At 73.6% G+C, this 56,418-nt stretch carries 56 protein-coding genes (2 of these 56 only partly in view); 21 read left to right on the top strand and 35 right to left on the bottom strand.

Going from position 1 to position 56,418, the window contains the following annotated elements:
- Positions 1-260, top strand: the final stretch of a protein-coding gene (locus tag GRQ65_RS20810) for a stealth family protein (RefSeq protein ID WP_160879925.1). It extends 2,401 nt beyond the left edge of the window; 260 of the gene's 2,661 nt are visible here — the last part of the coding sequence; its start codon lies off the left edge, out of view; the stop codon is at positions 258-260.
- A 371-nt stretch (positions 261-631) separates the two neighbouring features.
- Here GRQ65_RS20810 and GRQ65_RS20805 read toward each other — a convergent pair whose 3' ends face one another.
- Positions 632-1,051 (bottom strand): hypothetical protein, encoded by a 420-nt coding sequence (locus GRQ65_RS20805; RefSeq protein WP_160879924.1) that lies wholly within the window; start codon positions 1,049-1,051, stop codon positions 632-634.
- A 38-nt stretch (positions 1,052-1,089) separates the two neighbouring features.
- The gene (locus GRQ65_RS20800) at positions 1,090-1,233 is read right to left on the bottom strand and encodes a hypothetical protein (protein ID WP_160879923.1); all 144 of its coding nucleotides are present in this window, start codon (positions 1,231-1,233) and stop codon (positions 1,090-1,092) included.
- 406 nt (positions 1,234-1,639) lie between these two features.
- Here GRQ65_RS20800 and GRQ65_RS20795 point away from each other — a divergent pair, with 406 nt between their 5' ends.
- Positions 1,640-2,356 carry an ANTAR domain-containing protein gene (locus GRQ65_RS20795; protein ID WP_160879922.1) on the top strand — a complete coding sequence of 239 codons (717 nt, stop codon included), beginning with the start codon at positions 1,640-1,642 and terminating at the stop codon, positions 2,354-2,356.
- A 9-nt stretch (positions 2,357-2,365) separates the two neighbouring features.
- On the opposite strand, the gene GRQ65_RS20790 is transcribed toward GRQ65_RS20795, so the two are convergent.
- The 4 genes from GRQ65_RS20790 to GRQ65_RS20775 all read right to left on the bottom strand — a co-directional run bounded on the left by GRQ65_RS20790 (position 2,366) and on the right by GRQ65_RS20775 (position 6,195).
- Entirely contained in the window at positions 2,366-3,451 is a 1,086-nt protein-coding gene (locus GRQ65_RS20790; RefSeq protein ID WP_160879921.1) for a non-homologous end-joining DNA ligase LigD, read from the bottom strand.
- Between the two features lie 35 nt (positions 3,452-3,486).
- Positions 3,487-3,801: a hypothetical protein gene (locus tag GRQ65_RS20785; protein WP_160879920.1), complete on the bottom strand. Its 315-nt coding sequence runs from the start codon at positions 3,799-3,801 to the stop codon at positions 3,487-3,489.
- 24 nt (positions 3,802-3,825) lie between these two features.
- Entirely contained in the window at positions 3,826-5,049 is a 1,224-nt protein-coding gene (locus GRQ65_RS20780) for a fatty acid desaturase family protein (RefSeq protein WP_160879919.1), read from the bottom strand.
- 72 nt (positions 5,050-5,121) lie between these two features.
- Entirely contained in the window at positions 5,122-6,195 is a 1,074-nt protein-coding gene (locus GRQ65_RS20775; RefSeq protein WP_160879918.1) for a 2Fe-2S iron-sulfur cluster-binding protein, read from the bottom strand.
- Between the two features lie 66 nt (positions 6,196-6,261).
- Between GRQ65_RS20775 and msrB the strand changes: the two genes are divergently transcribed.
- Positions 6,262-6,675: a peptide-methionine (R)-S-oxide reductase MsrB gene (msrB, locus tag GRQ65_RS20770; protein WP_160879917.1), complete on the top strand. Its 414-nt coding sequence runs from the start codon at positions 6,262-6,264 to the stop codon at positions 6,673-6,675.
- Between the two features lie 95 nt (positions 6,676-6,770).
- On the opposite strand, the gene GRQ65_RS20765 is transcribed toward msrB, so the two are convergent.
- Genes GRQ65_RS20765 through GRQ65_RS20750 form a run of 4 tightly spaced genes read right to left on the bottom strand, consistent with a single transcriptional unit; the run spans position 6,771 to position 10,011 of the window.
- Positions 6,771-7,433 carry a hypothetical protein gene (locus tag GRQ65_RS20765; RefSeq protein WP_160879916.1) on the bottom strand — a complete coding sequence of 221 codons (663 nt, stop codon included), beginning with the start codon at positions 7,431-7,433 and terminating at the stop codon, positions 6,771-6,773.
- A 2-nt stretch (positions 7,434-7,435) separates the two neighbouring features.
- Complete coding sequence (locus GRQ65_RS20760; RefSeq protein ID WP_160879915.1) at positions 7,436-8,095, bottom strand: HAD family hydrolase; 660 nt, start codon at positions 8,093-8,095, stop codon at positions 7,436-7,438.
- A 10-nt stretch (positions 8,096-8,105) separates the two neighbouring features.
- Positions 8,106-8,816 carry a hydrogen peroxide-dependent heme synthase gene (hemQ, locus tag GRQ65_RS20755; protein WP_160879914.1) on the bottom strand — a complete coding sequence of 237 codons (711 nt, stop codon included), beginning with the start codon at positions 8,814-8,816 and terminating at the stop codon, positions 8,106-8,108.
- Between the two features lie 43 nt (positions 8,817-8,859).
- Positions 8,860-10,011 (bottom strand): helix-turn-helix transcriptional regulator, encoded by a 1,152-nt coding sequence (locus tag GRQ65_RS20750; RefSeq protein WP_160879913.1) that lies wholly within the window; start codon positions 10,009-10,011, stop codon positions 8,860-8,862.
- 139 nt (positions 10,012-10,150) lie between these two features.
- Here GRQ65_RS20750 and GRQ65_RS20745 point away from each other — a divergent pair, with 139 nt between their 5' ends.
- Positions 10,151-11,866, top strand: coding sequence for an FAD-binding oxidoreductase (locus tag GRQ65_RS20745; protein ID WP_337191922.1), 1,716 nt, complete (start codon positions 10,151-10,153; stop codon positions 11,864-11,866).
- Positions 11,867-11,988: 122 nt separating this feature from the next.
- Here GRQ65_RS20745 and GRQ65_RS20740 read toward each other — a convergent pair whose 3' ends face one another.
- The gene (locus tag GRQ65_RS20740; RefSeq protein ID WP_160879911.1) at positions 11,989-12,609 is read right to left on the bottom strand and encodes a Fe-Mn family superoxide dismutase; all 621 of its coding nucleotides are present in this window, start codon (positions 12,607-12,609) and stop codon (positions 11,989-11,991) included.
- Between the two features lie 90 nt (positions 12,610-12,699).
- Here GRQ65_RS20740 and GRQ65_RS20735 point away from each other — a divergent pair, with 90 nt between their 5' ends.
- On the top strand, positions 12,700-13,305 hold the full coding sequence (locus GRQ65_RS20735; protein ID WP_160879910.1) for a methyltransferase domain-containing protein: 606 nt from the start codon (positions 12,700-12,702) through the stop codon (positions 13,303-13,305).
- Here GRQ65_RS20735 and GRQ65_RS20730 read toward each other — a convergent pair.
- The 13 genes from GRQ65_RS20730 to sfnG form a co-directional block, all read right to left on the bottom strand.
- Positions 13,284-14,624 carry a hypothetical protein gene (locus tag GRQ65_RS20730; RefSeq protein WP_337191921.1) on the bottom strand — a complete coding sequence of 447 codons (1,341 nt, stop codon included), beginning with the start codon at positions 14,622-14,624 and terminating at the stop codon, positions 13,284-13,286. The two genes, GRQ65_RS20735 and GRQ65_RS20730, sit on opposite strands and share 22 nt — an antisense overlap.
- A complete protein-coding gene (locus GRQ65_RS20725) occupies positions 14,621-15,109 on the bottom strand; it encodes a hypothetical protein (protein WP_160879909.1) in 489 nt (162 codons plus the stop codon). Before GRQ65_RS20725 ends, GRQ65_RS20730 begins: the two co-directional genes overlap by 4 nt.
- Positions 15,110-15,147: 38 nt before the next feature.
- Positions 15,148-15,849 (bottom strand): hypothetical protein, encoded by a 702-nt coding sequence (locus tag GRQ65_RS20720; protein ID WP_160879908.1) that lies wholly within the window; start codon positions 15,847-15,849, stop codon positions 15,148-15,150.
- A 33-nt stretch (positions 15,850-15,882) separates the two neighbouring features.
- Positions 15,883-16,542 carry a response regulator gene (locus tag GRQ65_RS20715; protein ID WP_160879907.1) on the bottom strand — a complete coding sequence of 220 codons (660 nt, stop codon included), beginning with the start codon at positions 16,540-16,542 and terminating at the stop codon, positions 15,883-15,885.
- Positions 16,539-18,752, bottom strand: a complete 2,214-nt coding sequence (locus GRQ65_RS24230) for a histidine kinase (RefSeq protein WP_160879906.1) — start codon at positions 18,750-18,752, stop codon at positions 16,539-16,541. Before GRQ65_RS24230 ends, GRQ65_RS20715 begins: the two co-directional genes overlap by 4 nt.
- Positions 18,749-20,770: a histidine kinase gene (locus GRQ65_RS20705; RefSeq protein WP_160879905.1), complete on the bottom strand. Its 2,022-nt coding sequence runs from the start codon at positions 20,768-20,770 to the stop codon at positions 18,749-18,751. Before GRQ65_RS20705 ends, GRQ65_RS24230 begins: the two co-directional genes overlap by 4 nt.
- Positions 20,771-21,156: 386 nt before the next feature.
- Positions 21,157-22,365, bottom strand: a complete 1,209-nt coding sequence (locus GRQ65_RS20700) for an FAD-dependent oxidoreductase (protein ID WP_160879904.1) — start codon at positions 22,363-22,365, stop codon at positions 21,157-21,159.
- The gene (gene hemG / locus GRQ65_RS20695) at positions 22,362-23,768 is read right to left on the bottom strand and encodes a protoporphyrinogen oxidase (RefSeq protein WP_160879903.1); all 1,407 of its coding nucleotides are present in this window, start codon (positions 23,766-23,768) and stop codon (positions 22,362-22,364) included. Before hemG ends, GRQ65_RS20700 begins: the two co-directional genes overlap by 4 nt.
- A 159-nt stretch (positions 23,769-23,927) precedes the next feature.
- Positions 23,928-24,446: a flavin reductase family protein gene (locus GRQ65_RS20690; protein ID WP_160879902.1), complete on the bottom strand. Its 519-nt coding sequence runs from the start codon at positions 24,444-24,446 to the stop codon at positions 23,928-23,930.
- Complete coding sequence (locus GRQ65_RS20685) at positions 24,443-24,946, bottom strand: NAD(P)H-dependent oxidoreductase (RefSeq protein ID WP_160879901.1); 504 nt, start codon at positions 24,944-24,946, stop codon at positions 24,443-24,445. Before GRQ65_RS20685 ends, GRQ65_RS20690 begins: the two co-directional genes overlap by 4 nt.
- A complete protein-coding gene (locus GRQ65_RS20680; protein WP_160879900.1) occupies positions 24,943-26,106 on the bottom strand; it encodes an LLM class flavin-dependent oxidoreductase in 1,164 nt (387 codons plus the stop codon). Before GRQ65_RS20680 ends, GRQ65_RS20685 begins: the two co-directional genes overlap by 4 nt.
- A gap of 185 nt (positions 26,107-26,291) precedes the next feature.
- Positions 26,292-27,509: an SfnB family sulfur acquisition oxidoreductase gene (locus tag GRQ65_RS20675; RefSeq protein WP_160879899.1), complete on the bottom strand. Its 1,218-nt coding sequence runs from the start codon at positions 27,507-27,509 to the stop codon at positions 26,292-26,294.
- On the bottom strand, positions 27,506-28,618 hold the full coding sequence (gene sfnG, locus GRQ65_RS20670; RefSeq protein WP_337191918.1) for a dimethylsulfone monooxygenase SfnG: 1,113 nt from the start codon (positions 28,616-28,618) through the stop codon (positions 27,506-27,508). The genes GRQ65_RS20675 and sfnG overlap by 4 nt, the downstream gene beginning before the upstream one ends.
- Before the next feature lie 150 nt (positions 28,619-28,768).
- Between sfnG and GRQ65_RS20665 the strand changes: the two genes are divergently transcribed.
- Both GRQ65_RS20665 and GRQ65_RS20660 read left to right on the top strand, forming a co-directional pair.
- Positions 28,769-29,671: a LysR substrate-binding domain-containing protein gene (locus GRQ65_RS20665; RefSeq protein WP_160879898.1), complete on the top strand. Its 903-nt coding sequence runs from the start codon at positions 28,769-28,771 to the stop codon at positions 29,669-29,671.
- Between the two features lie 50 nt (positions 29,672-29,721).
- A complete protein-coding gene (locus GRQ65_RS20660; RefSeq protein ID WP_160879897.1) occupies positions 29,722-30,648 on the top strand; it encodes a DUF4349 domain-containing protein in 927 nt (308 codons plus the stop codon).
- Here GRQ65_RS20660 and hemE read toward each other — a convergent pair.
- Positions 30,633-31,691, bottom strand: a complete 1,059-nt coding sequence (gene hemE, locus GRQ65_RS20655; protein WP_160879940.1) for a uroporphyrinogen decarboxylase — start codon at positions 31,689-31,691, stop codon at positions 30,633-30,635. The genes GRQ65_RS20660 and hemE overlap by 16 nt on opposite strands.
- A 74-nt stretch (positions 31,692-31,765) precedes the next feature.
- On the opposite strand from hemE, the gene GRQ65_RS20650 reads away from it, so the two are divergent.
- Together GRQ65_RS20650 and GRQ65_RS20645 are read left to right on the top strand one after the other, a co-directional pair.
- Positions 31,766-32,398, top strand: a complete 633-nt coding sequence (locus GRQ65_RS20650; protein WP_160879896.1) for a DUF3000 domain-containing protein — start codon at positions 31,766-31,768, stop codon at positions 32,396-32,398.
- A complete protein-coding gene (locus GRQ65_RS20645; protein WP_160879895.1) occupies positions 32,398-33,735 on the top strand; it encodes a ribonuclease D in 1,338 nt (445 codons plus the stop codon). The genes GRQ65_RS20650 and GRQ65_RS20645 overlap by 1 nt, the downstream gene beginning before the upstream one ends.
- Positions 33,736-34,028: 293 nt before the next feature.
- Here GRQ65_RS20645 and GRQ65_RS20640 read toward each other — a convergent pair whose 3' ends face one another.
- The 6 genes from GRQ65_RS20640 to GRQ65_RS20615 form a co-directional block, all read right to left on the bottom strand.
- Entirely contained in the window at positions 34,029-35,414 is a 1,386-nt protein-coding gene (locus GRQ65_RS20640; protein WP_160879894.1) for an extracellular solute-binding protein, read from the bottom strand.
- A 61-nt stretch (positions 35,415-35,475) separates the two neighbouring features.
- Positions 35,476-35,868 (bottom strand): type II toxin-antitoxin system PemK/MazF family toxin, encoded by a 393-nt coding sequence (locus GRQ65_RS20635; RefSeq protein ID WP_160879893.1) that lies wholly within the window; start codon positions 35,866-35,868, stop codon positions 35,476-35,478.
- Between the two features lie 258 nt (positions 35,869-36,126).
- The gene (locus GRQ65_RS20630) at positions 36,127-36,732 is read right to left on the bottom strand and encodes a hypothetical protein (RefSeq protein ID WP_337191916.1); all 606 of its coding nucleotides are present in this window, start codon (positions 36,730-36,732) and stop codon (positions 36,127-36,129) included.
- Between the two features lie 33 nt (positions 36,733-36,765).
- Complete coding sequence (hrpA, locus tag GRQ65_RS20625; protein WP_160879892.1) at positions 36,766-40,590, bottom strand: ATP-dependent RNA helicase HrpA; 3,825 nt, start codon at positions 40,588-40,590, stop codon at positions 36,766-36,768.
- 40 nt (positions 40,591-40,630) lie between these two features.
- Positions 40,631-42,316: a hypothetical protein gene (locus GRQ65_RS22275; RefSeq protein ID WP_202388449.1), complete on the bottom strand. Its 1,686-nt coding sequence runs from the start codon at positions 42,314-42,316 to the stop codon at positions 40,631-40,633.
- On the bottom strand, positions 42,313-42,837 hold the full coding sequence (locus GRQ65_RS20615) for a SigE family RNA polymerase sigma factor (protein WP_337191915.1): 525 nt from the start codon (positions 42,835-42,837) through the stop codon (positions 42,313-42,315). Before GRQ65_RS20615 ends, GRQ65_RS22275 begins: the two co-directional genes overlap by 4 nt.
- Before the next feature lie 140 nt (positions 42,838-42,977).
- On the opposite strand from GRQ65_RS20615, the gene GRQ65_RS20610 reads away from it, so the two are divergent.
- The 8 genes from GRQ65_RS20610 (at position 42,978) to GRQ65_RS20575 (ending at position 49,205) form a co-directional block, all read left to right on the top strand.
- Positions 42,978-43,736 (top strand): response regulator transcription factor, encoded by a 759-nt coding sequence (locus GRQ65_RS20610; RefSeq protein WP_160879890.1) that lies wholly within the window; start codon positions 42,978-42,980, stop codon positions 43,734-43,736.
- Between the two features lie 61 nt (positions 43,737-43,797).
- A complete protein-coding gene (locus GRQ65_RS20605) occupies positions 43,798-45,198 on the top strand; it encodes a sensor histidine kinase (RefSeq protein ID WP_160879889.1) in 1,401 nt (466 codons plus the stop codon).
- A 72-nt stretch (positions 45,199-45,270) separates the two neighbouring features.
- A complete protein-coding gene (rocD, locus tag GRQ65_RS20600) occupies positions 45,271-46,491 on the top strand; it encodes an ornithine--oxo-acid transaminase (protein ID WP_160879888.1) in 1,221 nt (406 codons plus the stop codon).
- Positions 46,492-46,527: 36 nt separating this feature from the next.
- Positions 46,528-46,848 (top strand): WXG100 family type VII secretion target, encoded by a 321-nt coding sequence (locus GRQ65_RS20595; RefSeq protein ID WP_160879887.1) that lies wholly within the window; start codon positions 46,528-46,530, stop codon positions 46,846-46,848.
- Positions 46,848-47,159 carry a WXG100 family type VII secretion target gene (locus GRQ65_RS20590; protein WP_160879886.1) on the top strand — a complete coding sequence of 104 codons (312 nt, stop codon included), beginning with the start codon at positions 46,848-46,850 and terminating at the stop codon, positions 47,157-47,159. Before GRQ65_RS20595 ends, GRQ65_RS20590 begins: the two co-directional genes overlap by 1 nt.
- Positions 47,159-48,454, top strand: coding sequence for a WXG100-like domain-containing protein (locus GRQ65_RS20585; RefSeq protein WP_160879885.1), 1,296 nt, complete (start codon positions 47,159-47,161; stop codon positions 48,452-48,454). Before GRQ65_RS20590 ends, GRQ65_RS20585 begins: the two co-directional genes overlap by 1 nt.
- Before the next feature lie 5 nt (positions 48,455-48,459).
- On the top strand, positions 48,460-48,855 hold the full coding sequence (locus GRQ65_RS20580; RefSeq protein ID WP_160879884.1) for a DUF7674 family protein: 396 nt from the start codon (positions 48,460-48,462) through the stop codon (positions 48,853-48,855).
- The gene (locus tag GRQ65_RS20575; protein WP_160879883.1) at positions 48,852-49,205 is read left to right on the top strand and encodes a hypothetical protein; all 354 of its coding nucleotides are present in this window, start codon (positions 48,852-48,854) and stop codon (positions 49,203-49,205) included. Before GRQ65_RS20580 ends, GRQ65_RS20575 begins: the two co-directional genes overlap by 4 nt.
- Here the strand turns inward: GRQ65_RS20575 and GRQ65_RS20570 are convergent.
- Complete coding sequence (locus tag GRQ65_RS20570; protein WP_160879882.1) at positions 49,176-49,781, bottom strand: TetR family transcriptional regulator; 606 nt, start codon at positions 49,779-49,781, stop codon at positions 49,176-49,178. The genes GRQ65_RS20575 and GRQ65_RS20570 overlap by 30 nt on opposite strands.
- Positions 49,782-49,829: 48 nt before the next feature.
- Here GRQ65_RS20570 and GRQ65_RS20565 point away from each other — a divergent pair, with 48 nt between their 5' ends.
- Genes GRQ65_RS20565 through GRQ65_RS20550 form a run of 4 tightly spaced genes read left to right on the top strand, consistent with a single transcriptional unit; the run spans position 49,830 to position 53,909 of the window.
- Positions 49,830-51,368 (top strand): flavin-containing monooxygenase, encoded by a 1,539-nt coding sequence (locus tag GRQ65_RS20565; protein WP_160879881.1) that lies wholly within the window; start codon positions 49,830-49,832, stop codon positions 51,366-51,368.
- Positions 51,365-52,207: an SDR family NAD(P)-dependent oxidoreductase gene (locus GRQ65_RS20560; RefSeq protein ID WP_160879880.1), complete on the top strand. Its 843-nt coding sequence runs from the start codon at positions 51,365-51,367 to the stop codon at positions 52,205-52,207. The genes GRQ65_RS20565 and GRQ65_RS20560 overlap by 4 nt, the downstream gene beginning before the upstream one ends.
- A gap of 36 nt (positions 52,208-52,243) precedes the next feature.
- Positions 52,244-52,771, top strand: a complete 528-nt coding sequence (locus GRQ65_RS23120; protein ID WP_160879879.1) for a DUF402 domain-containing protein — start codon at positions 52,244-52,246, stop codon at positions 52,769-52,771.
- A gap of 4 nt (positions 52,772-52,775) precedes the next feature.
- On the top strand, positions 52,776-53,909 hold the full coding sequence (locus GRQ65_RS20550; protein WP_160879878.1) for a glutamate--cysteine ligase: 1,134 nt from the start codon (positions 52,776-52,778) through the stop codon (positions 53,907-53,909).
- 17 nt (positions 53,910-53,926) lie between these two features.
- Here GRQ65_RS20550 and GRQ65_RS20545 read toward each other — a convergent pair whose 3' ends face one another.
- The 3 genes in view from GRQ65_RS20545 to GRQ65_RS20535 are tightly spaced (at most 42 nt apart) and all read right to left on the bottom strand, a layout consistent with a single transcriptional unit that may run on beyond the window.
- Positions 53,927-55,219 carry a Y-family DNA polymerase gene (locus GRQ65_RS20545; protein WP_160879877.1) on the bottom strand — a complete coding sequence of 431 codons (1,293 nt, stop codon included), beginning with the start codon at positions 55,217-55,219 and terminating at the stop codon, positions 53,927-53,929.
- Positions 55,212-56,366 carry an FUSC family protein gene (locus GRQ65_RS20540; RefSeq protein WP_160879876.1) on the bottom strand — a complete coding sequence of 385 codons (1,155 nt, stop codon included), beginning with the start codon at positions 56,364-56,366 and terminating at the stop codon, positions 55,212-55,214. The genes GRQ65_RS20545 and GRQ65_RS20540 overlap by 8 nt, the downstream gene beginning before the upstream one ends.
- A gap of 42 nt (positions 56,367-56,408) precedes the next feature.
- Positions 56,409-56,418: the 3' end of a hypothetical protein gene (locus GRQ65_RS20535; protein ID WP_160879875.1), read on the bottom strand. The gene runs 137 nt beyond the window's last position; only the last 10 of its 147 coding nucleotides appear in the window; its start codon lies off the right edge, out of view; the stop codon is at positions 56,409-56,411.

The following is a 56,418-nucleotide window of genomic DNA, read 5'->3' as shown; positions in this document are numbered from 1 at the left end:
ACGTGTCGATGCTGAGCTCGCTGGCCCAGCACTACGGCCTGCTCACCGGCACGGCCTACGTCGCCGACGCCGAGCGCGCCTACGTCAACATCAGCAACAGCGACCTCGAGTGGCAGCTGCGCAAGGTGCTCCAGCGCGAGCAGGACTTCGTCTGCCTAGCCGACCACCACGACCACGCCCTCGGGGCGGAGCGGCTCGACCGCACGCTCACGGCGTTCATGGGCGAGTACGTCCCCGTCCCGGCGCCCTGGGAGCACTAGGGCCGTCAGGGCGCTAGACCGGACCGGACCAGGCGTCAGGGTGATGTGGACATTCTGTTACCCAACGCTGGAGTCGACGTGGACCGCTCCCGAGAGGCATCTGCCTATGGTTGACGTGTCAACGACAGCCGGTCACCAGATCGGGGTCGGAGACCCGGTGACAGTCAGCAGCGCACTCTGGGGGGAGCGCGGGAGGACCGATCCGGAGCGTGGACTGCACCGTGGCGACGTCGGGGGACGTCGTCGCTGTGGGACTCGTCGGGGGACGGGTCGGACTTCGCGCAGAAGGGCCCAGCCCAGGGGTGCACGTGGGGATGTCCCGGGGCGGGGCCCTTTCGCGCGTCCCGGGATCCCAGGCGCGCGCAGCGCGCTCAGCGCGCCAGCTCGCGACGCTGCCACCAGGCCATGACCGTGAGCACGCCCGCCGTCACGGCCGAGATGGTGGCCGCCGTCAGCGTCGCGGCGTACGTCGCGAAGACGAGGGCCAGCAGCAGGTAGACCACCGTCAGCCCGAGGAAGTACGACGCGGCCGACTGCCACTGCCGACGCGCGTGCTCGCGCGAGAGCAGCCGCACCTCGGCGGCCGTGCGCCCCGCGGCGATCGCGTGCAGGCCGGGGACCCCTCGCCACAGGCGCCACGCGAGCCGGGCCAGCACCATGCCGCCGCCGGCGCAGACGTAGCCGGCGAGCACCAGACCGGTCGCGGTCTCGGCACTCAGCAGACCGACCAGGCCGGCGAGCAGGAAGGCGATCGCGACGAAGGCGACCAGACCTGCGAGGGGCTTCTTCACGCCCCCATCATGACGTCAGCCAGACGTCAGCCGAGACATCAGCCGAGGGGCGGCTGATCGGTGCGGGCCGGCTGCTCGACCGCGATCTCGACCGGCTCGGGGCCGTGGATGCGACCCACGACGTAGACGACCACCGCCATCAGCACCAGTGCGATGAACACGAACCCGAACACCTCAGCCACTCCCCTCGCTCGCCCTCGCTCCCTGTGCCACTACCCCGCGCCGGAGGGGCTCAACCGCCGGGACGACCCGGGACGGAGAGGGACAGACAGAAGGGCCCTCGCGCGGGGGGTTGCGGGAGGGCCCTTCTGGAACTGCACGGCCCACCGTGTCGGGGGGAACACCTGGTGCGCCGGACGGCTCCCATCGTAAGAAGCCGACACCGCAGAGACTAGCCCGTGCCACCGTCAGGAAAACCTGGTCAAGACCAGTCGGAGCCGCGACTTGACGACTGTCCAGGCCCGCGTCCGGCCGCTGCCCTCTGGCGCGACGCGCGCCCGGGCTCACCTGAGGGGGTTGCCCCGAAGGGGTGAGACGTGCCTTGCTGGAGTCGTGGCCTCCCCTACGTCCTCACGTGACGCCCCCACAGTGACCGAGCTCGTCGCGGAAGCCGCTCGGCGCCTGCAGGCGGCGCCGGACGCCGAGTCGACGATGCGGACGGCCGTCGAGCTCGCCCAGCGCGACATCGAGGGCGTCGACGCCGCCGCGCTCTCGGTCATCCGGGCCCGTCGCCGGATCGAGACCCCCGCCGCGACCTCCCGGGCCGCGCGCTCCTGCGACGAGCTGCAGTACGACCTGGGCGAGGGTCCGTGCCTCGACGCGGTCTGGGAGGCCGAGGTCGTCGACGTCCCGGACCTCTCCGACGAGCCGCGGTGGCCGCGGTGGGCACCGCGCGTCGTCGACGAGGCGGGGTTCCGCAGCATGACCTGCTACCGGCTCTTCCTCGCCGACCAGACGGTCGGCGCGCTCAACCTCTACTCCCGCGCACCCGACGGCTTCAGCGCGGTCGAGCGCGACCACGGCATCGCGATCGCCGCTCACATCGCGGTCGCCGTCCGCGACGCCCAGCAGATCGACCAGCTGCAGGCCGCCCTCGACAGCCGCACCGTCATCGGGCAGGCCACCGGCATCATCATGGAGCGCTCCGACCTCGACGCCTTCCAGGCCTTCGTCGTGCTCACCAACGTCGCCTCCGACCTCGACCGCAAGGTGCGATCGGTCGCCGAGGAGTTCGTCGTCACCCGCCGCCTGCCCGGCACCCCCGAGGGCGTCGGCCGACCACCGCGGGCGCCGTACGACGGCTGACGGTCGAGCTCAGCCCTCGACGCGGTTGCCCTCGTCGTCCCAGTGCTCGTGCACCTTCTTGCTCGGCTGCACCCGCGGCGGCTCGCCCGGCATCTTGGGGTAGTCGGGCGGGAACGGCATCTCGCCGCCCGGCAGCTCGTCGTACAACGCCAGCAGCGGCTCGATCGAGTGCGCGACGTCGTCGATGCCGCTCCACGCGTCGGGACGGTCGGCGAGCAGCTCGGGCACGGTGAAGAGGTTGAGCGTGCGCGGGTCGGTGGTCTCGGCCAGCTCGTCCCAGGTCAGCGGGGTCGAGACGGGTGCGCCCGCGATCGGGCGCAGGGAGTACGCCGAGGCGATGGTGCGGTCGCGGCAGTTCTGGTTGAAGTCGACGAAGATCCGGGCGCCGCGCTCCTCCTTCCACCAGTCCACCGTCACGCCGCTGTCGCGCCGGGCGAGCTCGCGGCCGAAGCCGATCGCGGCGTGGCGCACGTCGAGGAACTCCCAGCGCGGCTCGATGCGGGCGAAGACGTGGACGCCGCGATTGCCCGAGGTCTTGCAGTACGCCGTGATGCCCCGCTCGGCGAACAGCTCGCGGGCGACGGCCGCGACACGCACCGCGTCGCGGAAGTCGGTGCCCGGCTGCGGGTCGAGGTCGATGCGGAGCTCGTCGGGCCGGTCGACGTCGGCGCGGCGCACGGGCCACGGGTGGAAGGTCAGCGTGCCCATGTGCGCGCACCACACCGGCACGGCGATCTCGGTCGGGCAGATCTCCTCGGCGGTGCGGCCCGAGGGGAAGGTGATCTCGACGGCCTCGAGGTAGTCGGGCGCACCCTTGGGCACGCGCTTCTGGTAGAACGCGTCGGCGTCCTTGTCGGCGCGGCCGGTGGCCAGCTTCATGCCCGGGCGGACCCCGGAGGTCCACCGCTCGAGTGCGGTGGGACGCTCCCGCAGCGCGCGCATCAGACCGTCCTCGACGGACGCGAAGTACTCCGCGACCATCGCCTTGGTCACCTCGGACGTCGTGTCCGTCGCCTCGTAGATCACCCGGTCGGGGCTCGAGACCCGGACCGCGCGCTCGCCCGCCTGGACCTCGACCGCCGTCGCCTTCGCCACGCGGCCACGGTATCCGCGGGCGCCGACGCGAGGCGTCAGTCGACGAGCGAGTTGGGCTCGAAGCGCGGCTCGGGGTCGGGGTCGTCGCGGTCGGGCCGCACGAACTCGAAGCCGGAGGTGGTGACCAGTCGCCACTCGGGGTCGGCGCCCGGCGTGCGCCGCAGCTCCTCGGCGCAGCCGACGTGCATCGGCGGCAGGTGGAAGGCGTTGCGGTCGACCTCGCGGCCCGTCCCCAGGAAGGCGACGGGCCGCTCGAGCGACATCGCACAGCACCCGCACACCCGGCTCAGCGCGCACTGGGTCACCCAGCGACGCTCGCGGATGCGGGATGCCTGCGACAGGTCGGCCACGATCACGAGGCTCTCACAGCCGGCTCACGAGGCCTTCCGCTCCTGCGACGTCCCCCGTGACCAGGCGCCGAGCTGGCGGATCCGGTCAGGTCGCTCGGAGTCGGAACGCCGGCGCCGCTTCTGCGGCGGGGTCGGCGGCTCGGGCTTGTCGCTGTTCGTCCACGAGTTCGGCACCGACAGCTTGATGATCGTGCGCAGCGCCTGGCCGTACTGCTTGTGGAGCGGACCGATGGTGTACGGGATGTCGTACTTCTCGCACAGCGCCTTCACCTTGACCGAGATCTCGCCGTAGCGGTTGCTCGGCAGGTCCGGGAACAGGTGGTGCTCGATCTGGTAGCCGAGGTTGCCGGACATGATGTGCATCAGCGGCCCGCCCTCGAAGTTGGCCGCGCCGAGGATCTGGCGCAGGTACCACTCCGCGCGGGTCTCGTCCTCGATCTCCTCCTCGGTGAAGTGCATAGCCCCGTCCGGGAAGTGCCCGCAGAAGATGATCACGTAGGACCACAGGTTGCGCGTGAGGTTGGCGCCGACGTTGGCCGCCATCACGGTGCGCCACTGCGGCCCGGCGAGCGCCGGGTAGACGACGTAGTCCTTGAGGATCTGGTTGCGGCCCTTGCGGAAGATCTGCTTGAGCTGGCGCTTCATCTCCTTCGGGTCCTTCTCGCCCTTGCGGATCCGCTCGATGTCGAGGTCGTGGAGGGCGACGCCCCACTGGAACAGCGTGGCGAGCATGGCGTTGTAGACCGGCTGGCCGAGGTTGACCGGGGACCACCGCTGCTCGCGGGCCATGCGGAGGATGCCGTAGCCGATGTCGTTGTCGTAGCCGAGGACGTTGGTGAACTGGTGGTGCACGTAGTTGTGGCTGTGCTTCCACTGCTCGGCCGGCTGCGCGGTGTCCCACTCCCAGTTCGAGGAGTGGATCTCGGGGTCGTTCATCCAGTCCCACTGACCGTGCATCACGTTGTGCCCGATCTCCATGTTCTCCAGGATCTTGTGGAGAGCGAGGAGCGTGGCGCCCGTGACCGCGGCGGGCACGCGGGTGCGCTTGTCGTGGACGCCGACCAGCAGCGTGAGCCGCCCGGCGATGGCGAGGTAGCGCTGGATGCGGATCAGGCGGTTGATGTACGCCGCGTCCTTCGGCCCGCGGGAGTCCTCCACCTCCTTGCGGATCGCGTCGAGCTCGCGCCCGAGCTGCTCGATCTCCTCGTCGGTGAGGTGCATGTACTCCTGGACGTCACTGATGGCCATGCCGTGCCCTTCCCCGTGCTCTCCCGTGGATGATGCCTGTGTGGTGGTGCTCGGTGTGGTGTGACCGGTACCTCAGATGTCGAGCGTGCAGTCGCCCACCGCGGTGGTGACGCAGGTCTGCACCTGCTCGTTGGCCTGGTCGAACTCGTCGCCGTTGCGCAGGTCTCGGACCCGGCCCTTGACCAGGGTCACGGTGCAGGTGTGGCAGATGCCCATCCGGCAGCCGTACGGCATGCCGACCCCGGCCTCCTCCCCCGCCTCGAGGATCGTGGTCGCGCCGTCGAGCTCGACCTTCTTGCCGGAGTTCTGGAAGGTGATCGTGCCGCCCTCGCCGCCGTCGCCGCCGAGCTCGAGCGAGAACCGCTCGAGGTGCAGCCGCTCCTCGAGCCCCGCCTGCTCGAAGTGCTCGGTGATCGCGTCGAGCATCGGCGCCGGACCGCAGGCGTAGGTCTCGCGCTCGCGCCAGTCGGGGCAGAGCCGGTCGAGGTCGCTCAGCTCGAGCATGCCGTCGGTGTCGGTGAACTGCTTGTGGACCTTCAGGGTCTCGTGCGCCTGCTCGAGCCGCTCGATCTCCTCGCGGAAGATCATCCGGTCCTCGGTGGGCGATGAGTAGTGCAGCACCACGTCGGGCACGGTGCCGCGCCGGTCGAGGGTGCGCAGCATCGCCATCACCGGCGTCACCCCGCTGCCGCCGACGAGGAACAGCATCTTCGCCGGGGGCGGCTCCGGCAGCACGAAGTCGCCCTCGGGCGAGGCGAGCCGCACGATGGTGCCGGGGGTCAGCCCGTTGACGAGGTGGTCGGAGACGAACCCCTCCGGCATCGCCCGCACGGTGATCGCGATGTGGCGACCCGAGCGCTTCGGGGGCGAGCTCACGGAGTAGGAGCGCCACACGAACTTGCCGTCGACCTGGATCCCGATGCCGACGTACTGCCCGGCCCTGTGGTCGTGGCGCCAGCCCCACCCCGGTCGGATCACCAGCGTCGCGGCGTCCTCGGTCTCGGGGACGACCTTCTCGATGCGCCCGCGCAGCTCGCGGGTGGTCCACAGCGGGTTGACGAGGCGCAGGTAGTCGTCCGGCAGCAGCGGCGTCGTGAGCTTGGAGCCTGCACGCCGGACCCGCTCCCACGGAATGGTGTTCGCCACATCGTCAGTGAACAGTCGTTGTCTGAGCAGCGTCAACACCCTTGGCGCCAGTTCTAGGCTGGGATCATGTCCTACCCCGTGGAGAAGACCGACGCCGAGTGGCGCGAGCAGCTCTCACCCGACGAGTACGCCGTGCTGCGCCAGGCCGGCACCGAGCGGGCGTTCACCGGCAAGTACACCGACACCGAGACCAAGGGCGTCTACTCCTGCAAGGCCTGCGGGACCGCGCTCTTCGAGTCCGACACGAAGTTCCACTCCGGTTGCGGCTGGCCGAGCTTCTACCAACCGATGACCGACACGATCGAGTACATCGAGGACAACACCCTCGGCATGAAGCGCGTCGAGGTGCGCTGCGCCCACTGCGGCTCGCACCTCGGCCACGTCTTCCCCGACGGCTACGGCACCCCCACCGGCGACCGCTACTGCATCAACTCGATCAGCCTCACCCTCCAGCCCGCCGACGCCGCCGACCCCTCCTGAGCCCGATCGCCCCAGCTGTAACGCGGAGTTGGCGGTGCCTCTGACCCGTAGCAACGGGTCGGGACCACCGCCAACTCCGCGTTACAAGGGGCGGGTCAGGCGGGGAGCAGGGCGCTGGTGACGACGACGACGCCGGGGCCGTACGTCGCGTCGGCCCAGTCCTGGACCGAGCCGTCGTCGTAGGCGACGTCGAGGTGCACCTGGCCGTCCAGGACGGTCACACCCATCGCGTCGGGTACGGCGGTCTGGAGGGCGGCCACGACCTCGTCGGCGCCCTGAATGACGCTGACCGTGGCCTCGGATCCCGGCTCGGACGGCACCGGTGCGGCGTCGTAGAGCGCGGCCGGCACGGCGTCGTCGACGGTGAGCGCGGAGCCGTCCCAGGTGCCGGTGAGCGCGTAGCTCCCCCACCGGATCGAGCCCTGGGTCTCGTGCATCCCCTGGCCGCTGGTGGACCAGTCCCAGCCCTCGACGGCCGGACCGGAGCACTGCGGCGGGAAGGACATCGCGATCGGGCCGAGGCAGACCTCCGGGCCCTCGCCCTCGTCGATCACGGTGACGAGTCCGGCGGTGCGCACGGTGCCGGTCGGGGACGGCGGAGCGGCCGGCGGAGCGGACGGCGAGGACGACAGGCTCGGCTCAGTGGCGAGACCGGTGTCGACCGCGTCGGTCTCGGACCCGCATCCCGAGACGGCGAGGACGAGCAGGGCGGCGGTGGCGGCGAGGAGCGGCTTCACGCCGCTGGGACGCACCGGCACGCTCAGCGGTTCCCGCGCTCCAGGAGGACGTCGAGCGCGGCGTCGACGTCGTCGACGACCACGTCGGGCTCGCCGGCGTAGTCGAAGCTCAGCCAGTCCTCGCGCGGGCGCACCCAGATGGCGCGGGCCCCGACGCCGTGGGCGCCCTGCACGTCGGCGTCGAGGTTGTCGCCGACCATCCAGGCGCCCTCGAGCGAGGCGTCGGCGCGCTCGGCGGCGGTGCGGAAGACCTGCGGGTCGGGCTTGTGGACACCGACCTCGCCGGAGATGACCACCGCGTCGACCAGGTCGGCGAGACCGGTGGCCTCGACCTTGACCGACTGGGTCTCGACGGGGCCGTTGGTCACGACCGCGACCCGCCACCCGGCGGCGCGCAGCGCCTCGAGCCGGGAGCGGACACCCGGGGTGAGGCGGTAGGCCCCGTCGGTCCCGTCGCGGAAGTCGTCGAGCGAGAACGCCGTGCCGACGTGCTCGCTCGCCCGCGCGACGAACTCCTCGCGCGGGCGGTGACCGCCGCCGTCGGCCTCGACCAGCGCCTCGACCAGCGCGGCGGCCCGTTGCTCGTCGTGGCCCTGCTCGGCGACGTACGACGTCAGCCAGGAGCGCACGAGCGGCGCCCGCTGGACGAGGGTGTCGTCCAGGTCGATCATCACGAGTGGCATCAGGCGCGCGTCACGGCAGCGTGTCCACCAGGGTCGCGACCGGCGTCAGCGCGCCGGTGTAGAACGGGATCTCCTCGCGCACGTGGCGACGGGCGCCCGAGGAGCGCAGGTGCCGCATCAGGTCGACGATGCGGTAGAGCTCGTCGGCCTCGAAGGCGAGCAGCCACTCGTAGTCGCCGAGGGCGAAGCTCGCGACCGTGTTGGCCCGCACGTCCTTGTAGTCGCGCGCCATCTGGCCGTGCTCGGAGAGCAGCGCGCGGCGCTCCTCGTCCTCGAGGAGGTACCACTCGTAGGAGCGGACGAAGGGGTAGACGCAGACGTGGGCCTTGGCGTCCTCGTCCGCGAGGAACGCCGGCACGTGGCTGCGGTTGAACTCCGCCGGGCGGTGCAGCGCCATCTGGCTCCAGACCGGCTCGAACCGGCGGCCGAACGCCGTGCGGCGGAAGCGGTGGTAGGCCGACTGCAGCGCCTCGGAGGTGGCGGCGTGCCACCACACCATGACGTCGGCGTCGGCGCGCAGGCCGGCGACGTCGTAGACCCCGCGGACGACGACGTCCTCCTCGGCCAGCGCGGCGAACAGCTTCTCGACCTCGGCGCCCTCGGCGGCCCGGTCGGCGTCCTCGCCGAGCACGTCGGCGAGCCGGAAGACCGACCACATCGTGTAGCGGATCGAGTCGTTGATCTCGCGGATCCGGGAGGCGTTCGTCTGGCCCTCGCTCATGGCTCCATCGTGCCACCCGGACCGAGGCGGGCGGGCCGCGCCCTCAGCTCGCCGCGAACCACCCCGACGGCCCGAGGTCGGAGCCCATCCGCGGGACGTACTGGTCGAAGAACACCCGGGCGATCAGCTCGCGGCGGCTGCGCACGTCGGCCTTGTCGAAGACCGACTTGAGGTGGTCCTGCACGGTGTAGGCCGACAGGTGCAGCGTCGCCGCGATCTCCTTGGTGTCGACGCCCTGCAGCACCAGCTGGGTGACGTCGCGCTCGCGCGGGGTGAGGTCGAACGCCGCCACGACGAGCGAGACGATCTCGGGCGGCCGCGCCTCCTCGATCGTCACGACCACCTCGCCCTGCCGGCCGGTGCCGCCTGCGAGCGCCGAGGCGTGCAGCACGAGCCAGACGCCGTCCACCGTCCGCACCCGGGCCTGCGGCACCGCGTCGGCGTCGCCGCGCGCGAGGCGGCGCGAGGCGCCCACGAGCGAGCTGATCGTGCCGAGCGGGTCGCCGTGGTGCACGGCTGCGCCGAGCGCGGCGAGCCGGGCCTGCGCCGCCGGGGTGCTCTGCACGAGCGCACCCGCGGCGTCGACGACCAGCACGGCGGGACCGCCGACACCGCAGACCCCGTCAGCCGCCGCCGGGTCGGGACGGTCGACGAGTCGGGTGAGCAGCCCGGCGCGCACGCCCCGGCCGAAGGACTCGCTGAGCGCCGCGAGGAACGCGACGTCGGCCTCGCCGAAGGCGCCGTCGTCGGTGCCGCGGAAGAGCGCGAGCGCGCCCCAGAGACGGTCCTGGTCGCGGAACAGCAGCCGCGCCTCGTCGCCGAACCCGAAGCCCGGCACCATCATCTGGCTCATCCGCGCCGAGCGCTCGACGTCGCCCCCGGTCTCGAGGCTCATGCCCACCGCGGAGACCCCGCGCCCGGCGAGCTCGGGGAACGCCGTCTGCTCGGCGGAGTCGTACTCCAGCGCGCCGAGCTGGCGGTCGCGGTCGTTGCGGCCGACCAGGGCGCCGTACTTGCGCGAGCTGGTGAGCATGTGGGTCGCCGGGTCGTGCGTGGCGACGCAGGCCGCGACCCACGGGACCGCACGGCGCAGCGAGTCGACGGCCTCGGACAGGAAGCACTCGAGGTCGAGCCCCGCCCGCGAGAGCACGTCGAGGTCTCCGCGCACCCGCTCGGCGGTCAGGGCTGTGGTCATGCTCGTCAGTCTGCGAGCGCGGGCGTCCCGGGCGCCATCCCACATCTGTGGGGGGTCGGCGCTCCCAGAAGGGCCAGGTCGCAGGGACCCGCGTCCACGGGATGGTGGGACACGGCCCGGCGGCCACAGGCTCCTCGACGTGACCACCACGACCCTCGAGACCGCCTCGCTCGACGAGCGAGGACGCCTCCTCCACGCCGGCGACGTGACCGCGCAGCTCGCGCTGGCCGTCACCCGGCTGGAGGCCGCCCTGGCCGCCCGGGGACACCTCCCGGCGGCCCTGACCGGGCTCACCGTGCACACCACCCGGCGCGCCGCGCTGCTCGACGTCCTCGACGTCCTCACCGAGCGCCTGTCCACCACCGGGGCCGCGCCCCACCTCGACGTCCGCGAGGTCGCCCGGCTGACCCACCCGGGTCAGCTGCTCGCCCTCACGGCCACCCTCACCCCAGGAGAAGACATGACCACGTTCCAGACCGTCCACAGCACGTCCGCCGAAGCCGCGACCCTCGCCCTGCGCACGGCGGCCCCCGGCTGCGTCGTGCTGCCCGGCGAGCCGGCGTACGACGCCGCGCGGCTGCCGTGGAACGTCGCGGTCGACCAGCGGCCCGCCGCGGTCGCCTCGCCGACGACCGTCAACGAGGTGCAGGCGGTCGTCCGCGCCGCCGCCGGCCTCGGGCTGCGGGTCGCCCCGCAGAGCACCGGACACGGCGCCGGCCCGCTCGCCGGGCGGCTCGCGTCGTCGGTGCTGCTGCGCCTGGATCGGCTCACCGGGGTCGAGGTCGACGCGGAGCGCCAGGTCGCGCGGGTCGTCGGCGGCACGCTGTGGAGTGACGTCGTCGAGGCCGCCGCGGCGCACGGTCTGACGGCCCTGCACGGCAGCGCGCCGGACGTCGCCGTGGCGGGCTACGCGCTGAGCGGGGGGCTGTCGTTCTACGCCCGCCAGCACGGCCTGGCCAGCAGCAGTGTCGTCGCCGTCGAGCTCGTCGACGCCCGTGGCGAGCTGGTGCGAGCCAGTGCCGACGAGCACGCGGAGCTGTTCTGGGCGGTGCGCGGTGGCGGCGGTGCCTTCGGTGTCGTCGTCGCGCTGGAGATCGCCCTCCTGCCGGTCGCCGACGTGGTGGCCGGGATGATGCTGTGGCCGCTCGAGCGGGCGCCCGAGGTCGTGCGCGGCTGGCTGGCCTGGACCCGCGAGGTGCCGGAGTCGGTCACGTCGTCCCTGCGGCTGATGAGCTTCCCCCCGCTGCCGCAGCTGCCGCCGTTCCTGAGCGGCCGCCGGCTGGTCGTCGTCGACGGTGCCGTCCTCGAGTCCGACGAGCGGGCCGCGGAGCTGCTCGCCCCACTGCGCGAGCTGGCGCCGGAGATGGACACCTTCGTGCGGATCCCGAGCGCCGGGCTGCTGGCCGTGCACATGGACCCGCCCGGGCCGACGCCCGCGGTCTCGGCCCACGCCGTGCTGGGCGAGCTCGACGACGCCGCGGTCGAGGCCCTGCTGGCCGAGGCCGGTCCGGGCACGACGACGTCACTGATGTTCGCCGAGCTGCGCCAGCTCGGCGGTGCCGTGGCGCGACCGGCCGCCGGAGGCGGAGCGACGAGCCACCTGCCGGGCGAGTACGCGATGTTCTGCGTCGCGGTCGCGCCCGTCCCCGAGGCGGCGGCCGCCGGGCTCGCCGACGCCCGCGCCACCGTCGCGGCGATGACGCCCTGGCACGCCGGACGCCGGGTGCTGACCTTCACCGAGGAGGCGGTGGACACCTCGACGGCGTTCGACGCGGCGACCTGGGACCGGCTGCGGGCCGTCAGGGCCGACGTCGACCCCGCCGGCGTCTTCCAGGCCAACCACGACCTGCTCTGAGCGGCGAGCCGGTCAGGCGATCATGCGTGGACGACCCCGGGCTGCTCATCTGCAGAGCGAATGCCACGACGCAACCCGGTCCGAGCACGGCAGCGGGGCCGTCCACGCACGTCTGGGGGGCCTCAGACGATGAGCCCCGGGGTCTGGGCCGTGGCGCGCTCGAAGCGCTGCTGCACGTCGGCCCAGTTGACGACGTTCCACCACTGGTCGACGAAGGTGGCCTTGTCGTTCCTGTAGTCCAAGTAGTAGGCGTGCTCCCACATGTCGAGCATGAGCAGGGGCGTCATGCAGACCGGGAAGTTGGCCTGCTGGTCGAAGAACTGCACCACGAACGGCCGCTGGGCGATCGAGTCCCACGCGAGCACCGACCAGCCGGAACCCTGGATGGCCAGCGCGTTGGCGCTGAAGTGGGCCCGGAACCTGTCGAAGCCGCCGAAGTGCTCGTCGATCGCCGCGGCGACCTCTCCGGTCGGCTTGTCGCCGCCGTCCGGCGACATGTTGGGCCAGAACACCGAGTGGTTGACGTGCCCGCCGAGGTGGAAGGCGAGGTTCTTCTCGAGGGCGTTGATCGAGCCGTAGGACTCCTGGTCACGCGCCTCGGCCAGCTGCTCGACAGCCGTGTTGACGCCCTTGACGTAGGTCGCGTGGTGCTTGTCGTGGTGCAGCTCCATGATCGTGCCGGAGATGTAGGGCTCGAGCGCGGCGTAGTCGTAGGGCAGGTCGGGCAGCACGTAGTCGGGCACGGGTTCCTCCACGGGGTCTTGTTGCAACTTACTTGCAACAACAGATGGTCCGCAACAGTGGTACCCAGGCCACTGGCCTACGCTCGCCCCGTGTCGACGCCGGCCTCGTGGGACGCTCTCGCGGCCCGCTACGACGAGGCCGACGACCACGGCCTCGGCGATCCCGCGGTGCGGGCGGCGTGGCGCGAGCTGCTGACCGGACTGCTCCCACCCGCACCGGCGCGGGTCGCGGACCTCGGCTGCGGCACCGGAACCCTGACGCTGCTGCTCGCCGAGGCCGGTCACCGCGTGGACGGGGTCGACTTCTCCCCCGCGATGGTGCGCCGGGCGCGAGCCAAGCTGGCCGGGCGCACGGGAGTCACCGTCGAGCGCGGCGACGCGGCCGACCCGCCGCTCGTGCCGTCGTACGACGTGGTGCTGTGCCGCCACGTGCTGTGGGCGCTCCCCGACCCGGCCGCCGCCCTGAGGCGCTGGGTGGGGCTGCTGGCGCCGACCGGTCGGCTCGTCCTCGTCGAGGGCGACTGGCACACCGGCGCCGGGCTGAGGGCGAGCGAGACCGTTGCGCTCGTCGAGCGGGCCGGCTGCACCGCCGAGCTCCACCCGCTCAGCGAGCGGGCGGAGCTGTGGGGTGGACCGGTGCCCGACGAGCGCTATGCCGTGGTGGGTCGGCCGGCTCAGCTGCCGAAGAGCAGGTAGAGCCCGCCGAAGGTGTAGAGCACCATCGCGCCGAGCAGCGGCAGCTGCCCGGTGACCTGGTGGGCCTTCGGCAGCAGCCGCAGCGACATGTCGTGCGCGGCGACCACGCCGAGCACGTGGCCGACGACGATGGCGAGCACCTTGACGGTGGCCAAGAAGCTCGGGTGCGTCGAGAGCCAGTAGTCGACCTGCCAGTCGGCCGTGCCGAACAGGTTCGACCCGTCGACGAGGGGGTCGCTGAGCTGGATGAGCGTCAGCTGGCCGACCTCGACGAAGTAGGTCAGGTAGTGCGCGACCATGTAGCCGACCACGATCGGCACCACCGAGTGCGCCAGCCGCGCGGGCAGCTCGTGGCTCGGCACCCGCCGCTCGTCGACCGACGTGCCACGGGTCGCGAGGGTGAAGGTCGCCCCGACGACCAGCACCGTGAGCAGCAGCGCCCCGGTGCCGAGCCACGACTGCGGCACCGACGCCTCCTGCACGAACCGCACCCACCAGGGCGCCTCGCGGAAGGAGTCGAACGCCGTGCTGCCGAGCAGCACCGCGACCGTCGCGACCAGACCGGGAGCCGGCTCGAGGCGGGCGAGGTTGCGCAGCGGGCTGCGCACCACCAGCCGGCCGTCGTCGTCGCGTCCCCACACCGACAGCCGTGCGGCGAGGTCGGACCACGCCTCGAACGGGTCGGCCCGCGAGAGCCAGCGGTCGCCGTAGACCGCGGCCCCGACGACCGTCACGAGGAAGTAGAGCGCGAACCACAGCTGCAGGGGGCCGAGGTAGGTCGCGTTGGGGTAGACGAGCTCGAGCCACACGAACGCGAACAGCGTGACCGCCGCCGGCCACCAGCCCAGCCACGCCGGCAGCTCACGGATGCCGGTCGCCGGGTCCCCACCCGAGAGCCGGGCGATGACGAGGTGGATCGTGCGGGCCGGGCTGACCGCGCGGTAGAAGCGGCCGAACAGCAGCGACGTCGGCACGATGCCGACCCAGAGCCAGACGTAGACCACCCCGAAGGTCGGGTTGGGCAGGATGTCGGGCCCGGCGATGGAGGCCCACGCGACGAACGCGAACAGGGCGAAGCCGAGCACGCGCAGCACGAGGGCGAACGCCGCCCCGTCGACCACGGCGGCGAGCCCCGCCGGCACGGTCCGGGCCCGCTCGGTGGCGAAGCGCGGGGTGCGCCACGCCAGCAGCAGGACGACGAACGACAGCGTCAGCGCGGCCGTGCCGCCCGCGATGGCGAGCGAGGCCGGGATCGGGAGGTCGGAGCCCCCGCCCAGGCCGTGGGCCTGGATCACCGCGCTGTCGACACGGCCGGTCACGGCTGGACTTCGAGCAGCGCGACGACCGCGCCGGTCTCGTGCTCCTCGATCTCGACCGAGCCCGGGACGTCGATCGTCAGCTCGGCGGTCGTCGTGCCCTCGCCGAACTCGACGTACTGCTCGGGCTTGGCGTGCACGTGCAGCTCACCCGCGCGGTCGGAGGTGAACTCGATGGTGAGCGGCTCGCCGGCCTGGACGGTGAGCTCCTGGGCGTTGGGGGTGACGTCGTCTCCCTGGACCGTCACCACGAGGTCGGCGGCGGGCTGGGCGGGCTCGGTCTCGGTGGGGGTCTCCGTCGGCGTCCCGGTGGGTGTCTCGGTGGGGGTCTCGCTGGGTGTCTCGGTCGGGGTCTCGCTCGCTGCGGTCGGCGTGGCGGAGGCGGTCGTCTGGTCGGCGGTCGCGGTGTCGTCGCTGCCGCAGCCGGCGAGGGCGAGCGTCGCGGCGAGGGCGAGGGTGGGCAGGCTCGTACGTCGGATGGTGCGCATGGTGGTGCTCCTGAGGTCTGTCGGGTGTGGTCGGCGGGTCAGGCGAGGACCCGCGGCGGACCACGCCGCGCCAGCGCACCGAGCAGGGGTGGCGGCAGGGGCCGGGCCAGGCGCGTGAGCGCGGAGGCCGGCAGCAGAGAGCGAGACGGTGCCGCGACCGGCACCGCGAGCCGGACGAGCGCGAGCACGCCGACGGCCAGCAGGCAGACGAGCACCCACAGCGCCGACTCCCCGACGGCGAGCCACGCGGCGACCGCGGAGGCGGCGACGAGGTGGGCCAGCGCCATGAGGGCGTGCGGACCGCTGATGTCGTCGACCACGTGCTGAACCCAGTGCGGGGGGCCGGCCGCGAGCCGTTCGGTGCCCGCGCCGGTGGTGAGGTCGTAGAGCGAGCCCCGCCGCGGTCCGTCGTACGACGGCACGAGGGTCGCCGGCGACACGGGGCGCGCGACGGGGTGGGGGCCGTGCCCGGCGAGCGCGGTCAGCACGAGGTGCACAGCGAACTGCCCGCCCGCGACGAGCGCGACGAGCCCGGGCAGCCGGGCGGGGGCGCCGAGGGCGGCAGCCCCGACCCCGCAGGCGGCCAGGAGCGTGGCGACGAGCCAGCCGGGGCCGGGCAGCAGCCCGCCCGCGGCGACGTGGGCGAGGAGCCCGAGCGTCCAGGCCACCGAGCCCGTCACCGCACCGCGCAGGGCGCGGACGACCGCGTCTGCGCGCAGGGCGGGCAGCGGCTCGGTCACCCCTCCACTGTCCCAGAGGGGGTGCGAGTGACGTCAGTTCGTGCGGCCGTAACCCGCCTCACGCGCCTTGACGATCGCCTCGGCGCGACCGGCGGCGTGGAGCTTGGCGTAGATCGCCGAGACGGCGTTGCGCACGGTCTTGTTGGAGACGAACAGCTCGCCCGCGATCGAGTCGTTGGAGCGACCGGCGGCGAGCATGTGCAGCACGGTGCGCTCGCGCTCGGACAGGTCGGGGAAGGGCTCGGCCGGCGCCTGGCTGGGGGCGGTGAGCGAGGCGAAGTAGGTCGCGACCTTGGAGGCCAGCGACGCGCCGAAGACCATCCCGCCGCCCGCGGCCGCGCGGATGGCGTTGTGCACCTCGTCGGCCCCCGAGCCCTTGAGGAGGTAGCCAGAGGCGCCGGCGCGCATCGCGGAGAGGACGGTGTCGTCGTCCTCGTTCATCGTGAGCATCACGACCCGGATGTCGTCGTGCTTGTCGGTGACGAACCGGGTCGCCTCGATGCCGTCGAGCTCGGGCATCTGGATGTCCATCACGACGACGTCGGGGTGCGCCTCCTCGACGACGTGCAGGGCGTCGCGGCCGTCGGCGGCGGTGCCGACGACCTCCACGCCGTCCAGCGCGGCGAGCAGGGCGACGAGTCCGTCGCGGACGATCTGGTGGTCGTCGACCACGACGACGCGGATGGGGGTCACGAGACCAGCTCCTCGAGGGGTGGGGCAGCGGTAGCGGTGGTGGGTGCGGCCGTCAGGGCCGGGATCGGCAGCCAGGCGCGGACGACGGTGCCGCCCTCGGCGGGACAGGTGATCTCGGTGCGTCCGCCGAGCTCGTCGGCGCGCTCGCGCAGCGACAGCAGGCCGACGCCGGCCTGGCGCTCGAGGGGGATGCCGAGGCCGTCGTCGGCGACCTCGACGAGCAGGGCGGCGACCCCCGCGGCGTCGGTCGCGACCTCGAGCCGGATCGCGCAGCGGGTCGCGGCCGCGTGGCGGGCGACGTTGGTCAGGGCCTCGCCGACGATGCGGTAGGCCGCGACCTCCACGGCCGCCGGCAGCGCGGCGAGCGGTGCGGGGTCGGCGGCCTCCAGGTGCACCTCGACGCCGGGCACGAGCTCGCCCTGCTGGCGCAGCGCGCCGACGAGCCCGAGGGCGTCCAGCGCCGGGGGTCGCAGGTCGCTGACGAGGCGGCGTACGTCGTCCATCACGCCGCGCAGGTGGGACTCGGTCGCGTCGAGCTGGGCCTCGGCGGCGTCCGGATCCCGGTCGACGAGCAGCCGCGCGGAGTCGAGCAAGAACACCGCCCCGCCCAGCGACGGGCCGAGGCCGTCGTGGAGGTCGCGACGGATCCGCCGGCGCTCCTCCTCGCGGGCCAGGACGAGCTCCTCGCGGTTGCTCTGCAGCTCGTCCGCGAGCTGGCTGGTGCGCGCGGCCGCGGCGGCCTGGCGCACCAGGTCACCGAGCAGCCGCTCGTCGCGCCGGTCGAGCTGGGTGCGCAGGCCGCGCGCGGGCAGGACGAGACGCCCCACCGTCGTGCCGCGGTAGCTGATGGGCAGGGCCCGGGTCTCGCGCGGACGGGTGCCGAGCGTGGCCGCGAGGCGCGCGCCCGCGGCGCGGTCGACCTCGACGGCCACGAACGACACCCCGAAGGCCTGGGCGACCGCGCGCGCGACGGCGCTGAGCTGCTCGGGGCCCTCCTCGGCCCGCTCGAGCCCGGCGGCGAGCCCGGCGACCACGTCGTAGGGGTCGTCGCGCTGGCCCAGCAGCCAGCGGCGGGCGACCCGCCAGAGCCCCGCCCGCAGCGGCCCGTAGAACACCGCGGAGCAGACGAGGACGACCAGCACGACGTCGCGCTGCGCGAGCGAGTCACCCAGGACGCTGCTCAGCGCCGACAGGAAGGCCAGGTCGAGCCCGAGCACCAGCACCCCGAGGCCGCCGTAGACGACCGTGTGCGCCAGCACCGCCTCCCCGGAGACGGTGTGCTGGTCGACCAGGGCGACGGCCATCGCCGCCGCCATGACGGCGCACCCCAGGCCGACCAGCCAGCCGTCGAGCGTGCCCTCGCGCACGATGATGTCGACGGTCGAGGTGAGCGCGATCGCGACCGCGGCCCACAGCAGCCAGTAGAGCCGTTCGCGCTCGACCCCGGCGCTCTCGCGGATCCGCAGCAGCGGCACGCTCAGCTGACCCACTACGAGCGCGGCGAAGGACAACGGCACGATCAGCGCCGCCACCGTGTCGATCCAGGGACCGAGGAAGGGCGCGCTCAGCACGTGGGGGGCGACGAGCACGGAGGGGTCGGCGGCGCTGCCCGGCTCGGGGCTGAGACCCAGCGTGGTGGGCCCGAGCGCCGTGACGACGATGCCCGGCAGCGTGACGGCGTACGACGCGAGCGTGACCCGGCGCCAGCGGCCCTCGGGCAGCCGGCCGGTCGGGAACAGCACGACCGCGACGCAGACGAAGGTCAGGGGCAGCAGGTTGCTGATCTTGAGGACCCACAGCAGCGCCTCGAGGCCTCCGTTCGCGCTCGACGGCTCCACGGGAGCGGTCAGGCTCAGGTGGACCCAGCCGCGCAGCAGGCCGGCGGTGAGCGCCGACACCGCGAACCCCCCGGCCACGGCGGCCCAGCCCCACCGCCGACCGGCCAGGAGCACCGAGCAGAGGAGGGCGAAGCACACGGCCATGACGCCGTGGACCCACACCGAGCCGGGGGCGAGCTCGCGGCCCCACGACGCGGCGGGCGCCGCGACGTCGAGCCCGACCGCCACGCCGGAGGTCACCAGGGCGAGCAGCACGGGCAGCGCCGCCGGCAGGCGACGCACGAGCACGACGGGCTCGACGAGGGGCTCGAGGGCGGGCTCGACGGCGGGCCCGACGGCGGGCTCGGTGCCGGTGTGGACGTCGGTGCTCACGACGCCTCCCGGACGGGCAGCCGCACCCGCACCCCGCTGCCGGCCGGCACCGTCGCCTCCGCCCGGCCCCCGAGCTCGAGGGCCCGGGCGTGCATCGGCCCGACCTCGGGTGCCACGTCGGCGTCGAGCTCGACGACGAGCTCGCGCTCCGCGCGGTGGAGGCGTACGACGCAGCGCCGGGCTCCGGCTCCGAGCACGCCGACGAGGGCCTCGCTCACGATGCGGAAGGCCGCGACCTCGACCGCGGCGGGCAGGTCGTCGATGCGCTCGCCCTCGACCGAGACCTCGACGGTGTCACCGCTCGCCAGCTCGGCCTGCTGACGCAGGGCGCCGACCAGGCCGCGGTCGTCGAGCGCGGGCGGGCGCAGGTCGTGCACCACGCGGCGCACGTCGGCGACGACGTCGCGCAGGTGTCGGCTGGTGCGCGCGATGGTCTCCTTGGCCTCCTCCGGGTGCTCGCGCACGAGCAGCCGGGCGGCCTCGACCTGGTGCACGAGTCCGCCGAGAGTGGGGCCGAGGTCCTCGTGGAGGTCGTGGCGGATCCGGCGCCGCTCCTCCTCGCGTGCGACGACGAGGCGCTGGCGGTTGACCTGCAGCTCCTCGGCGAGGCGTCCGGTGCGGGCGGCGACGGCCGCCTGGCGCACGAGGTCGCCGAGCAGGCGCTGGTCGCGGGGGCTCAGCCGGGCGCGGACCCCGCGCAGCGGCAGCACGAGGTGGCCGACCTGCTCGTCGCGGTAGGTGATGGGCAGGCGGCGGACCTCGACCGGTCGGTGGCCCCAGCTGCCGGTGCCGGTCTCACCCTCCCCGCGGTCGACCTGGACCGCGACGTAGCCGATGCCGAAGGCCTGCGCGACCACCCGGGCCACCGCGTCGAGCTGCTGGGCGCCTTCGGCACCCTCGAGCGAGGCGGCGAGGCCGGCGACCACGTCGTAGGGGTCGTCGCGCTCGCCCAGGACGAGTCGGTGCACGCGGTCGGAGATGGCGCTGCGCAGGGGGTTGTAGAGCAGGGCCGAGAGCAGGAGGACGACCAGCACGACGTCACGCTCCCCCAGGCCGCCGAGCCGGTCCTGGAGCACCTCGGTGAGCACGCTGAGCACGGCCAGGTCGAGCACCAGGACGACCACGCCGACCCCGCCGTACACCAGGGTCCGGCTCAGCAGCGTCGAGCCGGAGACGCGTGACTGCGGCGTCAGGGCCGTGGCCATGGCCAGGAGGATCAGCACGGACCACACGAGGGTCAGGGAGGGGCTCACGACACCCCCGTGCAGCACCGCGTCGGCGATCGCGACCAGCGCGGTCACCGCCACGGCCCAGAGCACCCAGGCGTGCGCCTCGCGTTCGGCGAGCCCGGCGCGGGCGTAGCGGACCACGGCCTGCGGCAGCAGGAGCAGCACGAACGACGCCACGGTGACGACGGCGACCGGTGGGGCGATCGGCCCGACGAGCGCGTCGAGGGCCGGCGTCGTCAGGACGTGGTCGCCGCGCAGCACCCCACCCGCCGGGTCACCGGCCACCGGCTGCACCGCCACGGTCGTCGGGCCCAGCACCTGGCACAGGAACGACACCGACGAGGCCACGAGCGCCGCCACGCCGAGCCTTCCCCACCGGCCGGTGACGGGCCGACCGTCGGGGAAGAGCACCAGCAGGTAGGCCACGGCCAGGAACGGCACCAGCGTGGTGGCCTTGGCCGCCCACAGCAGGGCGCTCAGCCCGGGGGTGAGCGACGACGGCAGGTCGACCACCCAGGCGTGGACCCCCGCGCGGGTCGTGGCCGCCACGACGCCGGTGGCGGCGACGAGGGCGAGCAGCCGCGCCCCCCGGCGGCGGTCGGTGCGACGCAGAGCGTCGGCCAGCACGGCCGTGGCAACGGTGAGCAGCACGTGCGCCCAGACCGGTCCCGGCGCGAGGTCGCGTCCCGCCGCGGCGGCCGGGGCCGCGAGCTCCAGGACCACCGCCGGGACCAGGGCCAGCGCGGCGAGCACCGGCAGCCAGGGCACGCGGGACGGCACGGGCAGCACCGGCACATTGTGAGCCCAGCGGTGTCCCCACCGACAGGGACTCGGAGGCAGCCGAGCCAGGACAGGGCCGTGGGGGTGGCTTCGGGACAGTCGTCAGCGCGACTTCCTCAACCACCGGCAGTTGGCACAGTCGCTAGCGCGACTTCCTCGACCACCGGTGGTTGAGGAAGGACGAAGTCCTGTCTCGAAACCACTCGGCCTTCGACCCGGGCCCCGGTGCCGGCGACGCCTGCGCGTCGGAGCGCACGGGGTTGCTCGTGACGATGCTGGGTGCGTCTGCGGGGTCGGGCTGAGGGGCGGCCATGGGACTCATCTCGGGACGGGGGTCGGACGAGCCCAGCGTGGTGGGCCGGTCGTCCCTGGAGCCAGGGACGACCGGCCCGACGTCAGCGACCCACCTGCTCGTACGCCGTGTCGGGGTCGGCCAGCTTGACCGGGTCGACGACGGTGCGTTCGAGGATGAGGGGGCGGATGGCGTCCTGGACGTCCCAGACGTTGACGTTCATCGCCGCGAGCACGTGGTCCTCGGCGTCCAGCCAGAACGCCACGAACTCCCGGCCGTCACGGTCGCCGCGCACGACGACGCGAGCGGTGTCGTCGGGGCTCGCGTGCCCGACGTACTCCATCCCGAGGTCGAACTGGTCGCTGTAGAAGTACGGCAGGCGGTCGTAGGCCTCGCCCCTGCCGAGGATCGAGGCCGCGGCGGCGGCGGGCTGGTTGAGCGCGGTGGCCCAGTGCTCGACGCGGATGCGGCCGTCGAGCCGGGGGTGGTCGTGGCTGGCGATGTCGCCGACCGCCCAGATCGCCGGGTCGCTGGAGCGCAGCTCGGCGTCGACGGCCACGCCGCCGTCGTCGGCGAGGTCGAGTCCGGCCGCTTCGGCGAGCTCGACGCGCGGCTGCACGCCGACACCCACGACGACCGCGTCGGGGCCGACCTCGGTGAGCACCGCGTCGACGTCGTCGACGCCGAGGCGCAGGTCGACGCCGTGCTCGCGGTGCAGGTCGGCGAAGACCTCGGCCATCTCGCGACCCAGGACGCCGAGCAGCGGCAGCTCGCTGCGCTCGACGAGCACGACCTCGGTGTCGGCGCCCCGGGCGGCCGCGGCGACCTCGAGTCCGATCCAGCCACCGCCGACGACGGCGAGCTTCTTCCCCTCACCGAAGGTCGACCTGATCCGGTCGGCGTCCTCGCGGGTGCGCAGCGTCAGGGGCTCGGCTCCGGCGACGTCGAGGTGGCGGGCCTGCGAGCCCGTCGCGAGCACGAGCGCGTCGTAGTCGAGGGTGCTGCCGTCGGCGAGCGTGACCTGCCGCGCCTCGCGGTCGAGGCCGGTGACCTCGGTGCCGAGGCGCAGGTCGACGTCGTGCTCGGCGTACCACTCCTGCGGGTGCACCAGGGCGTCGTCGAACTCCGCCTCGCCGGAGAGGTAGTCCTTCGACAGCGGGGGCCGCTCGTAGGGCGGCTCGGACTCGGCACCGACGAGGGTGAGGGAGCCGTCGAAGCCCTGCTCGCGCAGCGCCTCCACGGTCTTGGCGCCGGCGAGTCCGGCACCGACGACGACGATCTTCTGGACCTCTGGCTGGGGGTTGTCACTCACCCCTGGGTGGTACCCAGCGGCGCCTGCGCCGGCGTCTGGTCCGGCGTCTGGTCCGGCGTCTCGTCCCCCGCGAGAAGCGCCTCGACCGCCGCGTGCGCGGAGGCGATGACGGCCGGGATGCCGACCCCGTCGTACGCCGCGCCCGCGAGGGCCAGCCGCGGCACCTCGGCCACGGCCGCGCGGATGCGGGCGACCCGGTCACGGTGGCCGACGGCGTACTGCGGCAGCCCGCCACCCCAGCGCTGCACGTGGGTGGCGACGGGCGGGGTGTCGAGCCCGACGGCGTCGCGCAGGTCGCGTCGCGACAGCGTCACCAGCTCGGAGTCGTCGCGCTGGAGCGTGGCCTCCTCGCCGTGGCGACCGAGCGAGGTGCGCACGTGGACGAGCCCGGCCTCCGCGCCGGCCTCGCGCGCCCAGTCCCACTTGGCGAACGAGAACGTCGAGGCCTTGATGGCGCGACCGTCGACCGGGGGCACCAGGAACCCCGATGAGCTCTGCAGCCCCTCGACCGCGTGCTGCGGGAGGGCGAGCGTCACGACGACGACCGAGGCGGTCTCGACCTCGGCCAGCTCGGTGGCCGCCACCGGGGCCGTCTCGGCGAGGAGCCGCGCCGTGGGCGCCGCCGGTGTCGCCAGCAGCACGGCGTCGGCCTCGATCCGCTGCTCGTCCGTCGTCGGACCGGTGGTGACCGCGAACCCGGTCGCGGTGCGGACCAGGCTGCGCACCGTCGTCGAGGTGCGGACGTCGAGACCGGCGGCCAGCGCCTCGGGGAGCCGCCCCATGCCGCCGGGCAGCCCCGCGAACACCGGCGCGTCGCTGCGCGGCACGCTCGCCGCCAGCAGCGGCCCGCGGGCCGCGAGCGCGAGCAGCTGCGGCACCGTCGCGAGCGCGGAGAGCTGGCGGGCGTGACCGGCGTAGACCCCGCCGAGCAGCGGCTCGACGAGGCGGTCGACCACCTCGTCGCCGAGTCGGGCCGAGACCAGGTCGCCGACCGAGACGTCGTGGTCGAGGTGGTGGGCGGCGGTGAGGTCCTCGTGGGTCGCGCGGTCGACGCCCTCGTCGCTGAGCACCCCGGCGGCGCGCAGCTCGTCGAGGTCGAGCGGCACGCCCATGAGCGAGCGCGGCAGCGGCCGCAGCGCCCCGCGTGTCCAGACCTTGGAGGTCGCCCGGGTCGGGTGGACGACCTCGAGCCCGAGGTCGGCCGCGAGTGCCGTGCCCTCGGGACGGCGGTGCAGCATCGCCTCCGCGCCGACGTCGACGACGACCCCGCCGACCTCGACCCGGCGCACCTTGCCACCGACCTCCGCGCTCGCCTCGAGCACCGTGACGTCGTGCCCACGTGCGGTGAGCTCGCGGGCCGCGGTCAGCCCCGCGACGCCCGCCCCGACCACCAGCACCCGCATGGCTCCCACCTTGGCACGAGCGCCTCTGCAGGCCCCGGCGAGGCGGGTCGCCGCATCGGCGCGCGGTGGGCCGGGTCACCCGCGAGAACCGCCGGAGATGAGCCTCGCGCCGACCCCGACCGGGTGCTGGTCGGGGCCGACGCGAGAGTTCGGGGCGGGTCAGGCAGGCCGGGAGAGGCCGAACCCGCTGCGGTGGAAGACGAGCGGCAGGGCCGAGCCCGAGTGCTCGACGCGGTGGAGCTCGAGGATCACGATGGTGTGGTCGCCGGCCTCGACCTCGCGGTAGACGGTGCACTCGAAGCGGGCCAGTCCCTCGTCGAGGGTGACGGCGCCGTCCTCGGACGTCGTGACGGGCACGCCGTCGAAGCGCGACCCGACCGGCCCGGCGAGCTGGCGGCACACCTCGGAGTGGTGGTCCGCGAGCACGGTGAGACCGAGGTGGCCGGCGCGGCGCAGGTCGGGCCAGGTCTTGGAGGTGTTGGCGACCGAGAACGACACCAGCGGCGGCTCGAGCGAGACGCTCGTGAACGACGACGCGGCGAGCCCCGTGAGGGTGCCGTCGACCTCGGCGGCGACGGCGACGACGCCGCTCGGGAACACCCCGAAGGCCTCCCGCAACCGCGCCGGGTCGAGGTCCTGGTTGGTGGTGAGCTGGGTGACGGTGCTGGTGAGGGTCATGCGCGTGCTCCTGCCGGGTCGAGGACGGAGGTGACGACGGGACGCACCTGCGCCAGCCAGTCGTCGTAGGCAGCGGGGTCGTCGTGCTGGGCGTCGAGGACGTAGTGGCCGCGCACGGTGGTGAAGCCGAGCTCGGCCAGCACCGGGCGCAGGGTGAGCTCGGGGGCCAGGGCGTGGGCCGGGCCGCCGCCGAGCATCAGCGGCGCCGCCACGGCGCGGCGCGGCTCGGCGGCGAAGCGGTCGAGGAACAGCTTCAGCAGCCCGGTGTACGTCGCCTTGTACGTCGGGCACGCGACCACGACCAGGTCCGCCGAGGACACCTGCGCCACCAGGTCGGGCACGACCGGGTCGTCCCAGGTCAGCAGGCCGGGGCCGACGGTCGCGAGGTCGACCACGACGTCCGGCTCGGAGCCGCCCAGCTCACGGGCGACGTACGTCGCCGCCGCGAGGGTGCGCGAGGCCGGCTTCGGGTTGCCGACGACCACGGCGGTGCGGGTCACGACGCCGCCTTCGAGGCGCCGGTGCCGAACGGCACCGCGGCCCGGGTGGCGACCGGCGCGGGGTGCTCCCACAGCCCGCGGCGGGTCAGCTCGGGCAGCACGCCCTCGCCGAACCAGTAGGACTCCTCGAGATGGGGGTAGCCCGAGAGCACGAACTCCTCGATGCCGACGGCGGCGTACTGCTCGATGAGGTCGGCGATCTCGGTGTGCGAGCCGACCATCGCGGTGCCGGCGCCGCCGCGGACCAGACCCACGCCGGCCCAGAGGTTGGGGTGGATCTCCAGCCCGTCCCTGGTGCCGCCGTTGAGCTCGAGCATCCTCGACTGCCCGACCGACTCGCTGCGCTTGAGGCCCGACTGCACGCGGGCGATGTCCTCGTCGCTGATGCCGGCCAGGAGCCGGTCGGCCTCGGCCCAGGCGGCCTCGGAGGTGTCGCGGGCGATGGTGTGCAGGCGGATGCCGAAGCGCACCTGGCCCTCGCGGCCCTCGTCGGCGGCGAGCTTGCGGATCCACTCGACCTTCTCGCGTACGGCGGCCGGCGGCTCGCCCCAGGTGAGGTAGACGTCGACGTGCTTGGCGGCGACGCGGCCGGCGGCCTCCGAGGAGCCGCCGAAGTAGATCTCGGGCAGCGGGTCGGGGATCTGGCTGAGCACGGCGTCCTCGAGGCGGTAGTGCTCGCCCTCGTAGGTCACCCGCTCGCCGCGCCACAGCGCCCGCACGACGTGCAGGAACTCGTCGCAGCGCTCGTAGCGCTCCTGCTTGTCGAGGAAGTCGCCGAACATCCGCTGCTCGTGCGACTCGCCGCCGGTGACGACGTTGAGCAGCAGCCGGCCGCCGGAGAGGTTCTGGAAGGTGCCCGCCATCTGAGCGGACAGGAACGGCGAGGTCAGCCCGGGGCGGAACGCCACCAGGAACTTCAGCCGCTCCGACAGGCTGCTGATCATCGCGGTCGAGACCCAGGCGTCCTCGCACCACGCCCCGGTCGGCGTCAGCGCCGCCTCGAAGCCGAGCTGCTCGGCGCTGCGCGCGATCTGGCCGAGGTAGGGCACCGACGCGGGCCGGCCGGACGCACCGGCCTCGACGCCGTGGCCGCCCCCCACGACCTGGCGTCCGTCGCCACCGTTGGTCGGCAGGAACCAGTGGAACTTCAGGGTGCTCATCTCACTTCTCTCTGTGCAGGGGGTACGTCGTCACAGTTGGTGTGGTTCCGGACGGCCCTCGCGGGCCTCCTCGACCACCGGCTGCAGTCGGCTGGTTTCGAGACGGCCCTAGCGGGCCTCCTCAACCACCGAGATCGGCGGTTGAGGAAGGACGAAGTCCTGTCTCGAAACCACTGGCCGTGCGCTCACAGCTGGCCATGGTTGGGCGGCAGGGTGCCGTCGAGCGCGAAGTGCCCGAGGTGGCGCACCTTCCAGGCGGCGGGGTCGTGCAGGGTGTGGGTGCGGGCGTTGCGCCAGTGGCGGTGCAGGTTGAGCGAGTCGAGGGCCGAGCGGGTGCCGGAGACCTCGAAGAGCCGGGTGCCGACGTCGAGCGCCGCCTGCGTGGTCGAGGCCCGGGCCGCGGCGACCGCGAGCGAGGCCGCACCGGCGGACTCGGCGCTCAGGTCGGCGTCGGCCGCGTCGACGGCGCGCCCGGCCTCGCGCAGCAGCGCCTCGGCCGCGCGTACGCCGAGCTCGAGCTCGCCGAAGGCCTGCACGACGAGCGGGTCGTCGGCGTGGCGCTCGACTCCGAGCTCGGCGATGGCGTCGGGGTAGGGCCGGCTCTTGGTGGTGACGAACTCCGCGGCCTCGGTGAGCGCGGCCCGGGCGATGCCCGCGTCGATCGCGGCGTGCAGCAGCTGCGCGAACGCGCCGTAGGTCTGCGGGCCGTCGAAGGTGAGGTGCCAGGGCGTGATCCGGTCGGCGGTGACCCGCACGCCCTCGAGGCGCACCGTGCCGCTGGCGGTGGTGCGCTGGCCCATGCCGTCCCAGTCGTCGACGACGGTGACGCCCTCGGCGTGGCGCTCGACCCAGGCCACGTGGAGCGGCCCGGCTCCGGGGTCGGCGAGGGTGTCGAGGTGCGCGAGCACCGGGATCCAGTCGGCCAGCAGGGCGCCGGTGGCGTAGCCCTTGACCCCGTCGAGGCTGTAGGTCCCGTCGCCGAGCGGGGTGAGCGCGGTGCGGATGTCGCGCACGTGGCGGGTGCCGACCTCGGACTGGGCGTTGCCGAAGCGGCGCCCGGCCAGCACCTCGCCGAAGAGGAACGCCTGCTGCTCGGGCGTCGCCTGGTGGCGCAGCGCGTTGACGTAGACGAAGTGGCTGTGCGGGATCTGTCCGAGGCTGGGGTCGCCCGCCGAGAGGAGTCGGAACACCTCGGCGAGCGACCCCGCGCCCAGCCCCGCGCCGCCGTACGACGCGGGGACGGTCACGGCGAGCAGCCCGGACTCGCTGAGCTGGTCGAGCTCGGCGACGGGCAGCACGCGGTCGGAGTCACGGGTGGCGGCGTCCTTGGCGAACCGCTCGCCGAGGTCGGCCGCGACCGCGACCGCCTCGTCGGCGGTCAGGACAGGGACGCGGCCGCTCATGCGCGGGCCAGCTCGGCGGCTTCCATCTCCCGCACGATCGGGAGGACCTCGCGGCCGAACCACTGCACGTCCTCGTGGTAGTGCAGGAAGCCGAGGAGGAAGAGGTCGACGCCGAGCCGCTTGTAGGTCAGCATCCGCTCGGCGATCTGCTCGGGCGTGCCGATCAGGCCGGTGCGGAAGCCGTCGTTGTACTGCACGAGGTCGGCGAACTCGGAGTCCTGCCACATGCCCTTGCCGTCGCCGGTCGACTGGCCGGCCTGCTTCACCGCGCCGCCGAACCCCTCGACCGCCTCGCGGTCGGCCTTGTCGATGATCTCGCGCAGCACGTCGCGGGCCTCGGCCTCGGTGTCGCGGCCGATGAAGAAGCCGTTGAGGCCGAACCGCACCGCGCCGGCGCGGCCGTTGACCGCGGCGACGTCGGTGACGTCGCGGATCTGCTCGGCGACGCCCTCGGGCGTGTTGCCGTTCATGAAGTACCAGTCCGCGACGCGACCCCCCATGCCGCGCGCGTCGGTGGAGTTGCCGCCCATGAAGATCTCGGGGTGCCGGCGCCCGGCCACGTCGACCGGCTTCGGCTTCAGGTCGAAGTCGTGCAGGCGGTAGAAGTCGCCGTTGAGCTCGGCGTGGTCGGAGGTCCAGATCTCACGCAGGTAGCGGACGAACTCCTCCGAGCGGCGGTAGCGCTCGCCGTGCTCGAGCCAGGGCTCGCCCAGCTTGGTGAACTCGTCCTTGAACCAGCCGCTCACGACGTTGACGGCCATCCGGCCGCCGGTGATGACGTCGGCGCTGGCGACGAGCTTGGCCAGCACGCCCGGCTGCCAGAGCCCGGGGTGCACGGCGGCGATGACCTTGAGCCGCTCGGTGGCCAGCGCGATCGCGAGGCTGATGCTCGTGGACTCGTGCTGGTACGCCGCGCCGTAGGAGGCGATGTAGCGCACCTGCGAGAGCGCGTACTCGAAGCCGTTGGCCTCGGCGAGGCGGCCGAGCTCGGCGTTGTACTCGTAGCCCCAGTCGGTGCGCTGCTCGATCTTGCTGACGACGAGACCGCCGCTGACGTTGGGCACCCAGTAGGCGAACTTCAGCGGTTGCGGTGCGGTGGGTGTCGACACGACGGCTCCTCTGGACTGTGTCAATAAATCGGACTGACTTGCTGTACTTTAACCACGCGTGCCAGCCGACACCCAGCACCACGGCGCGCGGACGAGACGATCGGGTGCAAGGTTCTGCCTCTCACCCCAGGCCCAGGAGGACCGAGGACGGTGCGCATCGAGCAGTTGGAGTACATCGCCGCGGTGACGCAGCACGGATCACTGCGCCGGGCCAGCGAGCAGCTGCACGTCTCGCAGCCGGCGCTCAGCGAGGCGGTCAGCAAGCTCGAGCGCGAGCTCGGCGTCACGCTGCTCGACCGGCGCCGCTCGGGAGCCCGGATCAGCCGTCAGGGCCGCGACCTGCTGCAGAACATGGTGGAGGTCCTCGAGGCCGTCGACCGGCTCAAGGTCGCGGCGGGCGACCAGCACACGAGCAGTCGGGTCGTGCGGATCGGCACCGTCAACGCCGCCACCGCGACCGTGCTGGTGCCGGCCGTGCGCGCCTTCCAGGCCGCGGTGCCCGGCGGCACCGTGGAGATCCTCAACATCCAGCAGGCCGACATCCACCAGAGCCTGCTCGAAGGCTCCCTCGACCTGGGCCTGGTCAACGTGCTCGCCGGCGACGACCGCTCGCCCGAGCTCGCGAGCTCCGACCTGCTGCACGGGCGACCGGTCGTGGTGCTGCCGGCCGGTCACCCGCTCGCAGAGCACGACGAGGTCACCCCGAAGCAGCTGAGCGGGGAGCGGTTCGTCGCGATGCGCTCGGGCTACCTCATGCACCGCTTCGTGCACCGCCTCCTCGGCTCCGAGATGCCGACCGTCTGCCACACGACCGACGGCGCCGAGATGGGCAAGCTGATGGTGGCCGAGGGGCTCGGGCTCACCGTGCTCCCCGACTACAGCGTGCTCGGCGACCCCCTCGAGCGCAGCGGCCTCATCACCACCCGCCCGATCGCCGGCGACCGCACCTCCGTCACCCTCGTCCTGCAGCACCGCCGTGCGGGCCACGTGCCCGCCGCGGTCCGCGAGCTGCAGCTCGCGCTCGTCTCGCAGGCACGGCGCGCCGCCGCCTGAGCGCGCTGCCCGCCCGGAACCCTCGCGGCGCGGGCCGCGTCGGAGGGGCCATGACGGCTTCCCGCACCCCCTCAGCCCGGGCGGCCGCGGCCGCCGCCCTCGCCCTCCTCGCCCTCCTCGCCCTCACGGGGTGCTCCTCCGGCGGCGACGACAGCGGCGGCGCCTCCTCGGACTCCGCGGCGTCGTCGGCCCTCGAGGACGCCTCCGGCCTCGCCGCGGACACCGGCGGCTCGCGCGCCGCCCCGGCCCGCGACCAGGCGACGACGCTCGCCCCGCAGGTCGTCGCGACCGGGAGCGTCACCCTGCGCAGCGACGACGTGGGGGACGCGGTCGCCGACGTCCGCACCCTCGTGGCGTCGTACGACGGCACCGTGGCGCAGGACAGCGCCCGCACCGACGACGACGGCGAGGCCCGCACCGCGACGCTGGTGCTGCGGGTGCCGACGGCGTCGTTCGACGAGGCGATGGCCGACCTGAAGGGCGTCGCCACGCTGGTGGCGGCCGACTCCGGCACCGAGGACGTCACCTCCCAGGTCGTCGACACCGACGTGCGGGTCGAGGCGCAGCGGCGCAGCATCGAGCGGATCCAGGTGCTCTTCGACCGGGCCACGACGATCAAGGACGTCGTGGGCATCGAGCGCGAGCTGTCGCAGCGTCAGGCCGACCTCGAGTCGCTCGAGCAGCAGCAGGCCTCGCTCGCCGACCGCACCGCGCTGGCCACGATCACCGTGACCGTCGACCGCACCGACCAGCCGGGTGCGACCGAGGACGCGTCCGGGTTCGTGGCCGGCCTCGGCGCCGGATGGGACGCCCTGACGGCGTTCGCCGCCGGGCTCGCCACCGTCGCCGGGGTGCTCCTGCCGTGGGCGGTCCTGCTGCTCGTGCTCGCGCTCGTCCTGCGCCCGCTCGTGCGCCGGGCCCGCCGCCGCGCCGTGGCGGGAGCGGGGGCGGGGGCGGGGGCTCAGCCCAACGGATAGGCGTGCACGTGGTCGGTGAGCCGCGCGAGCTGGTCGGGGTCGGTCGATGGCAGCACGCCGTGACCGAGGTTGAAGACGTGGCCGCGGGCGCGGCGACCGGCCTCGACCACCTCGCTCGCCCGGGCGAGCAGCACCTCGGTGGGCGCGAAGACGAGCGTCGGGTCGAGGTTGCCCTGCACCGCGCGGTCACCGACCACGTCGATGGCGCGCTCGAGCGGCGTGCGCCAGTCGACCCCGACGACGTCGGCCCCGACCTCGCCCATCTGGTCGAGCAGGTTGGTCGTGCCGACGCCGAAGTGGATGCGCGGGACGCCGAGGGCGCCGACGTGGCTGAGCACCTCGCGCGAGTGCGGGGCGACGGAGGCGGCGTAGTCGCCCGGGGTGAGCGCGCCGGCCCAGGAGTCGAACAGCTGCACGGCCGACGCGCCGGCCTCGACCTGCACGGTGAGGTAGGCCGCGGCGATGCCGCCGATCTTGCGCATCAGCGCGTCCCAGACCTCGGGCGCGCCGAACATCATCGCCTTGGTGAGCGCGTGGTCGCGCGAGGGACCGCCCTCGACGAGGTAGGACGCCACGGTGAACGGCGCGCCGGCGAAGCCGATGAGCGGCGTGGGCCCGAGCTCGGCGACCAGGCGGCGCACCGCCTCGGTGATGAACGGGACGTGCTCGGGCGTGAGGTCGGGGATGGCCTCGACGTCGGTGAGGGTGCGCACGGGGTGCGCGACGACCGGGCCGACGCCCGGCTTGATGTCGAGGTCCACCCCGACGGCCTTGAGCGGCAGCACGATGTCGGAGAAGAAGATCGCCGCGTCGACGCCGTAGCGGCGCACCGGCTGCAGCGTGATCTCGGTGACCAGGTCGGGGTCCGTGCAGGAGTCGAGCATCGCGACGCCCTCACGGACCTTGCGGTACTCCGGCAGCGAGCGGCCCGCCTGGCGCATGAACCACACCGGCGTGTGCGGCACCGGCTCACCCCGCACGGCCTTGAGGAAGGCGCTGTCGGCGAGGCCCGGGTGCGGGGAAGGCGTGCTCACGCCGACCAGCCTCCCACGCGCCCCGAGCGGCCCCACGGCGTGTTCGTCGGGCCGGGGAGGAGGGTCACACCTACTGTGGGCGCATGGTCGTGCGTCAGGAGAAGCGCGCGGGCGCCGGGGCCGGTGAGCCGCCGGCGTTCGTGGCCGCTGTGGCGACGATGCGTGCCGCCCGGCTGCGCCCCGAGATCCACTGCGAGCACATGCCCGCGCCCCAGCGGATCGCGCCCTACGCCGCCGCCCTGTCGGCCGACGTCGACGTCGACGGCGAGGAGCTCGGCACGGGGCGGATCATCCTGCTCCACGACCCGGCCGGCAACGACGCCTGGGAGGGCGAGTTCCGCTGCGTGGCCTACGCCCGCGCCGAGATCGACGTCGAGCTGATCACCGACCCCATGCTCGCCGCCGTCGGCTGGAGCTGGTTGACCGACGCCCTCGCCGCCCACGGCGCGGCGTACGTCGCCGCCTCGGGCACGGTGACCCGCGTGGCGACCGAGAGCTTCGGCTCGATGGCCGACGACGAGGGCTCCGCCCAGGTCGAGCTGCGTGCGTCGTGGACCCCGGTGCTGCCCGACGACGTCGCGGAGGGCAGCGACCTCGACGTCTCGGCCCACGTCGAGGCGTGGGGCGAGCTGCTCTGCACCGCCGTCGGGCTGCCGCCGGTGCCCGAGGGCGTCGCGGTCATCTCCAGCCGCCGGGGTCAGCGCGGCCCCGTCTGATGAGCGACCACACCTCACCCGACGAGCCGGATCGCGAGCCGACCACCGAGCCGACACCGGTCGAGCCCGAGCCGCAGCTGCCGCTGCTGACCTTGCGCGACGGTCTGCCGCCGGTGACCGACACCGCCGAGCGCCTGGCCGAGGCGTGCGCGGCGATCGCCGCCGGCACCGGCCCCGTGGCCCTCGACGCCGAGCGCGCCTCCGGCTACCGCTACTCCAACCGCGCCTACCTCATCCAGCTGCGTCGCGAGGGGTCCGGCACCTGGCTCGTCGACCCCGTCGCCTTCGACTCCCTCGCCCCGCTCGCCGACGCCCTCGCGGGCACCGAGTGGATCCTGCACGCCGCGACCCAGGACCTGCCGTGCCTCGCCGACGTCGGCCTGCGCCCGAGCGAGCTGTTCGACACCGAGCTCGCCGGCCGCCTGCTGGGCTACCCGCGCGTGGGTCTCGCCACCCTCGTCGAGACCGTGCTGGGGCGTCGGCTCAAGAAGGAGCACTCCGCCGTCGACTGGTCGCGCCGCCCGCTCCCCGCGCCCTGGCTGGAGTACGCCGCCCTCGACGTCGAGGTCCTCGTCGAGCTGCGCGACGCGCTCGCGGCGCAGCTCGAGGAGCAGGGCAAGGCCGAGTGGGCCCGCCAGGAGTTCGAGCACCTGCTGGACTTCGCCCCGACCCCCCGCGCCGACGCGTGGCGGCGCACGTCCGGCATGCACCGCATCCGCGGCCGCCGCGGTCTCGGCGCCGTCAAGGCGCTGTGGGAGGCGCGCGACGCGCTCGCCGAACGGCGCGACGTCACCCCGGGCCGGATCATCCCCGACGCCGCCATCGTCGCGGCGGCGCAGGAGATGCCGACCGACCGCGACAGCCTGCTGTCGACCAAGGGCTTCCACGGTCGTGGCGCCGAGCGCTACGCCTCGCGCTGGGTGGCCGCGCTGCGCGAGGTCCTCGGCCTCGACGAGGACGCGCTGCCCAGCCGGGCCCCGCGCCACGACGGTCCGCCGCTCCCACGCGCCTGGGCCGAGCGCGACCCCGTCGCCGCCCGCCGGCTCACCCTCGCCCGCGAGGCGATGGCCCAGCTCGCCGAGGAGCACGACCTCCCGGTCGAGAACCTGCTGACCCCCGACTACCTGCGCCGGGTGCTGTGGTCGCCGCCCCCGGTGCGCGACCCGCAGTCATTGGCCGCCGCCGTCGACGCCGCCTTGGCCCAGCTCGGCGCCCGCGCGTGGCAGATCGAGCTCACCGGCCACGTCATCACGCGGGCGATCCTCGACGCCGACGCCGCAGACGGCACCACCGAGGCCAGCACCGAGGCCAGCACCGAGGGCACCAGCGACGCCTGACGCGCCACGGGCCGTCACGCGCCGGGGCCGGCGCACCGCCGCCGACCCCGTCACGCCCGTCGGTGCGGCGAACGTCGCGACCGCGGCTCTGCACTGACCGCGGTCGGTGGACGCCTGCACACCGACGCAGCGAGGCCGATGCTGTCCCCGTGACAGCGCCGTCCGTCGCCCGGACCACTCTCTCCCGTGCACACGTGTGCACGCATCCCTCACCTGACCCATCTGCAGATGGTCAGGTCGGGTCAGCCCGGGTCAGGACCGGGGCAGGTCCAGCGCTGCCGCGATGGTCCGGGCTACTCCGAGTCGTCCTCGGACGGGCTCGGCTCCTCGCTCGCGTCGTCGGGCGCCAGGACCGACTGGGACGCCGCGTCGATCTCGTCGGTGAGGGCGTCGAGGTCGGGCAGCTCGACGGTGAGGAGCTGCTCGATCGGGCCGTCGACCGCTGCCTCGAGCTCGGAGTAGCTGCCGAGCAGCGGCGGGATGCGCATGCTGCGCACGGCGCTGTTGAACACGATCGAGTGCGCGGGCATGGTGCCCGGCTGCAGGAACGCCTCGGAGAGCGCGACCGGGATGTTGGCCGGGGCGAGGTAGCCCGCCTCGGCAACGGTGCTGACCGACTCGGTCGAGATCAGGTCGACCAGCAGGTCGGCGGCCGCGGCCGTCTCCTTGGTGTCCTCGGCCAGGCAGACCCCCGTCAGTTCGCCGACGGTGGCCGCGTCGTCGACGATCGGCATCGGCATCACGTCGAAGTCGAGGCCCGGGGTGGCGCGCAGCTCGGGCACCATCGAGCGGAACCCGGCGATCATGCCGAGCTTGCCCTCCTTGAACCAGTCGATCGCCGACTTCTGCGCGAGCTGCTCGGGCGTCAGGTCGACCTTGGGGTCGCGCAGCAGCGGCAGCACCTGCTCGAGGGCGCTGCGGGTGTCGTCGGAGGAGAAGGCCAGTGAGGTCGGGGCCTCGTCGTCGTCGAAGATCTGCCCGCCGGCGGAGTAGACGAACGGCGCCAGCCCGCGCAGCGTGGGCTGCACGTGGAAGCCGGCGATCCCGCGGCGCGGACGGCTGGAGAAGTTGGCCGCCGCCTCGAACATCGCGTAGTTCCACGCCGGCTTCTTGCTGAGGTCCTCCTCGTCGAGGTTCGGCACCGGCAGGTCGCGCTCGGCCATCTTCGTGAAGTCGACCAGGGCGCGGTTGTAGTAGATGACCATCGGCGAGACGCCGTACGGCATGCACTGCAGCTCACGGTCGCTGGCGAAGGCCTCGAGGGCCGGGCGGGAGTAGCCGTCGCCGAAGTCGACGTTGCGCTCGTCGAGCAGGTCGCTCACCGGCTGGTTGACGCCGTTGTCGATGAGGTCCTGCAGGTCGCTGCGGCTGGCCAGGAAGACGTCGGGGACCTCGCCCGCGTCGAGGGCCTGCTTGAGCGCGTCGTGGTCGGCGAAGGGCTGGATCTTGACCTTCACCTCGGGGTGCGCGGCGTTGTAGGTGTCGACGACACCCTGGTAGGCCGCGATCTCCGCGTCACCGCCCCACACGCCGAGCTGCAGCTTGACCGGCTTGACCGGTGCGGTCGCGCTGGGCTGGGTCGACTGGCTCGCGCCCGGCTCGTCACCGTCGTCGGTGCACCCCGCCACGGCCAGGCTCAGCACGACGGCGAGCCCCACGACCACCCGCTTCGACCGCACCGCTGCCTCCCTCGTCCGTGCGCGCGGGTACCCGCGGCGCGGCCACCCTACCCAGCGAGGTTCAGCGCAGGGCGTGATGGCGTCGCGCCTCGGCGACGACCTCGTCGAACACCGCGCGGTCGAGCGCCGCGCCCTCCCGTCGTACGTCGGGGGTGCGGAGCAGGATCAGCCGGTCGAGCCGCACCTCGCTGGGCCGGCGCTCCCGGTCCCAGTCGCCGGTGCCGACGTCCATCCAGTAGCGGCCGTAGCGCGCCTCGTCCTCGGCGTCGCGGTCGTGGTCCTGGCTGGTCAGCATCAGCCCGGCCCAGACCTCCTCGTCGCCGTCCAGCGCCCGCCCGACGATCAGCACGGGCCGGTCCTTGCCCTGGGAGGCGTCCTCCTCGTAGGGCACCCAGGCCCACACGACCTCCCCGACGTCCGGCTCCCCGTCGAGCTCCGGGGCGTAGTCGCTCATGCTCGCGAACCTATCGCTGTGGAGACGGAATGCGATCCGGCCGGGGCTCGTTACACTGGTCGTGCATGCCGGGCCGCGGCAGCCCCGGGTCCCAAAGTAAGCCGCTACGAGCGGCCACGCGCCGTGAGGCGCTCCCGGTCCGGCATGCACCACTCCCGCTGGCGGAATCCCAGCATCTGCTGGGAAGAGCAACGTTCTGGGGCGTTGCAACACCCCAGAACGTTGGCGATCCCAGCAGATGCTGGGATTCCGACACCCTCAGCCGAGCGTGCCGGCGAGCTCCTGGTGCCCGGCGGCCTCGAGCTGCTCGGAGAGCAGGAGCATCCGCTGGACCTCGGGGTCGCTGACCTCCTCGCGGGAGGCGCGGCCCGAGGCGACGACCCGGGCGAACGCCGCCGCTCGGAACAGGACGTCGGCGAAGTCGCTGCCGGCGATGCCGCGCAGCACCTCGTCGACCATCGCCTTGAGCTCGGCCGGTCCGGGCGGGTCGGCGACGCCGGCCACGACCTGGGCGACCTGGGCGCTGCGGCGCCCGGCGTCGTACTCCCGCGCGGCGAGGCCCGGGTCGGCGTAGACCCACTGGCGCAGCACGAAGAGCCGCCACAGGCAGCCGGCGAGCGAGTCGGCGGGCGCGCCGGAGAAGACCTCGGCGATCGTCTCGATGCCCTCGGTCTCGGCCAGGCGCAGCACCCGGTCGGCCACGACGGGGTCCTCGGTGCGTCGCGCGCCGCGCACGAGCAGGTGGGCGGCGCGGTCGGCGGCCTCGCTCACCAGGGCCGGGTCCTGCCCGCCCTCGATCTCCTCGAAGAAGGCCGCCTCGAGCCGCATCGGCCGGTGGTGCTGGCGCTGGGAGTGGTCGGGCACCCGCCCCACGCTACGCGCGGGTCCCACGTCGGCTCAGCCGGCCAGCACCTTGCGGACCCGCTCGTCGCTGACGGGGAAGGCGGTGCCGAGCTGCTGGGCCCACAGCGAGACCCGCAGCTCCTCGAGCATCCAGCGCGCGCGGCGCAGCCGCTCGCCGGGCGGACGGCCGGGCGGCAGCGCCTCGACCTGGTGGAGGTAGCCGTCCTGGAGGTCGGCGATGCGGTCCATCAGCTGCCGGTCGCGGTTGACCGCCCCGCCGCCCGCGTCGAGGGCGGCGCGGCGCTGCTGCAGGGCGGTGAGGTACGTCGGGTAGCGGCGCAGCTGGGCGGGCCCGGCCTCGGCGAGGAAGCCGGGGTGCACCAGCCGGGCGAGCTGGGCCTTCATGTCCGCGAGGGCCGGCAGCTGGGTCATGTCGGCACGCCCGCTGAGCGCCTTGTCGGCGGTGCGCCACGCCTCCAGCACCCGCAGCAGGTCGCCGAGCAGCGCGCGCAGCCGCGGCTCGAGCTCGGTGCGCACCTGCCCCAGCAGCTCGTCGTACGCCGCCTGCGTACGCACCGCGGGCACGGCGTCGACGAGGTCCTGCACGACCGCCGCGCGGGCGTCGGCGAGCAGCTCGGCGACCGAGGCGTACGGCGAGCCGGCGAGGCCGAGCTTCTCGGCGGTGCCGAGGGTGCCGAGCAGGTCGGAGTCGGAGGGGCCGCGGGCACCGAGCAGCAGCAGCCGGCGCACCCCCTCGCGGTGGCGGGCCTCGGCCTCGTCCTCGGTGCCGAAGACCCCGAGACCGACGCTGCGTCCCTCGTCGGTGAGCCCCGGGAAGACGGTCACGCGATGGCCGGCGCGGGTCAGCGTCTCGGAGGCCGGCAGGTCGCCGAAGACCCAGCTGGTCTCGCCGGTGGCGGCGAGGCCGGAGTCGGTGGCGACCTCGCTGATCGCCTGCTCGAACTGCGGGCGCAGCGGCGCCTTCAGCGCCTCGAGGTCCTTGCCGCGCGCCTGCTCGGCGCCGTCGGTGTCGACGACGCGGTAGGTCGGCTGCAGGTGGGGTGCGACCTTGCTCCAGTCCCACGCCTCGCGGGGCACGACGACGCCGGTGGTCGAGCGCATCCACCGCTCGAGCGCGTCGAGCAGCGGCTCCTCCCCCGGCGGCACGGCCGCGAGGAACTCCCGGGCCTTGTCGGGGGCGGGCACGAAGGAGACCCGGAGGTTCTTCGGAAGCGAGCGGATCAGCGAGGTGACGAGCTCGTGGCGCAGACCGGGGACGTTCCAGGAGAAGTCGGCCGCCTCGACCCGGTTGAGGGTCTCGACCGGCACGTCGATGGTCAGCCCGTCGTCGGCGGCACCCGGCTCGAAGTGGTAGCTGATCGAGAAGGTCAGCCCGTCCTCGGCGCTGTCCCAGCGCTGGGGGTAGTCGGCCTCGCGGACCTCGTCGGCGCGGTCGTGGGTGAGCATCGCCGGGTCGAAGGTGAGCAGGTCCGGGCGGGTGCGGCGCTCGACCTTCCACCACTGGTCGAAGTGCGCCCCGCTCACGACCTCGGCGCCGACGCGGGCGTCGTAGAAGTCGAAGAGGGTGTGCTCGTCGACCACCAGGTCGCGGCGCCGGGCGCGGTGCTCGAGCTCCTCGGCCTCGGCGAGCAGCCGGCGGTTGGTCTCGAGGAACCGGTGCCTGCTGTGCCACTCCCCGTAGACCAGCGCGTGGCGGATGAAGATCTCGCGGGCCAGCTCGCGGTCGACGCGACCGAAGGAGACGAGCCGGTCGGCGACCAGCGGCACGCCGTACAACGTGACGCGCTCGTGGGCCATGACCGCAGCACGCCGCTTGGACCAGTGCGGCTCGGAGTGGGTGCGCTTGACCAGGTGCGCGCCGACCTCCTCGGCCCACTCGGGCTTGATCGCGGCGTTCTGCCGGGCCCACAGGCGCGAGGTCTCGACGAGCTCGCCCGCCATGAGGAACGCCGGGGGCTTGCGCGCGAGCCCGCTGCCCGGGAAGACCGCGAACTTCGCGCCGCGGGCACCGAGGTACTCCCGCATCGGGCGACGGCCCTTGGCCGCGCCGGGCTTCTCCTTCTCGCGCTCCTCGAGCAGGCCGATGTGGGAGAGCAGCCCGGCGAGCAGCGACTGGTGGATGCCGTCGGCGTCGGGGGCGTCGGCCGGCTGGCCGAGCTGGATGTCCATCTCCTTGCAGACCTGGCGCAGCTGCGACTCGAACTCCTGCCACTCGCGCACGCGCAGCCAGTTGAGGAACTCGCGCTTGCACAGGCGGCGGAACGCCGAGGACGACAGTTCGCGCTGCTGCTCCTTGACGTAGCGCCAGAGGTTGAGCCAGGTGAGGAAGTCCGAGCCCTCGGCCTTGAACCGCGCGTGCAGCTGGTCGGCCTGCGCCTGCTGCTCGGCGGGCCGCTCGCGCGGGTCCTGCAGCGACAGCGCGGCGGCGATGACGATGACCTCGCGCACGCAGCCGCGCCGCTCCGCCTCGAGCACCATGCGCGCCAGGCGCGGGTCGATCGGGAGCCTCGCGAGCCGCCGCCCGAGCTTGGTGAGCCGGGCGTCGCGGCCGCTGCCGCGCAGGGCACCGAGCTCCTCGAGCAGCTGCACACCGGCGGTGACGTTGCGCCGGTCGGGCGGCTCGACGAACGGGAACCGGGCGATGTCGCCGAGGCCGAGCGAGGTCATCTGGAGGATGACGCTGGCGAGGTTGGTGCGCAGGATCTCGGGGTCGGTGAACTCCGGGCGCGCCTCGAAGTCCTCCTCGGAGTAGAGGCGCACGGCGATGCCGGGGCCGAGGCGTCCGCAGCGACCCGCGCGCTGGTTGGCCGAGGCCTGGCTCACCGGCTCGATCGGGAGCCGCTGCACCTTGGTGCGCACGGAGTAGCGCGAGATGCGCGCAACACCGGTGTCGACGACGTACCTGATGCCGGGCACGGTCAGCGAGGTCTCGGCGACGTTGGTCGCGAGCACGATGCGGCGCCCGGTGTGGGGCGAGAAGACGCGGTGCTGCTCGGCCGCCGAGAGCCGGCTGTAGAGCGGCACGACCTCGGTGCGCTGGTCGCGCGAGGCCTTGATCGCCTCGCCCAGCGCGTCGGCCGTGTCGCGGATCTCGCGCTCGCCGGGCAGGAAGACCAGCACGTCGCCGGGGCCCTCCGCGGCCAGCTCCCGGCACGCCTCGACCACGGCCTCGGTCTGGTCGCGCACGATCGGCTCGCCGTCGTCGTCGTTCTCGGACAGCTCGAGGAGCGGGCGGTAGCGGACCTCGACCGGGTAGGTGCGGCCGGTGACCTCGACGACCGGGGCGTCGAAGTGGGCGGCGAACCGGTCGACGTCGATCGTCGCGCTCGTGATGACCAGCTTGAGGTCGGGGCGGCGCGGCAGCAGTCGCTTGAGGTAGCCCAGCAGGAAGTCGATGTTGAGCGAGCGCTCGTGGGCCTCGTCGATGATGATCGTGTCGTAGCGGCGCAGGTCGCGGTCGCGCTGCAGCTCGGCGAGCAGGATGCCGTCGGTCATCAGCTTGACCCGGCTGCGGCGCGAGGTCTTGTCGGTGAACCGCACCTGGTAGCCCACGAGGTCGCCGAGCTCGGTGCCGAGCTCGGAGGCGATCCGCTCGGCGACCGAGCGTGCCGCGATCCGCCGGGGCTGCGTGTGACCGATCATCCCGCCGGTCTGACCCCCGCGGCCGTCGGGCCGGCGCTGCCCGCGGCCGAGCTCGAGGCAGATCTTGGGCAGCTGGGTCGTCTTGCCGGAGCCGGTCTCGCCGGCCACGATCACGACCTGGTGGTCGCGGATCGCCTCGGCGATCTCCTCACGCCGTTCGCTGACCGGCAACTCGGGCGGGTAGACGATCCGCAGCGAGGTCTCGGTCTCCGTCATGGCCCACCCATCCTCGCGCACGGGTGGGGAACGGCCCCAGTCAGCGGGTCGGCTGCCAGGCGGGGTCGGTGACGAAGGCGATGGCGCGCTTGCGGGCCAGGGTGCGGTCGGCGGAGTAGACGCTCACGACGTACGACGGGCCCTCGTGCACGACGACCCAGCCACCGCCGGCGCGGGACCGCACGCTCGCCACGTGGACGACCTCGGCGTCGGCGCCGGAGCCCACCTGCACGTCGGTGCAGGTGCGGTAGGACGTCAGGCAGGTCCACCCGCCGCCGCTGTAGGTGGGCGTCGCCCACCATGCGAGGGTCCCGCGGACGGTGCCGTCGACCGAGCGCTGGCCGCTCACCCGCGGGGCGCGGTCGGCCCGGGTGCGCAGCCACTGCTCCCCCGCGGTCGCGTCGACCAGCGCGGTCTCCCCGGCGTCCTCGAACGCGGAGGGGTCGATGGTCGGCGGCGCGACCGGCGCGTCGCCGGGCAGGCTCAGCCGGACGTCGGCGGCCGCGGCGAGCAGGTCGTCGACATCGGCGTCGATGCCACCGGTGCGAGCGGTCGAGGGGGTCGCGGTGAGCACCACGACCTGACCGTCGGCGTGCTCGACGGCCACCTGGCGCACGCCGTCGTGGACGGCGACCTCGGAACGCAGCGTGTCAGTGTCGCCCGGGTCGTCCGAGCTGTCCGGGTCGCCCGGCGTGCAGCTCCACGCCGACGGGATCGACCCGCACGACCACGGGACCTGGTCCCAGCCGGTGGCGACGCGGACCTGCAGCGGCACGGTCGTCCCGGGCGCCTTCGCGCTGGGGCCCGGGAGGGTCCAGGCGTACGTCGAGCCGAGGGCGAACAGCTTCCCGTCGCGCACCGTGGTCTGCCGGACGCCCGTCTTGCGGGAGTACGCCGCGAGGTGGTCGCGGGTGGGGTCGAGGTGGGTGGCGAGCACCTCGTTCCAGTAGCGCAGGGTGGCGTGCACCCGCACCGTGCCGTCGGACGGCGGCGGCACCGGCACGACCGGGCCGCTCGGCTGACCGGACGGGGGCGCGGTGGGCCCGCTGGTCGGGCCTGTCGGCGCCGTGGTCGGGCCCGTGGTCGGGGCGGTGGGGCCCGTCGTCGGGCTGGTCGGGTCGGTCGTCGGCGCGGTCGGCAGACCGGTCGACGAGGACGTCGGGGTCGGCGAGGTGGTCGGGCCCGAGGCCGAGGGACCGGTGCTCTGCGGCGAGGCGGGGTCCTGCGAGGCGGGTGCGTCGGGCGCGTCCGAGCCGGGCTGGGCGCTGGTCTGGCCGCTGGTCTGGTGGTGGGACTGGTCCGAGCCGCCGCGGCCCTGGTCGGTCCCGCGCACGTCACCGCCGCCCGTGCCGTCGGCCGCCGAGCCCGTGGCGGCGGGACCGCGCTGCTCGCCAGCCGCAGCCTCACCGGAGCCGGACGGGCTCGCGGGTCCGGCGCCCTCGGGCTCGGCGGAGGCCGACGGGGTCGGCGCGGAGGTCTGCGACGTCGCCGGCAGCTGGCTGGCGGGGGCGATCTCGGTCGCGGTCGGGTCGCCGGCCGTCAGCCCCGCGAGACCCACGACGGCGACGACGGCCGCTCCCGTGGCACCGGCCATCGCGGCGCGGACCCGGCGCAGCCGGCGGCGTCCGCGTCGGACGTCGTCGGAGGGGGGCACCACGGGCGGCATCAGCCCGCCGGCGAGGTCGTGCAGCCGCTCCTCGAGCCGCCGCTCGGCGTCGTCGTTCACCGTCGGGCTCCTCGCAGGCCCGAGCCGGCCGGCTCGGTCGGGGTGAGCAGGTGGCGCAGCTTCTCCAGCGCGGCCGAGGTCTGGCTCTTGATGGTGCCGGGGCTGACCCCGAGGTCGGCGGCGGCCTCCTCGACTGAGAGGCCCCAGTAGTGCCGCAGCACGACGACGCGGCGCTGCTTGGGCCCGAGCGAGCGCAGGGCGCGCCACAGCGCGTCGGAGTCCTCCGGGCTCACGCCGGTCGGGGCGGCGCGGTCGAGGCGGTCGTCCTCGGTCGGGGACTCGCGGCGCCACGGGCGGCGGTGCTCGTCGAGGTGGCTGTTGACGATGATGCGGCGCACGTAGGCGTCGACGGAGTCGGCCTTGGAGGCTCGCGGCCACGCGACGTACAGCTTGGCGAGCGCGGTCTGCACGATGTCCTCCGCCCTGTGCGGGTCTCCGCACAGCAGGTACGCAGCACGGAACAGCTGGGCGCGACGGCTCGAGACGTAGGCCGTGAAGGCGTCGTCCCGAGTGCTCGCCACCGTGTCTCCCGCGTCCTGTGGTGCGTGAGGTGCCCAGCCTTTGTACCTCTCATGACGGAGCGCGGGCCAATCCGGTTGGGTGCCGGATGACATCCGGCGGTCAGGATCTTCACAGGCGGACCACAGACTCCGGGAGCAGGATGGCGTCCATGACGACCGCACCCGTGTCGAGCACCGGCGACGCCGACCTCACCCGCCCCGACGGCTCCCCGCTGCGGGTCCTGGTGGTCGACGACGAGCTCAACATCGCCGAGCTGGTCGCGATGGCGCTGCGCTACGAGGGCTGGCAGGTGCAGACCGCGCTCAGCGGCACCGCTGCCGTGCGCGCCGCTGTCGACCTCACCCCGGACGCGGTCGTCCTCGACCTCATGCTCCCCGACATCGACGGCCTCGAGGTGCTGCGCCGCCTGCGCACCACGCAGCCCGACGTACCCGTCGTCTTCCTCACCGCCAAGGACGCCGTCGAGGACCGCGTCGTCGGCCTGACGGCGGGCGGCGACGACTACGTCACCAAGCCGTTCTCGCTCGAGGAGCTCGTCGCCCGGCTGCGCGGGCTGATGCGGCGCGCCGGTGCGCAGCGCGCCCAGGACCGCTCGGTGCTGGTCGTCGGCGACCTCGAGCTCGACGAGGACAGCCACGAGGTCTCGCGCGGCGGCGAGGAGGTCGTGCTGACCGCGACGGAGTTCGAGCTGCTGCGCTTCCTGATGCGCAACCCGCGCCGGGTGCTCAGCAAGGCGCAGATCCTCGACCGGGTCTGGAACTACGACTTCGGAGGCCAGGCCAACGTCGTCGAGCTCTACATCTCCTACCTGCGCAAGAAGATCGACGCCGGCCGCACCCCGATGATCCACACCATGCGCGGCGCCGGCTACGTGCTGAAGCCAGCCCCGACCCAGTGATGACCCAGGGAACGACGACCCAGGGAACGACCCGGGGAACGACCCACGGAACGACCCAGGGATGAGGCGGCTCTCGACCCGGCTCGTCGTCGTCGCGGTCGCGCTGGTCGTCGCCGTCTCGGTCCTCATCGGGGTGGCGGCGTCGCTCGCGATGCACAACCGGCTCACCGAGCAGGTCGACGAGCAGCTGCGCGACAGCGTTCGCGGCCTGGCCCGGATCTCCGACGACGCCGGCGACCTCGGTCCCGGCGACGGCACGCGCCCCCCGCCCGGAGGCGGGGGCGGCCGCCAGCCCGGCGCGCTCACGGTGGTCGTGAGCGACGGCACCGTCGTGGTGGCCCAGCGCGCGGGCTTCGGGCCGTACGCCGAGACGCTCGACGACGACGAGATCGCCGCGCTGCAGCAGGTCGAGGCCGACGGCGGCCCGAGCGACGTCGACGTCCCCGGGCTGGGCAGCTACCGCGCGGAGGCGTTGAGCGACGACGGCACGACGTACGTCGTCGCGCTGCCGACCAAGGCCGTCGACGAGGCGGTCGACTCGCTGGTCACCTACGAGCTCGTGCTCATCGCCGTCGGGGCGGTGCTGGCGGCGGGCGTCGGGCTGCTGCTGGTGCGACGCGAGCTGCGACCGCTGCGCCAGGTGGCCGGCACGGCCCACCGGGTCGCCGAGCTGCCGCTGGCCGAGGGCGACATCGAGCTGGCCGAGCGGGTGCCGGCGCGCCTCACCGACGAGCGGACCGAGGTCGGCCAGGTCGGGGCGGCCCTCAACACCCTGCTCGACCACGTCGAGACGGCCTTGGCCGCGCGCCACCGCAGCGAGACCCAGGTGCGCCAGTTCGTCGCCGACGCGAGCCACGAGCTGCGCACCCCGCTGGCGACGATCGCGGGCTACACCGAGCTGGCGCGCCGCCGCCCCGACGAGTCGACGGTGCGCACCGCGCTCGACAAGGTCGAGGAGGAGTCGGGACGGATGACCGCCCTCGTCGAGGACCTGCTGCTCCTCGCCCGCCTCGACGCGGGCCGGCCCCTGGCCGCGGAGCCGGTCGACCTGACCCACCTGCTGCTCGAAGCGGTCTCGGACGCCCGGGTGCTCGGCACCGAGCACCACTGGCGCCTGCACCTGCCCGACACCCCGCTCGAGGTGGTCGGCGACGAGCAGCGGCTGCACCAGGTGGTGACCAACCTGCTCACCAACGCCCGCAAGCACACCCCGCCCGGCACGACCGTCACCGTGACGGGACACCCCGACGGCTTCGACGTGCACGACGACGGACCGGGCTTCCCCGCGGAGTTCGTCGACCACGCCTTCGAGCGCTTCGCTCGGGTCGACGAGGCCCGGCAGCGCACCGGCGGGGCCGGGCTGGGGCTGTCGCTGGTCGACGCCATCGTGCGCTCGCACGGGGGTCACGTGAGCCTCACGAGCGCTCCGGGTGGCACGACCATCCGCGTCCGGCTACGCTGACGACGTACGCAGATTGTCAGACAATCTGACACCTGGAGCCCACCCCTACTGGCAGAGCCGCCCGGAGGACGCATGACCGCCGTCGACCACGCCCGCACGCACACCGAGTTCGAGCGCGCCGAGGCCCGCACCGCGCACAACTACCACCCCCTCCCGGTCGTGCTCGCCCACGCCGAGGGCGCCTGGATGACCGACGTCGACGGCCGCCGCTTCCTCGACCTGCTCGCGGGCTACTCCGCTCTCAACTTCGGCCACGGCCACCCCGGCCTGCTCGCCGCGGCCCACGCCCAGCTCGACCAGCTGACGCTGACCAGCCGCGCCTTCGTGCACGACACCTTCGCCGACTTCACCGCCGCGCTCGGCGACCTGTGCGGCAAGGACCTCGTGCTGCCGATGAACACCGGCGCCGAGGCCGTCGAGACCGCCATCAAGGTCTGCCGCAAGTGGGGCTACGAGGTCAAGGGCGTCCCCGACGGGATGGCCAGGATCGTCGTCGCCTCCGGCAACTTCCACGGTCGCACCACCACCATCGTCGGCTTCTCCGACGACCCCGACGCCCGTGACGGCTTCGGCCCCTTCGCCCCCGGCTTCGTCACCGTGCCGTACGGCGACCTGGCGGCCCTCGCGGCCGCGATCGACGAGCACACCGTCGCCGTGCTGATCGAGCCCATCCAGGGCGAGGGCGGCGTCGTGATCCCGCCGGAGGGCTACCTGCGCGGCGTGCGCGAGGTCTGCACCGCCCGCAACGTGCTCTTCGCGGCCGACGAGATCCAGGCCGGCCTCGGCCGCACCGGGCGCACCTTCGCGTGCGACCACGAGGGCGTCGTCCCCGACCTCTACGTGCTCGGCAAGGCCCTCGGCGGCGGCATCGTGCCCGTCTCGGCCGTGGTCGCCGACCGCGACGTGCTCGGCGTCCTCAAGCCCGGCCAGCACGGCTCGACGTTCGGCGGCAACCCGCTGGCCTGCGCCGTCGGCTCCGAGGTCGTGCGGATGCTGCAGACCGGCGAGTTCCAGCAGCGCGCCACCGACCTCGGCGAGCTGCTGCGCGAGCGCCTCGAGTCGATGATCGGCCGCGGCCTCCTCGCGGTCCGCGTGCGCGGACTGTGGGCCGGGCTCGACATCGACCCCGCGATCGGCACCGGCCGCGAGGTCTGCGAGGCCCTCATGGCCCGCGGCGTCCTCGCCAAGGACACCCACGGCTCGACCATCCGCCTCGCTCCCCCGCTCGTCGTCTCCCCCGAGGACCTCTCCTGGGGTCTCGACCAGCTCGCCGAGGTCATCGGCGCCGCCTGAGGTTTCACGCCCGCGACCCGCGTCAAGGCTGAGAAGGTGGACATCCACCTGGAGCACCAGGCCCTCCGCAAGGCGGTGAGCGACGTGCAGCACGCCCGGGAGCAGCTGCAACAGGCGCGAGCGAACGCCGACAACACGATGTCCGGCTTCCTCGGCACCGGCTGGACCGGCAGCGCTGCGACGGCGTTCTCCGAGGCCTGGGAGGAGTGGCGGGCCGGCGCGACCCAGGTCGAGGGGGGCCTGGAGGCGATGGCCGCCCTCCTCGACGCCGTGCACCGAGACATGACCGAGCAGGACGCCGCCTCCCAGGCGAGCCTCGACCAGGTCTCGGCGCGCATCGTGGACAGGCTCGGCTGATGGGCTCCGACGCACCGGACGCCTTCCACGTCGACACGGGCGAGCTCGAGGCCGTCATCGGTGACCTCGCGACCTGCCACCAACGGCTGCAGGCGGCCACCGACGACCTCGAGCAGCAGGTGGCCCGACTCCACGACCACTGGACCGGACTGACGGCCACCGCGCAGCGCGAGGCGCACGAGGAGTGGTCGGCAGGCATGGCCGACATGCAGGAAGCGCTCGAGGCGATGCGCGCCGCCGCCCGGGTCGCCCACACCAACTACACACAGGCGGTCCGGGGCAACGTCGCGATGTGGCAGGGGCTCGACTGATGGTGACGGTCGACCCGGCCGCGTTCGACCGCGCGGCGGAGTCCTTCGCCCTGGCCAACAAGGTGGCCGCTCAGCTCTGCACCGGAATGGAGGGCGCTCTCGCCGGCTACGGCCAGATGGCCGGCGACGACAAGACCTCCGACGACTTCGCCGCGGGCTACGACGGCGCGGCGGCCGACACGATGGCGGCCGCGGCCGACCTCGTCGGCGCCCTCGCCGCCCTGGCCCTCATCACCTCGGCCAGCGGCGCCAATCACCGCGGAGCCAACAACGCCTCGCGCTACAGCAAGACCCCGCCGGAGTACACCGGCGGCCAGTTCGACCCGTTGCCCGACACCACCGTCACGGTCGGCGCCTTCACCCCGCCCAGCGCCGTGGGAGGCGACGACCCCGGCACCCCGAAGTTCTGGGACATGCTCACCGACTACCTCGAGGGGTGGACCTGGCCGGGTGCGGACGTCGCGCGGCTGCGCCGGGCCGGCGAGACGTGGCGCCACTTCGGGCGGATGCTGCAGACCTCGGTCTCGCCGTACCTCGACGTCGCCGTGTCGGAGCTCGAGGGCCAGGAGTCGCCCGAGGTCGGCACCGCGACGTCGGTGACCCGTGGGCTGCTGCTCGAGATCGAGCAGTTCAAGGTGCACTGCGAGGACCTCGGCAACGCGTGCGACGACTACGCGACCCAGGTCGAGGCGGTCCGCGAGACCGTCCGCGGCATCCTGGAGGACCTCGCCGTCGAGATCGGCATCACGGCGGTGATCGCCGGGGTGGGCTCCCTCTTCACCGCCGGTGGAGCTGGGGCCGCCGGTGGTGTCGTGGCGGGGTGGCGCCTCGCAGCCGCGGCCCGCAAGGTCATCGGCGCCTTCACCGCGATGAAGGCCGTGGTCCGCGCCGCTGCGGTGGTGCGCCTGACCAGGGTCGCCGGCAAGGTGCCGATCCTGGCCAGGCGGTTCCGCCGCATCAGCGACGCGGCCAACCGGGCCAAGCACGAGAAGTTCCTCGTCGAGCTGCGCCGGGAGATGGGCAGACCCAGCACCAAGGACCCCGACCTCACGAAGCTGATGCGGGAGAACTACCGCGACAACGCCCAGGTGGGCAGCGGCTCGACGGCCGCCGCGGTGCGTCACGAGCTGGCCACCGGACAGCCGGTGGGTGGAGCGTTCCACTCCCAGAAGGCCCAGGAGATGATCGGGCGCCTGGAGAAGTGGCTGCGCAACCACCCGGACGCCTCGCCGGGCGACCGGGCCGCGGCCGAGAACGTCATCAAGGACCTGCAGGACGCGCTGTCCGGGAAGTGAGTGCCATGACCGAGCTCGACGACCTCGCCCGGGAGCTGTTCGCCGCCGTCCCCGAGCTGCGCGAGGCGATGACCGAGGCCGGGGACGATCCCGTCCCCGACCCCGACGCCCCCACGCTCTGGCTGGGGGAGGTGGGCGGTGCGCTCGCGCGACGCGCCGAGCGTCTCGCCCCGGACCGGTTCGGCGAGGCGCTGGCCGTCGTCGAGCGCCACCTGGCTGGCTCGGACCAGCGGATGCGCAACGCCATCTGCACCGGCTTCCTGGAGGCCCTGGCGAGCGCGGTGTCCGGCCATCGCCTGCACCCGTCGCTGCTGGCCGAGCACCTCGGCCCGCAGTCGCGCGCGTACGTCGACGCCTGGGACCAGCACACCCTCGGACGCTCGAGCCTGGATCCGTCGTGAGCCCGTCGCAAGGCTCGTCGGACGGCTCGCCCGACAGCATCGCGGAGTTCGTCGACGGGGACCCGCGCGCCGCGGCCCTGCTCCGCAGCTCGCTGGGCGACCTGCGCCGCCGTCTGGCGGACGAGCCCGGGAACGCCGCTCTCCGTGAAGGGATCGGCAGGGTCCTGGAAGGACGGCTCAGCCTGCGCGAGCTCGCCGCCGACCCGGAGCTCCGCCTCCTCGCCGACCGTGGCATGACCGAGGTCCAGCACGCCTGGCACGCCCTGCGACCCGAAGAGCGCGCTCGCCTCGTCGCGGAGGGTCGGGCGGCCGACCACGCGTCAGGGGGCAGCGGCGAGGAGCGCCGGTAGCGCTCCGACGACGAGCCCGTCGAGCTCGGCGCGGGTGAGCCGGGCGCGGCCGGCGCGCTCGTCGGCGGCCCAGGCGAGCACGAGCTCCTCGACCATCGCCGTCCAGCCGCGCACGAGCAGGCGGTGGGCGGGGGTGTCGGTGACGAGGAGCCCGTCGGGGTCCTCGTCGAAGATCCGGTCGGACAGCGCTGCGCGCACCTCCTCGTAGATCTCACGCAGCTCGGCGTTGCCGCCGGCGGCGCCGCGCACGAGCGAGACGTAGCCGTCGTAGGAGGCGAGCACGTAGTCGACGTAGGCGACGGTGCCGGTGTGCAGGCGCTCGAGCGGATCACCGTGCGCCGGGGGCGCGGTGCGGGCGATCAGGTCGTCTGCCGCCCGGCGCACGACGGCCAGGTGGAAGGCCTGCTTCGAGCCGAAGTAGTGGTAGAGCAGCCCGCGCGAGATGCCGCCCTGCTCGGCGAGCAGGTCGATGGTCAGCGCCTCCAGCGGCCGGTCGGCCAGCAGGGAGACACCGAGCTCGAGCAGCTGGTCGCGCCGCTCGTCGGGCGCGAGCCGGGACCGTGTGGGGGCGCTCACGCGACCATCTTATTGACGCTCGTTCAACAACGCCACTACCGTCGTGCCATGGCACCCTCCCCAGGCGTCACCGCACCGACGCGCACCGCAGCGACCGTGACCGTCAAGACGCTGATCGTCGGCGCCGGCTTCTCCGGCCTGTGCGCGGCGATCCGGCTGCAGGAGGACGGCGAGCGCGACTTCGTCGTGGTCGAGCGCGGCTCCGACGTCGGCGGCACCTGGCGCGACAACACCTACCCCGGCGCCGCCTGCGACGTCCCGAGCCAGCTCTACTCCTTCTCCTTCGCGCCCAATCCCGAGTGGTCGAGCTCCTACTCACCGCAGCCGGAGATCCAGGACTACATCCAGTCCGTCGCGGAGCGCTCCGGCACGCTCGACCGGTTCGTCTTCGACACCACCGTCGAGGACCTCGCCTGGGACGACGCCGCGCAGCGCTGGCGGGTGACGACCTCCGGCGCGACGTACGACGCGCAGTTCGTCGTGGTCGCCGCCGGCGCGCTCTCCGCGCCGAGGCTCCCCGCCATCGAGGGGATCGAGGGGTTCCAGGGCGAGCTGTTCCACTCCGCCCAGTGGGACCACTCAGTCGACCTCACCGGCAAGCGGGTCGCGGTCATCGGCACCGGCGCCTCGTCCATCCAGCTCGTCCCCGAGGTCGCGAAGCAGGCCGCCCACCTCGACGTCTACCAGCGCACCGCGCCGTGGATCCTGCCGCGCGTGGCGCGTCGCTACACCAAGGCCGAGCGGCTCGCGATGCGTCACGTCCCCGGGGTCCAGAAGGCCTACCGGGTCGCCGACTACTGGATCCGCGAGTCCAACGTGCCGTCCTACGTCCGCTACCCGGCGCTCACGGCGGCCCCGCGCGCGCTGGGCCTGCTCAACATCCGCCGCGGCATCAAGGACCCGGAGCTGCGCCGCAAGGTGACGCCCGACTTCACGCCGTTCTGCAAGCGGATCCTGCTCTCCAACGACTGGTACCCCGCGCTCGACCAGCCCCACGTCGACCTCGTCACCGACGGCATCGCCGAGGTCACCGGCAACGCGGTCGTCACCGCCGACGGCACCGAGCGCGAGATCGACGTGCTGATCGTGGCGACCGGCTTCTACACCACCGACCTGCCCATCGCCGAGCACGTCGTCGGCCGTGATGGCCGCACGCTGCGCGCCCGCTGGGACGAGGTCGGGATGAGCGCCTACAAGGGCGCGACGGTGCCGGAGTTCCCCAACCTGTTCTTCATCGTGGGCCCCAACACCGGCCTCGGGCACTCCTCCATGGTGTTCATGATCGAGTCGCAGGTCGCCTACCTCACCGACGCCGTGCGCACCGCGCGCGAGCACGGCCTCGCCACGCTCGAGGTCACCGAGGAGGCCGCCGCGAGCTACAACGAGGACCTGCAGGAGCGGATGCGCCCCACGGTCTGGAACGTCGGCGGCTGCTCGAGCTGGTACCTCGACGAGCACGGGCGCAACACCACGCTCTGGCCCCGCTCGACGTTCGCCTTCCGCGCCGAGACCCGCCGCTTCGACCGCTCGGCGTACGCCGTCACCCCCGCCACCGCCCACCCCCTCCAGGAGGTTGTCTCCGCATGAAGACGCTCGACGACAAGGTGGTCGTGATCACCGGCGCCGGCTCCGGCATCGGCCGCGCCCTCGCCCTCGACCTGGCCCGCCGCGGCTCGCTGCTCGCCCTCTCCGACGTCGACGAGGCCGGACTCGCCGAGACCGTCTCGCTGGTCGAGCGGGCTGGCGTGCGCCGCGTGCGCTCGGACCGCCTCGACGTGAGCGACCGCGGGGCGATGCAGCGCTACGCCCTCGACGTCGTGCAGGACCTCGGCCGGGTCAACGTCGTGATCAACAACGCCGGCGTCGCACTGTCGGGGGACCTCGACGACCTCGACTACTCCGACATCGACTGGATCATCGGGGTCAACTTCTGGGGCGTCGTGCACGGCACCAAGGAGTTCCTGCCCCACCTCATCGCCTCCGGCGACGGCCACGTCGTCAACCTGTCCTCGCTCTTCGGGCTGGTCTCGATGCCGGGACAGTCGATGTACAACGCCACCAAGTACGCCGTGCGCGGCATGACCGAGGCGCTGCGCGAGGAGATGCTCATCGCCGGTCACCCGGTCGGCGTCACCTCGGTGCACCCCGGCGGCATCAAGACCGCGATCGCCCGCAACGCCCGCGTCTCGGCGAAGGAGTCGCAGGAGAAGACGGCCAAGTTCTTCGACGAGAAGCTCGCCAAGATGACCCCCGAGCGGGCCGCCGAGGTCATCATCGCCGGCATCCTCAAGAACAAGGCACGCGTGCTGGTCGGCATCGACGCCCACGCGCTGCACACGATGGGCAAGCTGCTCGGCTCGCGCTACCAGGACGTCGTCGCCATCGCCTCCAAGCGGGTGCTGCCGCCGAAGACGCAGATCGTCTGATCCCGCGAGGTGCTCCGCCTGGGGTAGGAAGGACGGGTGCCCGTCGACCTGCCCCTCGGAGCCCCGGTCCGCCTCGCCACCACCAAGTGGGGCGAGCGGCCGCACTGGGAGATGCCGGCGCTGCACCTCGGCTCCGACGAGCACGGTGACTGGATCGGCTTCCCCACCGGCACGCTCATGGCGCGGCCGGGGGCGTCGTTCGTGTCCACCAACGACCAGGTGACCCTGCTGCCCGACGCACCGTGCGTCGCGACCTTCCACGGCCCCGGCGGCATCGTGTGGACCTACGTCGACATGACGACCGTGCCGCGGTGGGACGGGTCCGTCGTGCGGGCCGTCGACCTCGACCTCGACGTGATCGAGCGGCTCGACCGCACGGTCTTCGTCGACGACGAGGACGAGTTCGAGGAGCACCAGGTGGCCTTCGGCTACCCGCCCGAGGTCGTCGACCTCGCCCGGCGCTCGTGCGACGAGGTGCTGTCCGCGGTGACGAGCCGCGTGCCGCCGTACGACGGGACGACGGCGCAGCGCTGGCTCGACGTGCTCGCCGCTGTGACACGCTGATCCGGTGCGGATCGACTTCCACGGCTCCCCCGAGCCCACCCTCGGCGTGGAGTGGGAGCTGGCGCTGGTCGACCGGCGCACCCGCGACCTGCGCAACGACGCCGCGCACCTGTTCGCGCGGGCCAAGGCGCGCCTCGACGACCCGGGCCGGGTGCACAAGGAGCTGCTCAAGAACACCGTCGAGGTCGTCACCGGCAAGTGCCACACCGTGGCCGAGGCGATGGACGACCTCAGCCGCACCCTCGAGGGCGTCGTGCCCGCGGCCGACGACCTCGGCCTCGACCTCTACGGCGGCGGCACCCACCCGTTCGCATCGTGGACCGGGCAGCAGCTGACCGAGGGCCACCGCTACGAGGAGCTCATCAACCGCACCCAGTGGTGGGGGCGGCAGATGCTCATCTGGGGCGTGCACGTGCACGTCGGGCTGCCCGAGCAGGCGCGGGTGATGCCGGTGCTGTCGTCGCTGCTCAACTACCACCCCCACCTGCAGGCCCTCTCGGCGTCCTCGCCGATCTGGGCCGGGGTCGACACCGGCTACGCCTCCAACCGCGCGCTGATGTTCCAGCAGCTGCCGACCGCGGGGCTGCCGTTCCAGTTCTCGCAGTGGTCGGAGTTCGAGTCCTTCGTCGGCGACCAGGTCACCACCGGGGTCATCGACGAGCTCAACGAGGTGCGCTGGGACGTGCGGCCCGCCCCGCACCTCGGCACCCTCGAGAACCGGATCTGCGACGGCGTCTCGACCCTCGGCGAGCTGGGCGCCCTCGTCGCCCTGATGCACTGCCTGGTCGTCGACCTCGACACCCGCCTCGCCGCGGGCGAGCCCCTGCCCGTGCTGCCACCGTGGCACGTGCAGGAGAACAAGTGGCGCGCCGCGCGCTACGGCCTCGAGGCCATCGTCATCCTCGACGCCGACTCCTCCGAGCGGCTCGTCCTCGACGACCTCGCCGACCTCGTCGCGCGCCTCGAGCCGGTCGCCGAGCGCCTCGGCTGCTCCGCCGAGCTCGCCTCGGTCCTCGAGATCGCGACCCGCGGGGCGTCGTACCAGCGCCAGCGGGCGGTCGCGGCCGCCACCGACGGCGACCTCGTCGCCGTCGTCGACTCCGTCGTGCGGGAGCTGCGGGACTCGCTCGGCCGCTGAGCCCTGACCGGCGGTGCTCAGTAGCCGCCGGGCGGGGGCACCATCTCCAGGCGCACCCCGAGCAGCCGCACCGCCCGGTCCTGCTCGACGCGCTCGAGCAGGCTGACCGCTGCGGTCTGCAGCGTCGCGAGGTCGGTCGTCGGCTCCGGCAGCGTGAGGCTGCGGGTGACGGTGGAGAACGGGCGGTAGCGCAGCTTGAGCCCGACCCGCGCCGCCGACCGGCCCTCCGCGTCGATGTCGGCCTTGACCCGCTCGGTCAGCGCCCTCACCTCGGCGGCGACCTCGACCCAGTCCTCGAGGTCGGTCTGGAAGGTCGTCTCCCGCCCGTGCGCCCGCGGCACGTAGGGCTCGCCGCTCACCACGCTGTCGCCGGCCCCGCGCCCGAGCCGGTGGTACCACGGCCCCATCGTCGGGCCCAGCTCCGCCGCCAGCACCCGCACGTCACTGCGGGCCAGCTGGTCGACGGTCTCGATGCCCAGCGCGGCCAGCTTCCTCGCGGTCTTCGACCCCACTCCCCACAGCGCCCGCGTCGGGCGCTCTCCTATGACCTCCGACCAGTTCTGCGCCGTCAGCACGAAACTGCCCCGCGGCTTGCCGAACTCCGTCGCGATCTTCGCCCGCAGCTTGTTGTCGCCGATCCCCACCGAGCAGTGGAGCTGCGTCGCCTCCAGCACCCGCTCCCGGATCAGCGCCGCGAAGACCCGCGGGTCGGTGGGCGAGCCGGGGCCCGGACGAGACCCTCCCAGGGCCCCCTTCCCCTCGGGGATCACGGGTGGGAGGCTCCCCTGCCCCGCCTCCACCACCGGTGTCAGTCCGTGTGCGTCGTCGGCACCGGCCCACGGGCGGCCGCGACCGATGTACGACGCGCCGCGGGTCGCGGCACCCGTCGTTGCGTCGGCGGGTCGCGCGGCCGCGGCGACGAACGCCTCGTCCCACCCCAGGACCTCGACGACGACGGGGTGCCCGTCCCACTCGAGCGCGCGCAGCGTCGCCATCACCTCGGCTGACGCGGCGTCGTAGGCCGGCCGGTCGACCGGCAGGAACACCGCCTCGGGGCACTTGCGTGCCGCGATCCGCAGCGGCATGCCGGAGCCGACGCCGTGGGCCCGTGCCTCGTAGGACGCGGTCGAGACGACGCCACGCTTGGTCGGGTCGCCGTCGCCGCCGACGACCACCGGGAGACCGGCGAGCTCGGGGCGCCGCAGCACCTCGACCGCGGCCAGGAACTGGTCGAGGTCGACGTGCAGCACCCAGTGCCCGACGCCTTGCCCGACGTCCGGCGGCCCGGCGGGCTCGACGGCGTCAGCCATCCGACTCCCGGGGGCCGTCCCAGTCCGGCGGTGGCGGCAACGCCTCGGTGGACTCGATCTGCGTCATGCCGGTGAGCAGCAGCAGGTCGACGGTGACCGAGCGCAGCTGCACGAGCAGCGTCTCGGCCGTCATCGCCGAGGCCCGCTCGACGAGCCCGGAGGCCTCCCCCACCGCCAGCAGCGCCTCGCGCGCGCCGACCGCCATCCGGTTGGCCTCGAGCTCGTCGGCGACCTGGTCGGCGGCGTCGGCGAGGTCGATCGCCAGCAGGCTGTAGGACTTCGGCACCTCGCGTCCGTGGTAGGCCGCGACCGCGGTCTGGCGCACGAGCACACGGGTGCTGCGCAGCGCCCGGTCCAGCGGCTCGACGAGGTCGGCCATCCGCCGGATGCCCGGCCGGTGCCGGATCCGGAACGGTGAGGACTCGACGACGGCCATGCCCTCGTCGGCGGCGTCCTGGAGCTCACGGATCAGGCTGTCGGTCGCGCGGGCGTCGGCCAGCAGCGCCATCCCGCGGCGCGCCTCGCCGTCGACCATCACCTCGCCGGCGGCGCGCAGCAGCTCGGCGATCTTGCGCACGACCTTCGCTGCCTGCTCGCGAGGACGCCGCAGCGGGGCGGCCGGCACCAGGGTCGCGGCCACGAGGGCGACCAGCCCTCCGACCACGGCGTCGCTCCACCGCACGAAGGCCTGGGAGGGCGCCGGCACGAGCGAGGCGATCACGATCGACTGCACCGCCGCCTGCGTCACGAACAGCTGGCCCCCGTCGAGGACGAAGGCGATCGACATCGACAGGGCGACGATGAGGCTCAGCTGCCACCACCCCGAGCCGATGCCGGCGACGAGCAGGTCGGCCAGGAACACCCCGACCGCGACCCCCAGGGTCACCTCCACGACCCGCCGCAACCGCTGGCCGTACGACGTGCCGAGGCTGACGACCGCCGCGACCGGAGCGAAGAACGGCTTGGGGTGCCCGAGGAGGTCGGCGGCGATCAGCCAGGCGACACCCGCAGCGATGGCGCACTGCAGGATCTGCCACCGCTTGTCGCCGAACCGTCCCAGGCCGGTGCGCAGGGCGGTGCGTGCCGAGGTGCGCCCGCGCGACCAGAGCCGGTCGAACTGCTCCGGGTCGAGCAGGCCGCGCTCCATGGTCTGGATCGTGCCAGACCGGCGAGGCCCGCGCAGGGGCGCTCACCGACCG

Source organism: Nocardioides flavescens (genome assembly GCF_009823805.1).
GTDB classification, from domain to species: domain Bacteria; phylum Actinomycetota; class Actinomycetes; order Propionibacteriales; family Nocardioidaceae; genus Nocardioides; species Nocardioides flavescens.
Note: the sequence above shows the minus strand (reverse complement) of the source record. Positions and strands in the feature narration are given on the sequence as shown.

What these genes read in the sequence shown, in the direction of transcription:
- GRQ65_RS20760 (WP_160879915.1), bottom strand. Translation starts at nt 8,095, where the DNA reads ATGCCACTCGTGATGATCGACCTGGACGACACCCTCGTCCAGCGGGCG.
- GRQ65_RS20605 (WP_160879889.1), top strand. Translation starts at nt 43,798, where the DNA reads ATGAGGCGGCTCTCGACCCGGCTCGTCGTCGTCGCGGTCGCGCTGGTC.
- GRQ65_RS20660 (WP_160879897.1), top strand. Translation starts at nt 29,722, where the DNA reads ATGACGGCTTCCCGCACCCCCTCAGCCCGGGCGGCCGCGGCCGCCGCC.
- GRQ65_RS20590 (WP_160879886.1), top strand. Translation starts at nt 46,848, where the DNA reads ATGGGCTCCGACGCACCGGACGCCTTCCACGTCGACACGGGCGAGCTC.
- GRQ65_RS20680 (WP_160879900.1), bottom strand. Translation starts at nt 26,106, where the DNA reads ATGAGCACCCTGAAGTTCCACTGGTTCCTGCCGACCAACGGTGGCGAC.
- GRQ65_RS20675 (WP_160879899.1), bottom strand. Translation starts at nt 27,509, where the DNA reads ATGAGCGGCCGCGTCCCTGTCCTGACCGCCGACGAGGCGGTCGCGGTC.
- GRQ65_RS20545 (WP_160879877.1), bottom strand. Translation starts at nt 55,219, where the DNA reads ATGGCTGACGCCGTCGAGCCCGCCGGGCCGCCGGACGTCGGGCAAGGC.
- hrpA (WP_160879892.1), bottom strand. Translation starts at nt 40,590, where the DNA reads ATGACGGAGACCGAGACCTCGCTGCGGATCGTCTACCCGCCCGAGTTG.
- rocD (WP_160879888.1), top strand. Translation starts at nt 45,271, where the DNA reads ATGACCGCCGTCGACCACGCCCGCACGCACACCGAGTTCGAGCGCGCC.
- GRQ65_RS20650 (WP_160879896.1), top strand. Translation starts at nt 31,766, where the DNA reads ATGGTCGTGCGTCAGGAGAAGCGCGCGGGCGCCGGGGCCGGTGAGCCG.
- GRQ65_RS20725 (WP_160879909.1), bottom strand. Translation starts at nt 15,109, where the DNA reads ATGCGCACCATCCGACGTACGAGCCTGCCCACCCTCGCCCTCGCCGCG.
- GRQ65_RS20750 (WP_160879913.1), bottom strand. Translation starts at nt 10,011, where the DNA reads ATGACCACAGCCCTGACCGCCGAGCGGGTGCGCGGAGACCTCGACGTG.
- GRQ65_RS20610 (WP_160879890.1), top strand. Translation starts at nt 42,978, where the DNA reads ATGGCGTCCATGACGACCGCACCCGTGTCGAGCACCGGCGACGCCGAC.
- GRQ65_RS20585 (WP_160879885.1), top strand. Translation starts at nt 47,159, where the DNA reads ATGGTGACGGTCGACCCGGCCGCGTTCGACCGCGCGGCGGAGTCCTTC.
- GRQ65_RS20635 (WP_160879893.1), bottom strand. Translation starts at nt 35,868, where the DNA reads ATGAGCGACTACGCCCCGGAGCTCGACGGGGAGCCGGACGTCGGGGAG.
- GRQ65_RS20645 (WP_160879895.1), top strand. Translation starts at nt 32,398, where the DNA reads ATGAGCGACCACACCTCACCCGACGAGCCGGATCGCGAGCCGACCACC.
- GRQ65_RS20690 (WP_160879902.1), bottom strand. Translation starts at nt 24,446, where the DNA reads ATGACCCTCACCAGCACCGTCACCCAGCTCACCACCAACCAGGACCTC.
- GRQ65_RS20565 (WP_160879881.1), top strand. Translation starts at nt 49,830, where the DNA reads ATGGCACCCTCCCCAGGCGTCACCGCACCGACGCGCACCGCAGCGACC.
- GRQ65_RS20540 (WP_160879876.1), bottom strand. Translation starts at nt 56,366, where the DNA reads ATGGAGCGCGGCCTGCTCGACCCGGAGCAGTTCGACCGGCTCTGGTCG.
- msrB (WP_160879917.1), top strand. Translation starts at nt 6,262, where the DNA reads ATGTCCTACCCCGTGGAGAAGACCGACGCCGAGTGGCGCGAGCAGCTC.
- GRQ65_RS20780 (WP_160879919.1), bottom strand. Translation starts at nt 5,049, where the DNA reads ATGGCCATCAGTGACGTCCAGGAGTACATGCACCTCACCGACGAGGAG.
- GRQ65_RS20580 (WP_160879884.1), top strand. Translation starts at nt 48,460, where the DNA reads ATGACCGAGCTCGACGACCTCGCCCGGGAGCTGTTCGCCGCCGTCCCC.
- hemQ (WP_160879914.1), bottom strand. Translation starts at nt 8,816, where the DNA reads ATGAGCGAGGGCCAGACGAACGCCTCCCGGATCCGCGAGATCAACGAC.
- GRQ65_RS20560 (WP_160879880.1), top strand. Translation starts at nt 51,365, where the DNA reads ATGAAGACGCTCGACGACAAGGTGGTCGTGATCACCGGCGCCGGCTCC.
- hemG (WP_160879903.1), bottom strand. Translation starts at nt 23,768, where the DNA reads ATGCGGGTGCTGGTGGTCGGGGCGGGCGTCGCGGGGCTGACCGCGGCC.